This window comes from Mesorhizobium sp. M0077, assembly GCF_040322955.1.
Lineage (GTDB): Bacteria > Pseudomonadota > Alphaproteobacteria > Rhizobiales > Rhizobiaceae > Mesorhizobium.
In genome coordinates this window covers 55764-110865 of sequence record NZ_JAMYUL010000003.1, presented here as the reverse complement: position 1 = coordinate 110865, position 55102 = coordinate 55764, and the positions used below count along the sequence as shown (strand labels likewise).

Annotated in this window: 59 protein-coding genes, 1 pseudogene and 1 riboswitch (2 of these 61 only partly in view); of the genes and pseudogenes, 19 read left to right on the top strand and 41 right to left on the bottom strand. The window is 63.0% G+C overall.

Translation table 11 applies throughout. The features are described 5' to 3' along the window. From NKJ57_RS07760 to NKJ57_RS07735, 6 genes are all read right to left on the bottom strand, one after another. A protein-coding gene (locus NKJ57_RS07760; RefSeq protein WP_023751870.1) for an FGGY-family carbohydrate kinase crosses the window boundary here: on the bottom strand, positions 1-73 show its start. 1535 nt of this gene lie to the left of the window's left edge; 73 of the gene's 1608 nt are visible here — the first part of the coding sequence; it begins with the start codon at positions 71-73; its stop codon lies off the left edge, out of view. Positions 74-191: 118 nt separating this feature from the next. Next, positions 192-920, bottom strand: coding sequence for an SDR family oxidoreductase (locus tag NKJ57_RS07755; protein ID WP_352510885.1), 729 nt, complete (start codon positions 918-920; stop codon positions 192-194). 27 nt (positions 921-947) lie between these two features. Next, positions 948-2207, bottom strand: coding sequence for a sugar ABC transporter permease (locus NKJ57_RS07750; protein WP_023672500.1), 1260 nt, complete (start codon positions 2205-2207; stop codon positions 948-950). Then, positions 2204-3028, bottom strand: a complete 825-nt coding sequence (locus NKJ57_RS07745) for an ATP-binding cassette domain-containing protein (protein WP_352510886.1) — start codon at positions 3026-3028, stop codon at positions 2204-2206. Before NKJ57_RS07745 ends, NKJ57_RS07750 begins: the two co-directional genes overlap by 4 nt. A gap of 151 nt (positions 3029-3179) precedes the next feature. Next, complete coding sequence (locus NKJ57_RS07740) at positions 3180-4244, bottom strand: ABC transporter substrate-binding protein (RefSeq protein WP_023672498.1); 1065 nt, start codon at positions 4242-4244, stop codon at positions 3180-3182. A gap of 228 nt (positions 4245-4472) precedes the next feature. Beyond that, entirely contained in the window at positions 4473-5357 is an 885-nt protein-coding gene (locus NKJ57_RS07735; protein WP_023672497.1) for an AraC family transcriptional regulator, read from the bottom strand. A 309-nt stretch (positions 5358-5666) separates the two neighbouring features. Between NKJ57_RS07735 and NKJ57_RS07730 the strand changes: the two genes are divergently transcribed. The 4 genes from NKJ57_RS07730 to NKJ57_RS07715 all read left to right on the top strand — a co-directional run bounded on the left by NKJ57_RS07730 (position 5667) and on the right by NKJ57_RS07715 (position 9474). After that, positions 5667-6728 carry a maleylacetate reductase gene (locus NKJ57_RS07730; RefSeq protein WP_352500377.1) on the top strand — a complete coding sequence of 354 codons (1062 nt, stop codon included), beginning with the start codon at positions 5667-5669 and terminating at the stop codon, positions 6726-6728. A 232-nt stretch (positions 6729-6960) separates the two neighbouring features. Continuing rightward, positions 6961-7842, top strand: a complete 882-nt coding sequence (locus NKJ57_RS07725; protein ID WP_352510887.1) for a metal ABC transporter solute-binding protein, Zn/Mn family — start codon at positions 6961-6963, stop codon at positions 7840-7842. A 26-nt stretch (positions 7843-7868) separates the two neighbouring features. Then, entirely contained in the window at positions 7869-8663 is a 795-nt protein-coding gene (locus NKJ57_RS07720; RefSeq protein WP_023735454.1) for a metal ABC transporter ATP-binding protein, read from the top strand. Continuing rightward, entirely contained in the window at positions 8647-9474 is an 828-nt protein-coding gene (locus tag NKJ57_RS07715; protein ID WP_023740094.1) for a metal ABC transporter permease, read from the top strand. Before NKJ57_RS07720 ends, NKJ57_RS07715 begins: the two co-directional genes overlap by 17 nt. 759 nt (positions 9475-10233) lie before the next feature. Here NKJ57_RS07715 and NKJ57_RS07710 read toward each other — a convergent pair. Further along, positions 10234-10587, bottom strand: a complete 354-nt coding sequence (locus NKJ57_RS07710; protein WP_023688994.1) for a cupin domain-containing protein — start codon at positions 10585-10587, stop codon at positions 10234-10236. A 195-nt stretch (positions 10588-10782) separates the two neighbouring features. Here NKJ57_RS07710 and NKJ57_RS07705 point away from each other — a divergent pair, with 195 nt between their 5' ends. Further along, a complete protein-coding gene (locus NKJ57_RS07705; protein ID WP_198020987.1) occupies positions 10783-11244 on the top strand; it encodes an SGNH hydrolase domain-containing protein in 462 nt (153 codons plus the stop codon). A gap of 12 nt (positions 11245-11256) precedes the next feature. Here the strand turns inward: NKJ57_RS07705 and NKJ57_RS07700 are convergent, their stop codons facing one another. The 5 genes from NKJ57_RS07700 to NKJ57_RS07680 form a co-directional block, all read right to left on the bottom strand. Next, positions 11257-12168 (bottom strand): HNH endonuclease, encoded by a 912-nt coding sequence (locus tag NKJ57_RS07700; protein ID WP_023747847.1) that lies wholly within the window; start codon positions 12166-12168, stop codon positions 11257-11259. A 209-nt stretch (positions 12169-12377) separates the two neighbouring features. Beyond that, entirely contained in the window at positions 12378-12791 is a 414-nt protein-coding gene (locus NKJ57_RS07695) for a very short patch repair endonuclease (RefSeq protein WP_023747848.1), read from the bottom strand. 15 nt (positions 12792-12806) lie between these two features. Next, positions 12807-13883: a DNA cytosine methyltransferase gene (locus NKJ57_RS07690; protein WP_352510888.1), complete on the bottom strand. Its 1077-nt coding sequence runs from the start codon at positions 13881-13883 to the stop codon at positions 12807-12809. A 60-nt stretch (positions 13884-13943) separates the two neighbouring features. Further along, positions 13944-14888, bottom strand: coding sequence for an O-methyltransferase (locus tag NKJ57_RS07685; protein WP_198020988.1), 945 nt, complete (start codon positions 14886-14888; stop codon positions 13944-13946). Then, positions 14888-16258, bottom strand: coding sequence for an ATP-binding protein (locus tag NKJ57_RS07680; RefSeq protein WP_352510890.1), 1371 nt, complete (start codon positions 16256-16258; stop codon positions 14888-14890). The genes NKJ57_RS07685 and NKJ57_RS07680 overlap by 1 nt, the downstream gene beginning before the upstream one ends. Positions 16259-16765: 507 nt before the next feature. Between NKJ57_RS07680 and NKJ57_RS07675 the strand changes: the two genes are divergently transcribed. Next, positions 16766-18040, top strand: coding sequence for a DUF763 domain-containing protein (locus NKJ57_RS07675; RefSeq protein ID WP_352510891.1), 1275 nt, complete (start codon positions 16766-16768; stop codon positions 18038-18040). 116 nt (positions 18041-18156) lie between these two features. After that, positions 18157-18954 carry a COG3904 family protein gene (locus NKJ57_RS07670; RefSeq protein ID WP_352510892.1) on the top strand — a complete coding sequence of 266 codons (798 nt, stop codon included), beginning with the start codon at positions 18157-18159 and terminating at the stop codon, positions 18952-18954. 57 nt (positions 18955-19011) lie between these two features. Here NKJ57_RS07670 and NKJ57_RS07665 read toward each other — a convergent pair whose 3' ends face one another. Then, complete coding sequence (locus NKJ57_RS07665; protein ID WP_023747854.1) at positions 19012-19896, bottom strand: NmrA family NAD(P)-binding protein; 885 nt, start codon at positions 19894-19896, stop codon at positions 19012-19014. A 203-nt stretch (positions 19897-20099) separates the two neighbouring features. On the opposite strand from NKJ57_RS07665, the gene NKJ57_RS07660 reads away from it, so the two are divergent. Continuing rightward, a complete protein-coding gene (locus NKJ57_RS07660) occupies positions 20100-20408 on the top strand; it encodes a hypothetical protein (RefSeq protein ID WP_023708679.1) in 309 nt (102 codons plus the stop codon). Between the two features lie 67 nt (positions 20409-20475). On the opposite strand, the gene NKJ57_RS07655 is transcribed toward NKJ57_RS07660, so the two are convergent. The 3 genes from NKJ57_RS07655 to NKJ57_RS07645 all read right to left on the bottom strand — a co-directional run bounded on the left by NKJ57_RS07655 (position 20476) and on the right by NKJ57_RS07645 (position 22553). Then, on the bottom strand, positions 20476-21075 hold the full coding sequence (locus NKJ57_RS07655) for a DUF6456 domain-containing protein (RefSeq protein ID WP_023705164.1): 600 nt from the start codon (positions 21073-21075) through the stop codon (positions 20476-20478). Positions 21076-21402: 327 nt separating this feature from the next. Next, entirely contained in the window at positions 21403-22092 is a 690-nt protein-coding gene (locus NKJ57_RS07650; protein ID WP_352510893.1) for a GcrA cell cycle regulator, read from the bottom strand. An 86-nt stretch (positions 22093-22178) separates the two neighbouring features. After that, positions 22179-22553, bottom strand: coding sequence for a hypothetical protein (locus tag NKJ57_RS07645; RefSeq protein WP_023689007.1), 375 nt, complete (start codon positions 22551-22553; stop codon positions 22179-22181). An 80-nt stretch (positions 22554-22633) separates the two neighbouring features. On the opposite strand from NKJ57_RS07645, the gene NKJ57_RS07640 reads away from it, so the two are divergent. Beyond that, complete coding sequence (locus NKJ57_RS07640; protein WP_023727016.1) at positions 22634-23296, top strand: LexA family transcriptional regulator; 663 nt, start codon at positions 22634-22636, stop codon at positions 23294-23296. 172 nt (positions 23297-23468) lie between these two features. Here the strand turns inward: NKJ57_RS07640 and NKJ57_RS07635 are convergent, their stop codons facing one another. From NKJ57_RS07635 to NKJ57_RS07620, 4 genes are all read right to left on the bottom strand, one after another. Continuing rightward, on the bottom strand, positions 23469-24476 hold the full coding sequence (locus NKJ57_RS07635) for an ABC transporter substrate-binding protein (protein ID WP_352510894.1): 1008 nt from the start codon (positions 24474-24476) through the stop codon (positions 23469-23471). Further along, positions 24473-25255, bottom strand: a complete 783-nt coding sequence (locus NKJ57_RS07630; protein WP_023814874.1) for an ABC transporter ATP-binding protein — start codon at positions 25253-25255, stop codon at positions 24473-24475. Before NKJ57_RS07630 ends, NKJ57_RS07635 begins: the two co-directional genes overlap by 4 nt. After that, complete coding sequence (locus NKJ57_RS07625) at positions 25252-26088, bottom strand: ABC transporter permease (RefSeq protein ID WP_352510935.1); 837 nt, start codon at positions 26086-26088, stop codon at positions 25252-25254. The genes NKJ57_RS07630 and NKJ57_RS07625 overlap by 4 nt, the downstream gene beginning before the upstream one ends. Before the next feature lie 255 nt (positions 26089-26343). Next, positions 26344-26952 (bottom strand): YkoF family thiamine/hydroxymethylpyrimidine-binding protein, encoded by a 609-nt coding sequence (locus NKJ57_RS07620; protein WP_023670364.1) that lies wholly within the window; start codon positions 26950-26952, stop codon positions 26344-26346. Continuing rightward, a riboswitch (TPP riboswitch) is annotated at positions 26943-27055 on the bottom strand. Its footprint overlaps the gene before it by 10 nt. 210 nt (positions 27056-27265) lie before the next feature. Between NKJ57_RS07620 and NKJ57_RS07615 the strand changes: the two are divergent. Together NKJ57_RS07615 and NKJ57_RS07610 are read left to right on the top strand one after the other, a co-directional pair. After that, positions 27266-27655: pseudogene (locus NKJ57_RS07615) on the top strand (GSU2403 family nucleotidyltransferase fold protein); the annotation flags it as partial. Positions 27656-27920: 265 nt separating this feature from the next. Further along, the gene (locus tag NKJ57_RS07610; RefSeq protein ID WP_023684826.1) at positions 27921-28172 is read left to right on the top strand and encodes a hypothetical protein; all 252 of its coding nucleotides are present in this window, start codon (positions 27921-27923) and stop codon (positions 28170-28172) included. Between the two features lie 156 nt (positions 28173-28328). Here NKJ57_RS07610 and NKJ57_RS07605 read toward each other — a convergent pair whose 3' ends face one another. From NKJ57_RS07605 to NKJ57_RS07590, 4 genes are all read right to left on the bottom strand, one after another. Next, on the bottom strand, positions 28329-28568 hold the full coding sequence (locus NKJ57_RS07605; protein WP_023705172.1) for a DUF2934 domain-containing protein: 240 nt from the start codon (positions 28566-28568) through the stop codon (positions 28329-28331). Positions 28569-28660: 92 nt separating this feature from the next. After that, a complete protein-coding gene (locus tag NKJ57_RS07600) occupies positions 28661-28876 on the bottom strand; it encodes a hypothetical protein (RefSeq protein ID WP_352510895.1) in 216 nt (71 codons plus the stop codon). A 98-nt stretch (positions 28877-28974) separates the two neighbouring features. Continuing rightward, on the bottom strand, positions 28975-29304 hold the full coding sequence (locus tag NKJ57_RS07595) for a DUF1236 domain-containing protein (protein WP_023670359.1): 330 nt from the start codon (positions 29302-29304) through the stop codon (positions 28975-28977). 342 nt (positions 29305-29646) lie between these two features. Then, positions 29647-29949 (bottom strand): hypothetical protein, encoded by a 303-nt coding sequence (locus tag NKJ57_RS07590; RefSeq protein WP_352510896.1) that lies wholly within the window; start codon positions 29947-29949, stop codon positions 29647-29649. Between the two features lie 160 nt (positions 29950-30109). Here NKJ57_RS07590 and NKJ57_RS07585 point away from each other — a divergent pair, with 160 nt between their 5' ends. Beyond that, on the top strand, positions 30110-30439 hold the full coding sequence (locus NKJ57_RS07585; RefSeq protein WP_023705173.1) for a hypothetical protein: 330 nt from the start codon (positions 30110-30112) through the stop codon (positions 30437-30439). Positions 30440-30819: 380 nt separating this feature from the next. Here NKJ57_RS07585 and NKJ57_RS07580 read toward each other — a convergent pair whose 3' ends face one another. The 3 genes from NKJ57_RS07580 to NKJ57_RS07570 all read right to left on the bottom strand — a co-directional run bounded on the left by NKJ57_RS07580 (position 30820) and on the right by NKJ57_RS07570 (position 32105). After that, positions 30820-31041, bottom strand: coding sequence for a hypothetical protein (locus NKJ57_RS07580; RefSeq protein ID WP_023670355.1), 222 nt, complete (start codon positions 31039-31041; stop codon positions 30820-30822). Positions 31042-31307: 266 nt separating this feature from the next. Beyond that, positions 31308-31715, bottom strand: a complete 408-nt coding sequence (locus NKJ57_RS07575) for a hypothetical protein (protein WP_352510897.1) — start codon at positions 31713-31715, stop codon at positions 31308-31310. A 153-nt stretch (positions 31716-31868) separates the two neighbouring features. Continuing rightward, complete coding sequence (locus NKJ57_RS07570; protein WP_023670353.1) at positions 31869-32105, bottom strand: hypothetical protein; 237 nt, start codon at positions 32103-32105, stop codon at positions 31869-31871. Positions 32106-32337: 232 nt separating this feature from the next. Between NKJ57_RS07570 and dinB the strand changes: the two genes are divergently transcribed. The 3 genes from dinB (at position 32338) to NKJ57_RS07555 (ending at position 34286) form a co-directional block, all read left to right on the top strand. Next, the gene (gene dinB, locus NKJ57_RS07565) at positions 32338-33579 is read left to right on the top strand and encodes a DNA polymerase IV (RefSeq protein ID WP_023749883.1); all 1242 of its coding nucleotides are present in this window, start codon (positions 32338-32340) and stop codon (positions 33577-33579) included. Between the two features lie 285 nt (positions 33580-33864). Then, positions 33865-33963 (top strand): hypothetical protein, encoded by a 99-nt coding sequence (locus tag NKJ57_RS07560; RefSeq protein WP_023670351.1) that lies wholly within the window; start codon positions 33865-33867, stop codon positions 33961-33963. A 230-nt stretch (positions 33964-34193) separates the two neighbouring features. Then, complete coding sequence (locus tag NKJ57_RS07555) at positions 34194-34286, top strand: hypothetical protein (RefSeq protein ID WP_023689018.1); 93 nt, start codon at positions 34194-34196, stop codon at positions 34284-34286. A gap of 90 nt (positions 34287-34376) precedes the next feature. Here the strand turns inward: NKJ57_RS07555 and NKJ57_RS07550 are convergent, their stop codons facing one another. The 8 genes from NKJ57_RS07550 to minC form a co-directional block, all read right to left on the bottom strand. Continuing rightward, the gene (locus NKJ57_RS07550) at positions 34377-35552 is read right to left on the bottom strand and encodes a hypothetical protein (RefSeq protein ID WP_023693873.1); all 1176 of its coding nucleotides are present in this window, start codon (positions 35550-35552) and stop codon (positions 34377-34379) included. A 145-nt stretch (positions 35553-35697) separates the two neighbouring features. Next, the gene (locus NKJ57_RS07545) at positions 35698-36579 is read right to left on the bottom strand and encodes an EamA family transporter (protein ID WP_023693874.1); all 882 of its coding nucleotides are present in this window, start codon (positions 36577-36579) and stop codon (positions 35698-35700) included. Positions 36580-36891: 312 nt separating this feature from the next. Beyond that, complete coding sequence (locus NKJ57_RS07540) at positions 36892-37473, bottom strand: dihydrofolate reductase family protein (RefSeq protein WP_023705176.1); 582 nt, start codon at positions 37471-37473, stop codon at positions 36892-36894. Between the two features lie 165 nt (positions 37474-37638). Beyond that, positions 37639-38175, bottom strand: a complete 537-nt coding sequence (locus tag NKJ57_RS07535; RefSeq protein ID WP_352510898.1) for an SRPBCC family protein — start codon at positions 38173-38175, stop codon at positions 37639-37641. Next, positions 38172-38609 (bottom strand): ArsR/SmtB family transcription factor, encoded by a 438-nt coding sequence (locus NKJ57_RS07530; RefSeq protein ID WP_352510899.1) that lies wholly within the window; start codon positions 38607-38609, stop codon positions 38172-38174. The genes NKJ57_RS07535 and NKJ57_RS07530 overlap by 4 nt, the downstream gene beginning before the upstream one ends. 306 nt (positions 38610-38915) lie before the next feature. Then, on the bottom strand, positions 38916-39188 hold the full coding sequence (gene minE, locus NKJ57_RS07525) for a cell division topological specificity factor MinE (RefSeq protein WP_023684809.1): 273 nt from the start codon (positions 39186-39188) through the stop codon (positions 38916-38918). Beyond that, on the bottom strand, positions 39185-40000 hold the full coding sequence (gene minD, locus NKJ57_RS07520; protein ID WP_023670342.1) for a septum site-determining protein MinD: 816 nt from the start codon (positions 39998-40000) through the stop codon (positions 39185-39187). Before minD ends, minE begins: the two co-directional genes overlap by 4 nt. A gap of 49 nt (positions 40001-40049) precedes the next feature. Then, positions 40050-40883 (bottom strand): septum site-determining protein MinC, encoded by an 834-nt coding sequence (gene minC, locus NKJ57_RS07515; protein WP_352510900.1) that lies wholly within the window; start codon positions 40881-40883, stop codon positions 40050-40052. A 210-nt stretch (positions 40884-41093) separates the two neighbouring features. Between minC and NKJ57_RS07510 the strand changes: the two genes are divergently transcribed. Both NKJ57_RS07510 and NKJ57_RS07505 read left to right on the top strand, forming a co-directional pair. Further along, the gene (locus NKJ57_RS07510; protein ID WP_023754659.1) at positions 41094-42146 is read left to right on the top strand and encodes a Bug family tripartite tricarboxylate transporter substrate binding protein; all 1053 of its coding nucleotides are present in this window, start codon (positions 41094-41096) and stop codon (positions 42144-42146) included. Next, positions 42146-44104 (top strand): tripartite tricarboxylate transporter permease, encoded by a 1959-nt coding sequence (locus NKJ57_RS07505; RefSeq protein ID WP_352510901.1) that lies wholly within the window; start codon positions 42146-42148, stop codon positions 44102-44104. The genes NKJ57_RS07510 and NKJ57_RS07505 overlap by 1 nt, the downstream gene beginning before the upstream one ends. Before the next feature lie 8 nt (positions 44105-44112). On the opposite strand, the gene NKJ57_RS07500 is transcribed toward NKJ57_RS07505, so the two are convergent. The 6 genes from NKJ57_RS07500 to NKJ57_RS07475 form a co-directional block, all read right to left on the bottom strand. After that, positions 44113-45054, bottom strand: coding sequence for a class I SAM-dependent methyltransferase (locus NKJ57_RS07500; RefSeq protein ID WP_352510902.1), 942 nt, complete (start codon positions 45052-45054; stop codon positions 44113-44115). After that, entirely contained in the window at positions 45003-46010 is a 1008-nt protein-coding gene (locus NKJ57_RS07495; RefSeq protein ID WP_023695521.1) for a hypothetical protein, read from the bottom strand. Before NKJ57_RS07495 ends, NKJ57_RS07500 begins: the two co-directional genes overlap by 52 nt. Before the next feature lie 264 nt (positions 46011-46274). Beyond that, on the bottom strand, positions 46275-46592 hold the full coding sequence (locus tag NKJ57_RS07490) for a DUF2934 domain-containing protein (RefSeq protein ID WP_352510903.1): 318 nt from the start codon (positions 46590-46592) through the stop codon (positions 46275-46277). Between the two features lie 87 nt (positions 46593-46679). Continuing rightward, the gene (locus NKJ57_RS07485; protein WP_352510904.1) at positions 46680-47279 is read right to left on the bottom strand and encodes a BA14K family protein; all 600 of its coding nucleotides are present in this window, start codon (positions 47277-47279) and stop codon (positions 46680-46682) included. Between the two features lie 131 nt (positions 47280-47410). Further along, a complete protein-coding gene (gene metH, locus NKJ57_RS07480; protein ID WP_352510905.1) occupies positions 47411-51220 on the bottom strand; it encodes a methionine synthase in 3810 nt (1269 codons plus the stop codon). 150 nt (positions 51221-51370) lie between these two features. Then, complete coding sequence (locus NKJ57_RS07475) at positions 51371-52492, bottom strand: KamA family radical SAM protein (protein ID WP_352510906.1); 1122 nt, start codon at positions 52490-52492, stop codon at positions 51371-51373. Positions 52493-52693: 201 nt separating this feature from the next. On the opposite strand from NKJ57_RS07475, the gene NKJ57_RS07470 reads away from it, so the two are divergent. After that, positions 52694-54340 (top strand): acyl-CoA synthetase, encoded by a 1647-nt coding sequence (locus NKJ57_RS07470; RefSeq protein WP_352510907.1) that lies wholly within the window; start codon positions 52694-52696, stop codon positions 54338-54340. Between the two features lie 236 nt (positions 54341-54576). Further along, a protein-coding gene (locus NKJ57_RS07465) for a hypothetical protein (RefSeq protein ID WP_352510908.1) crosses the window boundary here: on the top strand, positions 54577-55102 show its 5' portion. It continues 251 nt past the right edge of the window; 526 of the gene's 777 nt are visible here — the first part of the coding sequence; it begins with the start codon at positions 54577-54579; its stop codon lies off the right edge, out of view.

Sequence of the window (55102 nt, the reverse complement as noted above, 5' to 3'; positions counted from 1 at the left end):
TGGTGCCCTTGCTGTCGAACACCCCTGCCCTGGCGCTGCCAGTGCCGACATCGATGCCGAGGAAGTGGGACATGGGGAACCTCAGAAGTTAGGCAGTAGGCAGTAGGCAGTAGGCAGTAGGCAGTAGGCGAGATGGTCAGCAGTGAACGGCCAGTTGCAAGAGCCTCTCCCATTCCCTAATGCCTACTGCCTCACAAATCATTGCTCTGCGGCAGGATCACCAGGTCCCGGATGGTGACGTTCCGTGGCCTAGTCAGCATGAACAGCACGGCTTCGGCGACCTCGACCGGTTGAATCAGGCCGCCCTTGGCCAGTTCATCCTCAAGCTTGTCCTTCGGCCAGTCGCTGATCAGCGCTGTCACCACCGGCCCCGGCTGCACCGCGCCGACGCGCAGGCCGTGCGGGGCGACCTGCCGGCGCACCGTGTGGACGAAGGCCTGCACGGCATGCTTGGATGCCGTATAGATCGGCTCCCAGACCACCGGCACCAGTCCGGCGATCGAAGACGTCACGATGATGTCGCCGGTCTTTCGTTCGACCATATGCGGAAGCACGGCGTGTATGGAACGGAACACCGCGTTGATGTTGAGGTTCAGCATGCGGTCCCACACATCGGGGTCGCCTTCGAGCACCGGGCCTCCGACATAGGCGCCGGCATTGGCGTGGAAGATATCGAGTTGGCCGGCCTTGTCCAGGATTTGCGGCATCATCGTCGCGACGCTGGCCGGCTCCATCAGATCGATCACCAGCGGGATCGCGTCGGGACCGAGTTCGGTGCAGACGCCTTTCAGCGCGTCTTCGGCGCGGTCAACAAGCACGACGCGGGCGCCCGCGGCGATCAGCGCCCTGGCGCATTCCAGGCCTATGCCCGACGCGGCGCCGGTGATCGCCGCGACTTTTCCACTCAAATCCTGAGCCATTCTTCTATCCTCGTATTCTCTGTTGGTTCAGGCGCGGCCGTGGGAAACCCGCGAGCGGCGTGCCAGGGAGTCGACGATGACCGCAATCGCCAGAACGGCGCCGGTGATCATGTAGCGAAGCGACGATGACAGATCGAGCAAGGTCAGCCCGCTGGCGATCGACTGGATGACGATGATCCCGAGCAGCGCGGAATAGGCGCTGCCACGGCCGCCAAACAGGCTGGTGCCGCCTATGACCGCCGCCGCAATGGCGTTGAGGTTGACGTCGCCGGTGCCGGCCTGCTGGCTGGCGGAGGCCAGCCGCGCCGCCGACAGGACGCCGCCGAGGGCGGCAAACATCGAGCACATGACGAAGGCGCTGAGGTAGATCGAGCGCACCTTGATGCCGGCGCGGCGCGCCGCTTCGCGGTTGCCGCCGACGGCGGTCATCGAGCGGCCCCATTGGGTGCGGGTCAGCGCATAGTTCATCGCCACCACCAGGCCGACGAATAGGCCGAACATCCACGGTATGCCGCGCGCCTGGTTGAGATAGCCGACGATCAGTTCGAGCAGGATGGTCAGGGCGGCGACGCGCACGATGAGGCCGCCGACAGACGGCGCCGACAAATTGACGGCCCGGCGGCGGCTGACGGTGCGCAGGCCGCTGATCAGCATGACGATGCCGGGCAATGCCGCCAGTGCATAGGACAGCCAGTCCGGCATGACCAGCAACTGGCCGAAATTCACCAGGTTCGAGCCATAGGGCAGATTGATCGAGCCGGTGGAGCCCAGAATATACAGCTGCAGGCCGAGCACGGCGAGCAGGCCGGCGAGCGTCGAGACGAAGCTTGGCATGCCGAGCCGGTTGAACAGCAAGGCATAGAGCGCGCCGATGAAACCGCCGACGGCAATTGCGGCGAGGATGGCGAGCGCCACCGGCCAGCCCTGGTTGACCCACAGCGTGCCCACCATGGCCGAGGCAAAGCCGCTGATCGAGCCGACCGACAGGTCGATCTCACCGACCATCAGCACACAGACGATGCCGAGCGCGATGACGCCGACGGTCGAGCAGTCGAACAGGAGATTGACCAGATTGCTCGACGAGACGAAGACCGGATTGAGGGCGGTGAACACGCTCCAGATGATGACCAGGCCGACGATGACCGGCAACGAGCCGAGGTCGCCGGAGCGGACGCGGTCGAAGAAGGCGCTGATGGCGCCACCAACGCCGGCCTGGTGCTTGACGCGCACGTCGCTGCGGTCGAGGGCCGTCGATGAGGAGGTGTCCTGCTTGGGCTCCGCGCTCATGGCCGCTGCTCCTGATTGTTCGCTTGTTCGGCGGCCTTGCGCCGTTCGGCGCGGCGCGACACTGCATTGTTGGCGGCGCCGGTGATGGCGCTGACCAGTTCCTGGTTCGAGGCGTCGGGTTCGAAGACGCCGTTGTTGCGGCCGAGCCTGAGCACCACGATGCGGTCGGCGACGGCGCGCACGTCCTCCATATTGTGACTGATCATCAGCACGCCGAGCCCACGCTCGCGCACCCGGTCGATGAGGTTCAGCACTTCCGCCGTCTGGGCGACGCCAAGAGCGGCGGTCGGCTCGTCGAGCAGGATGACCTTGGGGTCGAGCAGCAGCGAGCGGGCGATCGCCACGGTCTGGCGCTGGCCGCCGGACAGCGAGGCGACCGCCTCGCGGACGCTTGGAATACGCGCCGACAATTCGTTGAGCAGCGTCCAGGCGCGAATTTCCATCGCCACCTCGTCCAGCCGCAGCGGGTTGATCTCCTTGCCGAGAAAGATGTTGGCGACGACGTCGAGGTTTTCGCACAGTGCGAGATCCTGGAAGACGGTGGCGATGCCGAGCGTCAGCGCCGCACTCGGGTCAGGCATGGTCACTTGCTTGCCACGGAAATTGATGGTCCCCGAGCTCGGCTGGTGAACGCCGGCCAGAATCTTGACCAGCGTCGACTTGCCGGCTCCATTGTCGCCGACCAGCGCCACCACCTCGCCGGCATGGACATCGAGATCGATATCGGTGAGCGCCGAAACGGCGCCGAAATTCTTCGAGATGCCGCGCAGGCTGAGCACCAGCTCGCCTGCCGAAACCGGTCCGTCAGAGATGTCAGACATGGTGGCAAACCTTTCCGGATGGGCGGTCAAGAGTGACTGCGGACTTCCGGCCGCCGCAAGGGCGGCCGGAAAGCAGGATCAGGATTCTAGGTCATCTTTTATGCATGTCGTTATCCCAAAACCGCTGCGCGATTTTGGGCGACCTGCATTGTCACTTTGTGATGCCGAGCTTCTTGCAGCCTTCGGCATAGCGGTCGACGCAAAGCTCTTCGGCGGTGTTGATCTTCTTGTCGATGATCTCGGCCTTGAGGTTTTCCTGCGTCACCACCGCCGGCGTGAACAGCTGCGACGGGGTGTCGTAGAGGGTCATTTCGGCCTTCGGCGTCTCGCCCGACAGAAGCTGGACGGCGACGTTGGCGGCAGCCGCCGCAACGATCTCGCTCGGCTTGGAGATGGTGTTGTACTGGTCGCCGGCGATGATCAGCTGCAGGGCGGCGATGGTCGCGTCATTGCCGGTCACCGGCGGCACCGGATCGACTCCGGCGGCCTTGAAGGCGGCGATGGCGCCACCACCGGTGCCGTCATTGGCCGCAACAACGCCGACGATCTGCGTGGAGAAGCGGGTGATCTGGCCGCTTGCCCATTGCTGCGCCTTCGGCGGCGCCCATTCCGGCGTGTCGTATTCGGCAAGGATCTTGTAGCCGCTGTTGTCGAGGCTGGAATGGATGCCCTTCTTGATCAGCCCGGCGGCCGCGTCGGTCGGCGATCCGTTGATCTGCAGCAGGCCGCCGCTGGCGGGGTCGACCTTCAGCGCCTTGAGGTGTTCGACGAGCGAGTCGGCAATGGCCTTGCCGATGCCTTCATTGTTGAACGAGACGTAGAAGTCGGCAGGTGCGGTCGGGATCGGGCGATCATACGCGATGACCTTGACGCCCTGGCTCTGCGCCAGCTTGACCAGCGAGGCGGCGGCGGTCGAGTCGACAGGGTCAAGCACGATCGCCTTGGCGCCCTGCGAGATTACCGAGTTGAACTGCTGCTGCTGGCGCGAGGCGTCGGCATCGGCGTTCTGGTAGATCACCTTGCAGCCGGGGCAGAGTTTTTTCATCTCGGCGACGAAGCCGGGATAGTCGTGCTGCTCGTAGCGCGTCGAGGCCTGGTCGGGCATCAAGAAGGCGACCGTGGCGTCGGTAACCGGGGCGGCAAAGGCAGCGGTGCCGCCAAGAAGAGACAGAGTGAGCGCAATGGCTCCCGTCGATTTCCAGGCAAATCTGGTCATTTTGATAGCTCCGTTTCAAGGAATGGTTTCATGAAGCCCTGGACACCACATGGCGCCGGGCCTTGACTGCAGTCGGCTGTTGCGAGGAACAACGGAGCACTTGATCCGTGCTGCGCATCCCCTTGATATCCCTGGATTTCGGGACAAGCGATCTCCAGCACGGGGCGCCTCCAACGCACCCCGCGTTCTTACCTCAGTAAACGTCTAGGCTCCTCCCGGTCCTCCCTGTTAGGCGGCAATCTCCGCGCTGATGTTTTCCGCCAGCAGGGCCCTGAAGCGCGAAGGCGACATGCCTTTCTGGGTCAGGAACTGGCGGTTGAAATTCGAGATGTTGTTGTAGCCGGCGGCATAGCAGATCTCGGTGATCGGCATGTCGGCCTCGCTCATCAGCAGTTGGCAGGCGAGGTTGATGCGCAACCGGTTGACATACTGCACCAGCGCCATGCCGGTATGGCGGCGGAAGCTGCGCGAAAACGCGCTCGGGCTGCGGCCGGCGATCGCCGCCAGATCGCTTTCGCTGAACGGCTCGGTCAGGTTGGCGTTGATATAGGCAAGCGCCTTGTTGACGCCGGCCGACATGAAGCCTGAGGGATCCGGCAGATAGCTGGCGCTGGTGAGCGTCCGCACATCGGCGGCGCGGCTCAGAATATCGATCAGTTCCATGAACAAAGCGATGCGGCGAACGCCTTGCGCTTCGACCAGTTCGGCCAGCACAGGTGCGGCGAGCTTGGCGGTAGCGGTGGAGAACAGCGCGCCGCGGCGGCTGAGCTCGAGAATGTTTTCACAACCGGCAAGTTCCGGCAACGCGGCGGTGGCGTCGGCAATGAACTCTTGCGAGAACTGCACGACGCGGCCGCGCAGCGGCACGCTGGCGCCTGCCGGCACGTCGCTGACCCAGTTGTGCGGCAGGTTCGGGCCGGTGAGCACGAGGTTGCCGGGCTCGAACTCGCCGATGAAGTCACCGACGAAATAATGGCCCGTGGTGGCGACGACGTGATGGATTTCGTATTCGGGGTGGAAGTGCCAGCGCACCGTGTGGAAGGGGTAGCCGTGGGCCCAGGCCTTGAACGACTCGCCGCGTCTGATCTGGACGACTTCCAAGTCCGGATTCATGTCAGTTCCTCCCGGCGCCGGTCCGGTCATGCGACCAGTTGCAGTGCCATCTCCCGCAGGCCGCGTTTGCCGCTCTCTGCAGTGATCGAAGCTTAGGCGGCAATTCATGCAGCCGCCACCACGGTGTGTCCACCTCACTGATACTTTTTTGACGTTTTTGTGGTCAAGGCGATACGTTTGCGAGTACGCGGGAGAGATCAGGCCCCGCTTGCGAGACGGTGACGACGCAAACGATGTCGCCGGCGGCGAGAGCTGGTCGCTCGATTTCGGCTCCGTCACAGTGATAATATGCAAAGGGAGCGGATCGGCATGACAAGGACGTTCACCTACTCCGGCAGCCCTGCGCATATTGTCTTCGGCAATGGCGCGTCGTCCGAGGTGGGCACCTGGATCGAAAAACTCGGCTGCAATCGCGCGCTGGTGCTGTCGACGCCGCATCGGGCTGCCGACGGCGAGGCGCTTGCCAAGTCCCTCGGCGCGCTGGCGGCCGGCACCTTTTCGGGCGCCGCCATGCACACGCCGGTCGAGGTAACCCAAACGGCAATGGCCAAGGCGACCGAGGTCAAGGCTGACTGCGTTGTCGCGCTTGGCGGCGGCTCTACCACCGGTCTCGGCAAGGCGATCGCCTGGCGCACCGACCTGCCGCAGATCGTCATCCCGACCACCTATGCCGGCTCGGAGGTGACGCCGATCCTCGGTCAGACCGAGAACGGCGAAAAAACCACAATGCGTGACGCAAGGATCCTGCCGGAAGTGGTGATCTACGATCCAGAGCTGACCGTCGGCCTGCCGATAGCGATGAGCGTCGCGTCAGGACTCAACGCCGTGGCGCACGCGGCCGAAGCGCTTTACGCGCAGGATCGCCATCCGATTTCCACCCTGATGGCGAAAGAAGGATTGCGCGCCATGACGGCGGCGCTGCCGGTGTTGACCAAGGAGCCTGGAAATATCGATGCACGCAGCGATGCGCTTTACGGCGCCTGGCTGTGCGGTACGGTGCTCGGCGCCGTCGGCATGGCGCTGCATCACAAGATCTGTCACACGCTGGGCGGCTCTTTCGACATGCCGCATGCCGAGACCCATGCGGTGATGTTGCCGCACACGATCGGCTTCAACGCCGTCGCGGTGCCCGACTCGTTGAAGCCGGTCGCCGACTTGTTTGGCGGCAGTGCGGGCGGCGGTCTCCACGATTTCGCCAAGGCGGTCGGCGCGCCCCTTACATTGAAAGAACTCGGCCTCATGCAGGCCGATCTCGACCGCGCCGCTGAGATCGCGACCAGGAACCCATACTGGAATCCGCGGCCTTTCGACCGCGCCGCAATCCGCGCCCTGTTGCAGGACGCGTGGGAGGGAAGGCGTCCGCAAAACTGACGGCAACAAGCAAGGAACTTACCCGCCGCGAATTCATCAGGATACCGCCACGAGTGGCTCCGCCTGATCGGCGCAGGCCGCTCACGCATATGTGCGCGTGAAAAACTGAGCGGCTCAACAAGCCCATTGACATCAGCCGTATTTTCGACGCAAACGTTATATTGTTACTGTTATACAGTTACACAGCCCGCCTCTCCGGCGACATACATTTCAGACTGCAAGGAGACCACGGATGCGTCGCATTCCCTTTCTCGCCGCGCTGCTCGTCGCGGTGCCGCTTTTGACCGGCACGGCTGCCCGCGCCGAAGACAAGCTGACCATCGTGGCGGCCGAGAATTTCTATGGCGACCTTGCCCGCCAGATCGGCGGCAGCAACGTCACCGTCACCAGCATCCTGGCCAATCCCGATGACGATCCGCATCTGTTCGAGACCAGCCCGTCGACGGCGCGCACCATCGCCGACGCCAAGATCGTCATCTATAACGGCGCCGACTACGATCCGTGGATGGACAAGCTGCTGTCGGCCTCGACAGCCAAGGATCGCACGACCATCGTCGCCGCCGACCTGATCGGCAAGAAGTCGGGCGACAACCCGCATCTGTGGTACGACCCGGCGACGCTGCCGGCCATCGCCAAGGCGCTGAGCGCCGATCTTGCCAAACGCGATCCGGCCAATGCAGCGCATTACGAGGCCAATCTCAAGGCATTCCAGACCTCGCTCGAGGCCATTGACAAGGAAATCGCCGACGTCAAGAACACCTATGCCGGCACCGAGGTGACGGCTACCGAGCCGGTCTTCGGCTACATGGCGGAAGCGCTCGGTCTCAAGATGCTGAACTACGATTTCCAGGTGGCCTTGATGAACGATGCGGAGCCGAGCGCCACGCAGGTGGCGGCGTTCGAAAACAGCCTGAAGGACGGCTCGGCCAAGATCCTGTTCTACAATTCGCAGGTGACCGACGGGGCAACGACAAGGCTGCTCGACATCGCCAGGCAGAACAAGGTCACGATCATCGGCGTCACCGAGACGGAACCGGCGGGCCAGACGATCCAGACCTGGTTCCGCGGCCAGATCGACGCGGTCCAGAAGGCGCTCGCCGCCCGCACACAATGAACGTGACTGCGAATGAATGTGACTAAATGAACGCAATCGAATTCGACAAGGTCACGCTGACCTATGGGGGACGCCGGGTTTTATCCGACGTCTCCTTTTCTCTACCGCAAGGCGCCTTTGTCGGCCTGCTCGGCGCCAATGGCGCCGGCAAGACGACGATGCTGCGCGCCATTCTCGGCCTGATCAAACCGGCCGGCGGCGCCATTTCGGTGCTTGGCAAATCGCCGACGCGCGGCAACGCCGACATCGGCTATATGCCGCAGGCGCGGCGCGCGCTTGGCGATGTCGGCGTCAGCGGCCTCGACTTCGTGCTGAGTGCCGCCGGCGGGCATCGCTGGGGCTGGCCCGTCGCATCGGCTGCCGAGAAGGAGGCGGCGTGGAAGGCACTTGAAGAGGTGGGCGCCGGCAGCCTCGCGCGCCGTCCCTTGGGCGAGCTTTCCGGTGGCGAGCGCCAGCGCATCCTGATCGCGCAATCGTTGATCGGCAATCCGCAACTGCTTTTGCTCGACGAGCCGCTGATCAGCCTCGATGCGGGCCATCAGCGCGCGATCATCGACCTGGTGCACGACATCGGCGAGCGGCTCGGCATTGCCGTGCTGTTCTGCTCGCACGAGATCAACCCGCTGCTGCGCGCCGTCGACCGCGTGCTCTATCTCGGCAACCGCAAGGCGGCGATCGGTTCCGTCGACGAGGTCATCAGCGGTCCGGTGCTGTCGAAACTCTATGGCACGCATATCAATGTGGTGCGGGTTGCCGGCCGCATCTTCGTCATGGCCGACGATGTCGAACTGGAGAGCGGGGCGCATGTCCACGATCTTTGACTATGAATTCATGCGCAACGCCTTCTATGCCTGCACCATCGTCGGCATCGTTTCGGGCGCGGTCGGCTATTTCCTCGTGCTCCGGGGCCAGACCTTCGCCGGCCATGCGCTCTCCCATGTCGGCTTTCCCGGGGCCACCGGCGCCGGCCTGATCGGGCTGTCGCCGTTTCTCGGCCTCACCGTGTTCACCGTCGCCGCCGGCATCGGCATCGGCCTGCTCGGCGAACGCGCGCATCGCGACGTCGCCATCGGCATCGTTTTGACGCTGTCGCTCGGCTTGGGCTTGCTGTTTCTGCATTTCTACACCGCCTTCGCCTCCCAGGCGACCAACGTGCTGTTCGGTAATGTGCTGGGCATCAGCCTGCGCACCGTCATCGTGCTTGCGGTCCTGGCAGTGGCGATCCTCGCAGCTCTTGTGCTGATCGCGCGCCCGCTGCTGTTCGCCAGCCTGCAGCCGGAACTCGCCGAAGCGCGCGGCGTGCCGCTCACTCTTGTCTCGACCCTGTTCATGGTGCTGGTCGCCGTCGCCACGTCCGAGGCGGTGCAGATCGTCGGCGTGCTGCTCGTCTTCGCGCTGATGGTGGCGCCTGCAGCCACCGCGCTCAGGCTTACCAGCGGCGTCGGAGCCGGCGTGCTGACGTCCATCGCGCTTGCCGTGATCATCGCCTGGATCAGCCTGACGCTCGCCTTCCTGACCGACTGGCCGACGAGCTTCTGGATCACGGCGCTGGGCGCGGCGGCCTATGTCGTCAGCGGCATCGTCCGGCGCCCGTCGGTCCGAGAGACTCAGAGCGCCGACGCCGGCCCCTGAGGCTTGCCCTCCGGCAGGTCGATCGGGCGGGCTGCAAAACTGACGTCAGGGAAATACACCCAAAAAAAGTCCGGTCTACAATCCGGCTCCTGAAACGTTTCAGCCGCGAAAGACAAATTCATCCAATCGCCTAGATCGCGACCTCTGTCGCGCCAAAGGTCCGCTCCGGAGCGGCCGGAATGCCCGGAAAACCGCCATTTCAAACGCATTTTGCAGCGGCGAATGGCTTGCGCGAGGCCGGCTGGAAAGCTGGCCGGGAGGCGCAAAAGGGACCTCGCGCGGCCATTGCGGGCGGCGTTGACAGACCGCGGTGCTGCATGCGTATAGCAAGCCATGGGTCACGCCATGGCCGTGGCGGTTGAGACGGGGCTGGGGGGTTTCGTAACAACAGCATTGACGGCCCGGCGCCGGACGGGCGGCATGCACTCTCGAAGTGCGCCGCTCGCTCTTGGCTGACGCGCCGGCGACCCGGCAGCAGTCCTGGCCTGCGTTATCTCGACCAGGCTCCGCAGAACGCCATCGTCTCAGCTTTTCGATCCGCATCGGTTCGAAGCGAACGAGGTGACGCCCTCTTAACCGATATTCGCTTCGCTACGTCCCCCTCCCCCTGCTGGGCGAGGGGGACGCTGGCGATGAACCGCGCCGGCCGAGGTGTATCGGCACCGATCAGGAACTGCCGACGACGCGATCAAGCAAGCTTGACGACGAGCCGATCAGGCGACCCTGACGACGTCGATCAGGCAAGCCTGACGACGTCGATCAAGCAAGCTTGACGACGAAGTGCTTGGTTACCGGCTCGAGGATCTGCCAGGTGCCCTTGAAATCGGCTTCGACCACGAACGCATCGCCCGGACCGACCTCGACAGGCGTGCCGCCATCGGGCGTGATGATGATGCGGCCGGCGATCATGTGCACGAACTCATAGTCGGTGTAGGTGGCGTGATAAGTGCCGGGCGAGGCCCGCCAGGTGCCCGACAGCACCTTGCCGTCGGCGGTGGTGTGCTGCACGGCGGTCTGCATGGTCGGCCGGCCCGCGACAACGATCCAGCCCGGTAAGTCGCCGCCCTCGGCATGCTCGACAGCGCCGAATTTGAAAATGGTGGTGTTGGTCATGGGAGGCTCCGTTTGAATTGCATGGCTGCCGGTTGGATAGCCGATGCGTGTGACGGGGGCAACGCAAGGGCCGACCCCGGATGTCGGAGATTTGGCGAAGGAGGCGGGAGAGCGGCCTTCTCCCCGTTCACCGGGAGAAGGAAGAATCTCCCCCAATGTTGCCGGCAGATCATCGCCGCGCGGCCGAACCTGGTGGTGATCTCGGAGATCGCGCTGGACAGCCTGGACAAGATGTCAGCCGGCACGCAGGCGCCCGTCAGCCAGGATGCCGACGGGCGCGCCGGTCTGCACGCGACGCTCACCGCGTTCAGCCAGGCCGGGCTGAAAGTTGCCGTCATCCGCGACGTGCCGTTCAGCGACGATCATGTCGACACCTGCGTGGCGCGCGCGCTGTGGCGCGGCGAAAAGCCGTCGCTGTGCGACCAGAAGCGCGCCGAAGCCGCCAACGACGCCAACGCCGCCGTGGAGCGCAACGTCGTACGCGCCGTGCCCGGCGCCAGCTACATCGACCTGACCAGCCAGTTCTGCGACGCCAGGACCTGCCACGTCTTCATCAACGGCAAGATCGCCTACCGCGACCAGCATCATTTGGCGACAGCGTTCGCGGAAACGCTGGAGCCGGCGGTGGAGAAGGCGGTGGTCGAGAGGGTGAGGTAGGGCAGCGTTTGATCAGTGTATCGCCCCAGCGAATTCGTTTCGGTGATGAGCAAGAAATGCCGGATTGGGCCACAGCCTTGGATCCGACGGCAAGTGCAACCCTTGATGGTCCGGACGGAAGAGGTTTCTCAATTCGCTAGGCACCCGGTTATGGGCGACCAGAAGCCGGTGGTTCTCGTCAATCGAGATGAGATGCCGGTCAAAAAGCCAGTGCACGGTCGCTGATAGAGCGATGCCATTTTGGACAACATCGGGACCACCGGCCGCAACCGGCTTGATGTGCGCGGCCTGAACTTCAGCCCGGCCGCCGCCGTTGATAATCCGCAGGCCGGTGACTGCGCATGTATCCCCGTAGGCTCGACAGACTTCTAGCCGAAAAGTCGCGTCGCGGACTTTGCGGTTTAACAATATCTGTTCGACGCGTCGATCGACTGCCTCGGCCATTCCCATATGTGTTGGAAACGAAACGTCTACGGGCAGAATGTCGAGGCCGAGTTTCCTAGCGTTGGCGGGATCAAGTGTCTCGCTGAGGCCGGCCAACACGATATCGTCGAAATCCTCGATCAGAATCGGACGTATCGACTTTCCTTGCACCGCTTGGCCGACGCGACTGGGATCCACGATGGTGCGCAGCAGCGTCTCCGCATAGCGGCCATCATTGACGAACGGCACGGGCGTCGGAAAATCTAGATAGTCCGCCACATGGGCATAGTAGTGGCCGGCTCGCTCGGGATCCGGCTCGACACTAATCACGCGAGCTGCAGCGACATAGGCGCGCCGACCGCCATTGCGTCGCGGCTCGCGATAAAGGACCCAATCACCTACCGCTTTGCGAGCCCCCTCTAGGTAGCGGGCAGGGAAATGATAGCGGCCCTCGCTATCCTTGTAGCCAGAGTTCCGCTTCAGATCGAAAACGGCTTTCACGATCCAATCCTTAAGAATTTCAAAGAGTTTGAGCGTAGCAGCTTATTGGGTTGTCTCGCGAGCCTCCGGGGCTCGTATCGCAGCCCAGTTCTGCGTCATGATAGCACCCGATAGGAGAGCGAGGACGGCCTTCTGCGATAGGTTTCCCACCGGCGGACGGTCCACAACGTCCGCAACCTCACATCGGCTTGGCAGAGCTAGGCTTGCCTCTATTTACTAGCTTCCAGAGCGGCGGCAATCAGCTCGGGAAGATGGTTGGGATCTTTCGTTTCGCATTCCCACAACACCCTCACCTTCCACCCCATTCGCTCAAGTTCGGCAACATTCTCCCGATCTCTACAAACGTTGCGGTTGAACTTTGCCTCCCAGAATTCCGTTTTCGATTTCGGCATGCCAGCTTTCTTGCAACCTGGATGCCGATGCCAGAAGCAGCCATGCACGAATACGACGACATGATGCTTCCGGAACACCAAGTCAGGTTTGCCAGGAAGATCACACGGATGTAACCGAAACCGATAGCCTAACGCGTGCGCGACACGCCGAACCCGCATCTCGGGCAGGGTATCTTTCCCTTTGACCCGTCTCATCAACCAAGAACGGCGCTCGGATGTTAGACGATCCATCCACTCACTCTGCTGCTATCGCGGTCGGGTTTCGTCATACAAGGCAGTCCGGATTGCAGTGAAAATTGCCCGCGCCATGATCGGCGACACGCTATTGCCGATCATACGGAACGAATGCCATACAGTCGGATGGAACAAGTGCCAATCTGGAAAGCCCTGTAGCCGAGCGGCTTCCCGCGCAGTGATTACTCTGGGCTCGTCTGGGTGGATTGGACGGACAGACTGATAGGACCCCTTATCCGATCCTGTTCCGGCGCGGAGGGTCGGACATTGACCTTCCCACGAAAGTCGCGGATGGCGCCCAATCTTGTCCATGCCACCATGAGGGATCGATTGGAATCGCTGAACCACCTTCGGTGTATGAAGCGTAGGACGATGCCCTGTGAAGCAGCCGTTAGCTGCCCGCAAACCCCGAGCGTATTTGGAAACGCTGCGTGTTGGCGGCAATTTCCAAGTGTCGAACCCATCTACTTCGCCAAGTTCGGACGCACAACCCAAGTCGTCGATTGCGGCTCGCACGGTCACTGGCGGGCAACGCTGCCGCTCGACATCTTCCAGTGTAACCATGGCTTGAAGATCTTTGCGATAGCCAACGACAAACAGCCTTTGTCGTTTCGTGGCTGCCCCAAACGCAGCGGCATCCCAAATGTGCGGACCGAGAAGCTCGTACCTCCCACTCACTTGGGCCAACGCTTCGTCGAGAACGTTGCGCGCATCCGAATTCGCCAACCCTCGAACGTTCTCCATGACGAAGAACGACGGCTCAACTTCTTTAACGATGCGGAAGAAGTGTCCAAGCAGTTGTCGCCTGGGATCATCCTTGTCACGACGGCCAATGTCGCTGAAACCTTGACATGGAGGCCCGCCGAATATGCCGTCGATCGAGCCTCCGGCGGCCTTTAGAAGCTCTACGCCGGAAAGGCTCGAAACGTCCCGTGTCAATAGCCGCGTATCGGCAAAATTTGCAGAGTAGGAGGAGGAAAGAATGGGGTCGTTGTCGACGGCCACAGCAACATTGAATCCAGCCAGATGTGCTCCTAGAGAAAACCCGCCTGCGCCGCAAAATAGATCAACTAGCTTGACCGGTCTCATCTATATCATTAATCCTTGGTAATATACACTGCCAATATAGACCAAACTCCATCGCATGATCTATGCGAGGATTTGGGCAAAGGCCGGGTACTGCCGATAGTAGTTTTGAAAAGCCTCGATTTGATCGTCTTCCAGATCGAACCCGAGCCCTTGCACGATCACACGCGTCAGCTTTCCCGCTCTGGGTAACATTGCCTGAAGAGAGGCAGCCTCACGAATCGTCAAATGTGGCGCAATGATAGGCTTTGTCGGCTTGCAACGCCATCTTTGATCGGCGACCAGATCGCGCGCCACTTTGGCTGCGCCTTTCGATGGGAGCAAACCGCCAACCGTGACCATAGGCGCAGAATCTTTGTACACAATACGAAAAGCCGGGACGAACCCTCCCGGACGAGACAGATCGGCCGCCACCGATTGCGTGAAATCTAGCGCCAGATCCGCAAGGGTTTGCTGCATTCTCTCGTCTTTGCATGCATTCTTCGGCAAATCGTCGGGGACCACATCGCCAAACAAGTCTCGTAATCGTTCGACCCGCTCAGGGGCTCTGCCGTAGGACATCTCGTGTCCGTTAAAAGTAATCAAGAGAATGCTGTTTTCCGGAGCATTTTCCACCAGTGAGCGGACATCGTCGGACACCGATTCGTCGAACTCGCCATCGTAGTCCAGCCAAACCATCCAAGGACGCCTAGAGATGGCTGGATCCACAAAAAGCTTCGGAAGTACGACACCCGACAGCCCTTCGATTACCCTAACCGTAGCATAGGGCGCGTTGAAGGTGGCGCGCCGGTATCCTATCTCCTGAGCCTCTATGGAAATCATGTCGTCGATCCCCAATACCTTGTGAGCCATCGCGAAGTCGGTGAACCAAATGGACCCAAGGCCGATGTAAACGAGGTGGTCAAAATCGAGATGACCCTGCAGGTGATGAACGCCATTGAATACGAGATGGCGCTGTATGGTTTTACTCGGTCGCAAACTGTAGTTGATCGTATCGAACGAGGCCATCATTCGTCTCCGACTAAGTCGTCAAAGGCGTAGTCGAACGACTTCAGACCGACTTCCCGGTACGGCAGATTTATGCTTCCGAATTCTTGGGCAAGCCGCTTTAATCGCGCGACCGGAACGGAGTAGTGGACGTTGGCAACCCGCTCTTTCGGCTGAGCGACAAATGTTGGAAGCGAGACAGCAGCCCGCGGGACGACTTGGTAAATCGGCACCGCGATTGCTGCTGCTTCGACAACTTTTGCCTCGTCGATCGCTTGTTTTCTCATATTCGTGTAGTCGATCCAAGCGCGGGAAACTTCCCGCATCTTGGGCCTGGCGCGTCGGTAAATTTCAGACGATTGATCGACGCTACGTTTGGTGGTGGTCATAGGCAGAGCGCCAGCATTGGCCGACGTAAACAGAATAATACCTATAAACCCCGAATACTGGCGATGCCACTGCGGCCAGTTCTCGGTTCCCCATCCAGACACAGTGGCCTTGTCAGCAGCAAGCACGATCCGCCCGTTGCACACCACGTACCAACCGAATCTCTTATCGCCTTCGTCTTCTTCGTCGGGCTCCGAACTCTCTGGTGGAGGAGCCGCCATTCCCCCAATGACTTCTACCTGCACCCGATCGGGCCCAGTAAAATCTTCATACGCAATACGCACGGGAGCGAATTCTTTGCTCTGGCGAAGTTCTATAGTCCACCCAGCAATAGCTATATTATTTAGGTATATTCTAAGCCCTCTATTGAGGTGCAGTGAGTAGTCGCGTGAGATGGTGCGACGGAGGTTTTGCAGGAACGCAGGGCTAGCGAAGGCCGCCTTTGCTCCATCTGTCAACTCGCTAATTGTGATCTCAACCCCATTCGAAGGAAGAGGATCGCTTTCCTCCAAATCAAAGTCCCACGGCGGGACATCGTTCTTCAGCCATTCGGTCACATTGATCGGAACGACAAACGACTGACGGGTACCATTTCTCTCTAAGTAAGTGCTCCGAATATTGATTTCGCCACCGATCTTGAATATAGCTCTCTTCATACCGATGCCGTAAACACCGATGCTATAATCCTCATGCTCTTCGAGCGCTTGCCGACCAAAACTGAATGCATGGTTGATCGCGGCGTTGAGAGTCATGCCACCACAATTGTCTACTATACAAAAACTGTCTTCCAACGCTTCTATGTCAATTCTATATTTTGAAAGATCTACTTCTTCAGCCAAACCCATCGGCCGGCTTCCCTCGCTACTCCAAGCGCCGTCAATGCTATTATCGATCAAGTCGAGAATACAGTCCTCCAGGGTAATGTCTCGTGTGATCATCCGAACGAAGAACGTCTTGGTCGGATTCGCTATTGCCTTAGTTTTCCGAATTTCTGTTTCCGCCATCGATCTGCCCCCCAACACTGTCATAAGACTACGGCCCAGTATCTACCTTGACAATTGGAAACATAGTTTTCCCCATGTCCCGGGCATTTGCGCCGCAACCGTTTCATATAAATTTTCCCTCGAGGTTGTCCCGGCAGCAACCCAACCGCCGCCTCCGGAACAGCTCGAAGACCCGCTATAGCACAGAGTTCCGAACAATAGCCTTCCTTCCAATCCCCATCATCCCCTCGAACCCATCAGCCAAATTCGCTACCGCCACCACCAGCATGGAGCGCACGCTTTCCGGGCGGCCGACCGTCGGGTCGGCGCCGAGCAGCACGGCTTGCCCCGGTCGATGACGAAATCGTTTTTTCCGTAATTGAAGTCGAGTTGGGGACAAAGAGGGCGCATCTCATCGTCCATCGGCACGCCGACGAACCCGCTAGCCACCACGCTTGCAAATCTCCCCCCAAATGCCATCTAGATCACAGGCGCACCGCCGGTGCGCCTTAGCCACGGAGCTTTCACTTGACGCAGCGAAGCGGCAGTGCGGACTTGCCGCTGCATGGCGGGCGGGTTCCGAAATGGCTGGGCGATCGCATGACGCGGCTGGGCGCGGTGCTGTGCGAGGCGATCATCCATCACTATGGCCGCGACGAGCTGTTGCGCCGGCTGGCGCATCCGTTCTGGTTCCAGTCTTTCGGCGCCGTCATGGGCATGGACTGGCACTCCTCGGGCATCACCACCTCGGTCGTCGGGGCGCTGAAGCGCGGGCTGAATCCGATGCCTCGCGAGTTCGGCATTCATGTCTGCGGCGGGCGCGGCGCGCATTCGCGCAAGACGCCGCAGGAGCTGACCGCGATCGGCGAACGCGTCGGCATCGATGGCGCGGCCCTCGCCACCGCCAGCCGCCTCGTCGCCAAGGTGGACAGCGCGGCGGTGCAGGACGGCTTCGACCTCTATCTGCACGGCTTCATCGTCACCGATGACAGCCGGTGGGTGGTGGTGCAGCAAGGCATGAATGGCGACAGCCGCCAGGCGCGGCGCTATCACTGGCTGTCGGAAGGGCTGACCAGCTTCGTCGACCAGCCGCATGCGGCGATCGAAGGCGAGCGGCAGGGCGAGATCGTCAACCTCACCGACCATCGCGCCGAGCCGTCGCGGACCGGACAGCTCGATTTGTTGAAGACCATGAGCCCGGAGCGGATCCTTGACGAGCTTGCCGTGCTGGAGCCGCCGCCGAAAGTACCGCCTGCGAAACTGCCGGCGCAGCCGATGCTGCCCAATCTGGTGATGCCGGCGCATCATGACGTGCGCGAGAGCGACATCGTCATGCACCGGCTGCACGGCAACATTTCGGCCGCCATCGAAAGCGGGCCGGCCGATTTTCCCGAACTGCTGCTGGTGCCCGGCGTCGGCGCGCGCACCGTGCGGGCGCTGGCCATGGTGGCGGAAGTGGTGCACGGCGCGCCCTGCCGCTTCTCCGACCCGGCGCGCTTCTCGCTCGCCCATGGCGGCAAGGACCGCCACCCCTTCCCGGTGCCGCTGAAAGTCTATGACGAGACGATCGCGGTGCTGAAATCGGCCGTCGGCAAGGCAAAGCTCGGCCGCGAGGAAGAGCTTGGCGCGCTGAAGCGGCTGGATGGCGAAGCGCGGCGGCTGGAGCGCTACGTCACCGGGCCGAGCCTTAAGGAGATCGTCGCCGGCGAGTTCGACCAGTCGCACCTGCTTGGCGGGCGCAGTGTGTTTGGGTGGGAGACGGCGGCGGAAAGCGACGACGGTTCAGACAGGGGCCGCCAGTAGCGGCCTGTCCATCATGCAGAGATAGTGCGCGGCCGATAGAAACACGTACTCGGCTTGTTTTGATATGCTTGCAAAGACCCATTTCTCAAGTGATGCTCTGCCAGGCGAGGCTCGGCATGAAGACATTCGCATGGACGTTGGTTTTCGTGCTGCTGGCGATTGGCGGCGCGATCGCCCAAACGACGCCTGAGCCTGCCATACTGGCATATACACCGCCGATGCACTTCGTCGTTGTACGCAACAGCACGCCAGGATGCGAGCCGACATGCCCGGAATGGATTTCGGCGGAAGGTCACATCGTGGCCGGCACGCCAGCTTTGCTGAAGGCCTTGCTGAAAAAACTCGGCCCCCGCAAATTGCCTTTGGCGTTGAATTCCCCGGGCGGCGAGACCGATGCGGCGATGGCGCTTGGCCATATGATCCGCGCCAGCGGGCTCGACACGATGGTTGGCAAGACGGAGTTCTCCGAATGCGCGCCAGACACAAAAGCCTGCGGGCCGGGCGACCTCCGCTTCGGCGTCGCCAACCCCGTCGGCGCAGTCTGTTCGTCAGCTTGTACGATGGTTCTTGCGGACGGCGTACGGCGCCTGGCAGACAGCCGCGCCTTTGTCGGCATTCACCGGATCATGCTGCCGACCGCCAAGAAAATCCACGGCAAGAAATCCATCGTCCTCGTTCCGATACCCAAATGGTATGAACGCAAGGTCGACAGCTATTTCACCGAGATAAAAGCAGGTTCGTGGATCGTATCGGCGATGCAAAAAATACCCGACGACAGCATACGATACCTCGTGACATACGAATTTTTGGACCTGAATCTGATAACCGAAACCGGTCACGGCGACACGCGCACCTCCATCGATATCTGCAAGACCACGCCGCCGGCGGGCAACTGCCGAACGGTCAGGCAATAGGAATAGCGGGCCACGTAGGTCGTCGAAGCGCCTGTTTCTCAACAGCAACCCTTCACTTTACGCGGCACCCTTCAACAGGTCTTCCGGCCGCCCCTCGACGAGCGCGGCAATATAGCTTTCCAGGCTGGTCGTGCCGCGCTCCGGGTTTTCCGGCTCCGCCGGCTTGTCCAGCGTGGCCCCGGTCATGCGGGTGTAGGACTCGGCCGCCGCTTTGGAGAAGCCGAGTTTTTCGTAGGTTTCTGTCCAGCGCTCGCGCGGCACCGTGACCACGCGCACGTTTTTGCGCAACGCCGCACTGAAGGCTGCGGCGACATCGGCGGCTGAGTAGCGCCGAGGGCCCTCGATATAGTGCGTGCCGGTCTTGTCCGTCGGCTCCAGCAGACGTCTCGCCGCGGCCTCGCCGAGATCCTGCGGCGCCACCATCGGCAGCTCGAAATCCGCCGGGAAGAAGGAGGTGATGACGCCGTCGCGCCGCGCCGTCTCCAGGGCCTGATCCCAGTTGCTCATGTAATAGGCGGCGCGGTTGATGCTTGCCGGAATGGCCTTCGCTTTCAGCTTCAGCTCGAGGCCGTAAAGGACGGTGAGATCGCCGACACCCTCGCCGGCCTGCGCGCCATAGGTCGATTCCGCTACCACTTTTTCGAGGCCGGACCCCTCCAGTGCCGTCGCAATCGCGGCAACCGTCTTGCGCTCCTCGGCGTCGGTGTCGGTCGATGGATCGGCCGGCGGGTTGAGCAGAAACGCCCGCTTGCCGCGCCGCAAGATTTCACGCAGCGCCTCGACATCGAGCACATCGGCAACCGCGGCCTCCGCGCCCTGTTCAACCAACCATGCGGCCTTCGCCTCGTCGCGCGTCACCACCGTGACATCCTCGCCCTGCCGCAACAGCGCCATTGCCGCCGCCGAGCCGACATGGCCGGTACCTCCAAGAATGACATGCATGGTCTCGTCCTTCCCTTGCTGATTCATGCCGGATTAATGGCTGGGGCGGCGAAGGGTTCAAAAATCGGGGGACGATGCTGACAGGAGGTGACGCTGACTTTCCTCGCAATGCACGGCGCAGGGGTCGTTCGCATCTTGCAAAATTATGGAACGAGGTCGTGCCCAGCGAGTTATATTAGCGCAACCTTGAATAGGAGGCAGCTATGAGAAAGCTCCTGCTTGCTTCGGCTATCGCTATCACTGCGGCGGCGGCGATGATCGCCCCGGCGAATGCCGGCGGGCGCGTCGTGATCGGCATCGGCAACGGCTACTATGACGATGAGTACAATGACAGCTATGGCGACTATTACGATCGCTACGCTCCTCGCCCCTACTACCAGTATGATGCCTACGACAACGGCTTCAGGTACCACAGGTATCACAGGCACCATCGCCATTGCCGTATAGAGTTGGTCAAGCATTGGCGCCATCATCACAGGATCGTCGAGGAAATTCGCGTTTGCGAACGGTGATCCGATAGGGTGAAACCGGTTCGGCCGGCATCTGCCGGCCGGCCGCTTCACTACGCGGCTGCCGGCCTTATCGCGGCTTCCGCATCAGCATCATCCCGTAATCCACGGCCAAAAGGTCGAGCCCGACCTTCAACAGCTTCACCACCACATCTCGTCCCTCGCCGGTGCGTTCGGCGAGCGCCTTCACCGACTGGCCTTCGAGGCAGATCTTGCGAACCACCTCCGCCACTTCCCAGTGGGCCATGGCGGCGATGGCATGGGTGTGGGCGCGGCCGGCGTTGAGCACGCGGTCGGGGATGCCGCCATTGATGCGGCCGCCGTCAATGCGCTCTTCCCACGGCATCGGCCGCAGCCCGTCACGCGAGGCGCGCTCGAAATCGTCGCGAAACCGCTGGCCGGCCTCACGCTGCTGGCGGGTCAGCGAGGTGATGCCGACCAGCGGATCGACATTGCGCACCCGCACGATGCCGCCGGTCGCGGTGTAGCCGTCATTGGAGACCTCGTAGACGCGCCGCGCCTCTTCGGTGCCGACGCTCAGCCGCTTGCGGCCGAAGCGATCGTCCTTCAGCGCGAAATCATGGCCGATCTCGCGGCGGATGCGCACCTGCTCGGCTTCGCCCGCAGGCAATTTCGGCGGTTTGGCTTTCTGCGCGGTTTTTTTGCTCATCGGGGGATCCTTGTGGGATTGGGTTGTTGAGCCGGAAGGTTGAGATCCTTCGCGCCCCCCTCTGCCCTGCCGGGCATCTCCCCCACTTGGGGGGAGATCGGATGTCGCGTCGGCTTTCGCCAATCACCACCGCCGTTGGAAGGCAGTGCGGGCGAGCTGCCAATCTCCCCCCGCGTGGAGGTTGAGGAGTGGTCCGCGAAGCGGACGGAAAGCCAATTGCTTGGCTTCCCGAGCGACGAACGTCCGGCAGGACAGAGGGGGGCGCTGTCCCGCCGGCTTTCGATCATTGGTGGGGTCGTCCGGAGGCGAGGAACGGAGCCCAGCCGCTCACACCACCTCCGCCACAGGTCGGTGGAAACGCGTCTGATGATATTCGCAGTAGCTTTTCAGCGCCCTTGTGCGCAGGCCGCAGCACAGCATCTCGAGCCCCGGCCGACTGCCGGGAGCATCGTTGTCGGGGTCTTCCTCCAGCGTCAGGTCGAGCGGCGCGCGGCATCGGTCGAACAGGCAGTCGATGAAGCGCATGGCGGCGACATGCGGCTGACGCCCGAGCGAGGCAGGGCGCGGCGCCGGCACATTGAAGCGGTAGATTTCGCCGTCCACCACCAGCCGTCCTTCGGCCGGGGTGGAGCGCGCCGGACGGGCTGGCAACAAAGGCCTGGCCGGCGTGTGTCTGGCTTGCCTGGCGACCGGTGTGGCCGGTGCGGCCTGCTTCGAAACTGCAGGCCACCTTACCGGCTTGCTCGGCTGAACCGGCAGAATCCCGGCCGTGTTCTCGTTGGCTGCAGTCTTCCCCGTCGCATTCTTCCTCGGTCGGCCGCCGGACCTGCCGCCTCTAGGGTTGGCGAAGCCGATGGTCTTCAACGCGCTGTTGCGGTGGACGATGCCGATGATGGCATTGCGCGAGACCGGGCTGCCGCGCAGCGCCGTGAAGCGGACGGCGATCCCTGTGGCCGACAGGCCATCCCTCAGCCAGACGGCGATCTCCTGCAATTCGGTGTCGGTATAGGCAGTCATGTCGGTATCCATTGATTGCGCGCGCAAAGGCCGAGCGCCGGCCCCGGGGGCCCACGGGAAAAAATCAGAGCGGATGGTCGGTGCGGTCAGCCGATACTGGCGGCCGGCAGCGAGCCGGCGAGATGCCGCAAGGCGGCTTCGGCGGCCGCTTTGGTGAGGGCGGAAACCGCCCTGCCCGTCAGCCGGTCGAACAGGATGACGGTGCCATCTTCCGTGCGGATGCAGGAAATACCCTGCCCGCCGGAGACAGCCCTTGGCGCACCGGCGGCGCCATGGGCTGAAGAGGTGGCCGGAGCCGGGAGAGGAGCGGCTCCGGCCGTTCCGGTCGATCGGGGGGACGACGGTTCGACCGGATCCGGGGCAGAAGCCCCGGTTTGCGTCCGGACCGGGGAGGAGGACAGCCCGGACGATGGGAGAAAGCTGAGGATGTCTGCGGAAACGCTTGCGATTTGTTCGATCATGCGCTAAGCGTACGATATGTACGAAACGTACGCAAGCGAAATCGTACATATTGGACGATAAATTTCAGGCAATTTGTACGATGCAGGAACCGAGGCACAGATTGCAGCAGGCGCGGGCGGAGGCGGGCTATGCCTCGCCGAGCGACGCTGCGCGGGCATTGCGCGACATCAACAAGAACACGCTGATCAGTCACGAGAACGGTAACCGGCCGCTGTCGCGCAAGGCGGCGGAGAAATACGGCCGCCTGTTCGGCGTCGATCCCGGCTGGCTCTTGTTCAACGGTGACGGCGGCAGCCTTGCGGGGGGCCATTTCGGCTTTGACGAGTCGGGCCGGCAGATCCCGATGCCGTCGCTGGCCACCGTCGATGTGCCCATCGTCTCGTGGATCAGCGCCGGCGAACTCGGCAGCCAGGATACGGTGGTCAATCTCAGCGACTATCCGACCATCCCCACCACCGATCTGGAGCAGGGCCAATGGATTGCGCTGCGCGTCGACGGCCCGTCGATGAACAAGATCTCGCCACCGGATTCGATCATCTTCGTCAACCTCAGGGACAAGCGGCTGGTGACCAATGGCTGCTATGTCATTTCGGACGAAAGCGGCCAGGCCACCTACAAGCGCTATCGCCCCAACGAGAACCCGCCCTTCCAGCCGGCCTCCTACATGGACATCCCGCCGCCGGCGCTCGAAGGCGCCATCACCATCATCGGCCGGGTGAAGCGCTCGATGATCGATATGTGAGGGAGAAGGCGGTGAGGCGCAATCTCCCCCCTCGAGGGGGAGATGGCCGGCAGGCCAGAGGGGGTCGCCGCGCGTAAGGCGCTGACGTCCTCTGTCCGCGATAGGAAGTCGCGTCAGGACGTACCGACCCCCTCTGTCGCCTTCGGCGACATCTCCCCCTCGAGGGGGGAGATTACGCGCCCAAAAACTCGTTCGTAAAATACCCCCCGAAATCCGGCTTCTCCTTCAGAACCTTGCCATCGCCATCGAGCAATATGCCGGCCCTGAAGAGGTAGGTTCCGATCGCCTCGATCTTGGCCCTGTCGATGGTGCCGATGACGCCGTCCTGGCTGCGCAAGAAGTGTCCGTCGACCAGCATTTTCAGCGAAGCGTGGATCAGCGCCGGGTCGGTCAGCGCATCCCTGTTGGAAGCGATCAGCAGATCGCCGGCTTCCTGCGGGTGATCGCAGGCAAATTGGTAGCCGCGCCGCGTTGCCTCGACGAAGGCCGATGCGGCCTTCGGGTTTGCCTGGAGATATGCATTGTTGGAGGCGATCAAGGTGGTGTGCTCGTCGGGCACGCCGTAGTCGGCGTAGCGGAAGCCGCGCTGCCTGACGCCTTTCAACTCGGCAGCGACGCCTTCCCAGGTCGAGACCTCCAGCGTGAAGTCGACCGAGCCGTTGGCCAGCGCCTCATAGGCCGAGGTGCCTAATGTCACCGTCTCGAAAACGCCCTTGCCGCCATCGTGGCGGATGATGGTCGAGATCAGCGTGTTTTCCCAGGCGCTGCCGAAGCCGCCATAGGTCAGACCGTCCAGATTCCTGGCACTCTTGATCTCGCCGCGATCCGCGTTGAAGACCAACCGGCCGGTCTCCTGCTGGACCACGGCGTAGACCGCCTTGAGATCGGCGCCGGCAGCCCGCTGGGTGAACAGGCCGACGCCGGCAATGCCGAAATCGGCGATGCGGTTGGCGACCAGCGTGCCGGCGCCAGTATCGCCATAGGGCAGGATCTCAACATCGAGCCCGGCCTCGTGGTAGAACCCTTTGTCGCGGGCAACGAACAGGCCGACATGGTTGGTGTTGACCGTCCAGTCGAGCGCGACGGTGATTTTTTGCGCAGCCGCATGAGCGCGAGAGGCCAGCGGCAGTCCGGCAGCCAGCGTCAGCAGCAAAGCCTGCCGGCGTGTGAATTCGGTCATGAAAAACTCCTTTGAGCGGTCTGCGGGAACGAGGGCCGGTCAGTCCCGGGATTGAGCAGCGTGTCGAGGATGTCGGCTTCGAGCGCGGCGGCCTGGCGCGCGGCATCGCTGCCGGTGGTGCGCGGGCGCGGCAGCGGCACGGCAATCTCGCCGATGATGCGGGCCGGCCGCGCCGACATCAGATAGATTCGATCGGAGAGGTAGACGGCTTCGCGCACGTCATGGGTGATCAGCAGCGCGGTCCAGCGGTGGCGCTGCCACATGCCTTCCAGCCAGCGCTGCATACCCGCGCGGGTCAGTGCATCCAGCGCGCCAAAGGGCTCGTCGAGCAGCAGCATGTCGCGCTGCTGCACCACGGTGCGCAAAAGCGCCGCGCGCTGGCGCATGCCGCCGGAAAGTTTCGCCGGCCAGGCGCGCTCAAAGCCGGCAAGGCCGAACTCGGCAAACAGCGGCGCGACCTGCTCGCGTGCCGCCTTGCGGCCAAGACCCTGAACTTCCAGCCCCAGCGTCACATTGTCGATGACGCGTCGCCACGGCATCAGCGCGTCGCGCTGCGGCATGAAGGCGAAGGGGCTGCCCTGCAATGGCGCGCCGTCGAAGCGCATGTCGCCCTCGCCCTTCAGAGCGCCGGTCAGCAACTGGAACAGCGTCGACTTGCCCGCGCCGGAAGGGCCGAGGATGGAGACGAACTCGCCGGCCGCGACGTGCAGCGAAATGCCGTCGAGCACCTCAAGCGCGCCGAAGCTTTTGCTGATGTCGCGGAGTTCAAGCCGTGTCATTGGCTGCTGTCTCCCGAAGATCTGACGTCGCGGCTTTCGCTCCCTGCATTCTCCCAAGGCATGGCGAAGCGCTGGACGAGCACCGCAATGGCGAACAAGACAAGCGTGAGCGCGGCGCTGACGGCGACCGCGGCGAGCACCAGATCGGGCCGAAAGTTGTTCTTGGCATTGAGCATGTAGATGCCCAGCCCCTTCGCCGCCCCCGCATATTCGGCGAAGATCGCGCCGACGACGGCGTAGGTGATGGAGATGCGCAGCCCGGCGAAGAAATAGGGCAGCGCCGAAGGCAGGCGCGCCTGCCAGAAGATACGCCAGCGCCCTGCCCCCATGGCGGCGAGCATCTGCGAAATCTCCTTGCTGGTCGCAGCAAAACCTTCGACCAGCGCGACCATCATCGGGAAGAAGGTGACGAGCGCCACAAGCAGGATTTTTGGCATCAGCCCAAAGCCGAACCACAGCACGATGAGCGGCGCGATCGCGACCAGCGGCAAGGTCTGGCTGACGATCAGCAGCGGAAACAGCGCGCGGCGCAGCGGGGCCAAGAAATCGACCAGCGCCGAAAGCACGAAGGCAGCGACCAACGAGCAGGCGAAGCCGGCTGATGTGGCGCGGATGGTAGGCAGCGTGTTGTCGGCCAGGGCGGCGCGATGCTCCCAGGCCTGCTGCAGCACGCGCGACGGCGCCGGCAGCACGGTGGGGGCGACACCGCCGTAGCGGGCGTAGAGCTCCCAGGCCGCGAGGAGCAGGGCGGAGGCGCAGGCGGCGGGGATGGTCTTGGCGATGGCTGCGGCTAATCTCCCCCCTCGAGGGGGAGATGTCGCCGAAGGCGACAGAGGGGGTCGTCTCGCATAGAGCGCCCACGCCTTGCCGATGCGAAAAGGACGTCGGCGCTCCACGCGCTGGGACCCCCTCTGGCCTGCCGGCCATCTCCTGCTCGGGGGGGGAGATTCGTGGGCATCGCGGTCTTCGCCAATCGCCAATGGCTCCCCTCCTCTCTGTGCTGAGGGGTCAGAGGCATCTCCTCCACGCAATGGGTCAGATAAACCAGCCACGGCAATATCCTCAAGGAACGACGCTTGAGCCGCGGCTCAGACGGCGCTCGGGCTGTTCGCCGAGATCGTGATGTCGAGGGTGACGTGGCCGGCGCCGGGGCCGAAGCGGCAGAAGGCCTCGTTGAGCGTGGCAAACACCGCACCGGCATCGCCACGCAATTTGGTGCAGAAGTTCTTTGAGCGCTCAAAGACGCCGGACTGTTTCAGGAAATCGATGCAGCCGTAGATCTCGTCCATATGGTCGCCCGTGCCCATAACGTAGAGCGAGAACTGCGCCGCCACCGGCTGGCCGGTCGACGGCGTGGCCTGGACAGCGCGGATCGCGGCGATCTTGCGCTCGTCCAGCGGAATGGCGGGGCCGCCGGTCTCGTCGGAGCGGCAGATCGGATCGTCGGGCTCGCCCGGACAGCCGCGCGAGACCGCCGCCGAAAGCACGCAGTGCTTGCCGCTTTTGGCCGCCGCGACGAACAGGTCGCGCATGGCGGGAAACAGCACCTCGGGCGGCCCGACCATAAGGGTCGAGATGTCATCGGTTTCGATCCGCAGCCGGTCGCGCCAGGGATCGAGCGCGCCGAGCGCGCCGAGGATGACGCCGACGAAATCGTCGGTCATGGGATAAAGGGAAATCTGTGCGCCTGAAAACATCGCCCGCCTCGCTCCGCTGGTATTATCCAGATCAGCTTTAGGGTCCGAAGGCTTGCCGCCCTCATCTCAGCCCCGACGATACGGAGCACCCCTGTGGATGGGCGGGTTAAAGCACCGTTCGCGGCATTGGGGAAGCCGTTTGTTGAGGCACTGCGGGAAAGTGTTTTGGGCCAGACGTGCCGGGCGCCCGGGCGTTAACAGACGACTCGTCAGTTCGTTGCGTTATAACGTTTCCACGAACTTCTTATAACTGCGTTGAAATTCAAGCTGATAAACGTAATTATAAGAAAACGGCAGAGACTCCGCGCAGCCCTTACGGTTTCTGGATTTCCTTATCCGCGACCCCATCCGGACTGTGCTCCTGCATCGCTCGGGCTTGCCTGTGCTGGTCCCCTCGCCCCAGCGCTACGCCATCCACAAGCTGATCGTCGCCTCGCGACGCGGGCCGAGCGCTGGCGCCAAGCGGGAGAAGGATCTCCATCAAGCGCGCCTGCTGACCCAAGCGCTCGAAGCCACGCGTCGCCAGGACGACCTTGCCTTCGCCTTCATGGAAGCGTGGGACAAGGGCGAAAACTGGCGCGAGACGATCCGGGGCGGCTTGAACCTGTTCGACGCCGCCACGAGGGAAAACAGTCACACCATCCTGGGGAAATCCCTCCGCGAAATTGGTGCGACTCCTGAAGGATTCACGATGCGGGATTAGCTGAAGCGACCGCTGCTAGATTCATTTCCATCGTCCCAACCGTACGAAATTGGCTTGACGCTTATTCGTACATAAAGTACGATATCTCTTTTCGCAGAGAGGAATGTCCTTGAGCACAGCGAACCATGTTGCCTTCGCCGATCTCTCTCGGCCTTTGCTGTCACCCCCGTCGTTGCCGCCGCCTTTGTTGCCGCCGCCTTTATTGCCGCCCCCTTTGTTGCCCTTGTCATTCGATCAGTGCGAACGCCTCGCCGGGGCTTGGCGAATGGCCAGCCAGGACATCGCCGACGACATCCGCTTCATCCGCCAATATCTGAAAGTCGTTGCCGAGAAGGACGAGAGGCTGTCGACCGGCACCCTTGTTCACAGCCGCGCCTATGTCGAGGCCTGCGCCGGCTGGCTGCCACAGACTGTAACGCGCTATCTGCGCCACCTGCGCCAGATCACCGAATGCGAACTGGCCATGACAGCTGCCGGCATTCGCTTTGCGCTGTCGAGTTATGCCTGGGAGGCATGAGGGCGCCTGTCGCCAAACACAAGGAATTGCGCTGCCCGTCGCAGGCGCAATTCGTCAGGTTGAGAGGCTCGGGCGCGCCTGAACGGCGGGCGCCAAGGATGGCCCCGGCCAGCGAATTCCGGCCTTGCTTTATTTCGACTGGCCTTATTTCTGGCCTTATTTCGATTTGGCTTTGCCGGACTTTGCGGCGGCAGGCTTCGCCGCCTTTGGCTTGGCGGCTGCCTTGGCGGGCTTGGCGTCAGCTTTCTTCGCCGCCTTTTTGGGCTTGGCGACCGCGCCATCAAATTCAGCCGTGGCCTGCTCCCAGTGTTCCTGATGCGCGCCTTCAGGCCGGCCGGCCTTTTCCCAGATCTCGTGCGCGCGCTGGCGAATGCGGTCCTGTTTGTCGTCCGTCACTTAAGCCTCCGTGGTTGGGTCCGGTCGGTTGGTCCAGATTCCACGAAAACATTAGCCGAAAATTCGACCGGCGTCTTGAGTGACGAGACATCTCAGCGCGGGTCGGAAATCACCGCAACGCCGAGCAGCGCCGCTTTCTTGACGATCAGCCCGGCGAGGTCGGCATCCGAACGATCGGTGCCGGTGCGCTCCCGCAGGAGCGCGATCGCTTCCTTCATCGATAACAGCGCCGTGTTGCGCTCGGCCAGCAAATTGTCGCAACACGCCGCAACATTGGCGGAGTTCGGGGTCTCGACATGCGGCAACATGGCAATTCTCCTTTCATCATGTTCGTCATTCGGCCCTGCCGCCCTTTTGGGAAGAACGACAGGGCCGTATCACCGATGAATGGTTAGGTTGTCGAGCGTTACTCGACCACCTCGACAATCCTGCGCGTGCTGGGGTCGACCAACACGGTATGGTTGTCGACGACGGCGTATCTGTACTGAACGTCGGGAACCTCCTGCAGCTCGACAGTGTCAGGCAAGGCAGTGCCGACATTCAATTCGACGCCGAGCAGATTGACCGAGGCAAGCGGATGTTTCTTTACGTATTGGTGCACGACCGTGCGCTGTTCCGGGGTGATGATCACCTGCTGCTGTGCCGGCTGCGTGACGATGACCTCGTCGGCGGCGGCAATGCCGATACCAGCGATCATGGCGAGCCCGGCGACGGCGGGAATAAGGATGGTTTTCATCTTCGTCTCCTGTCGTTGTTGGCGAGCTCCGCCGTGTTCCCGCATGAGGCGAAAACAGCGCAGATCGAGGTGGCGGGCTCCTGGAGGCAAACGCAGCCGGTACGGTCTTGTTCCGCAAGCGGAGACTAAATTGATCGGCTTCCGGTCATGCCAGCAGAACCCGCACCCGCAAGATTCGCATTGAAGCACAATCCCTCAGGAGACCTTCGACATGGACGATGCACGGCTCCAATTCCGGTGGCGATCGCGGCCGGCGCCGGCATTGATCCGGTGACCGCGTCGTGCCCGGCCAAGACCGGAACCGACCGCCTTCGTGCCACGCCGTGAAGTTTCAAGCAAAGGTCATTGCTTCGGCGGCTGCGCAGGCACCTCGCCAGGCTTGATCACCGGCGTCTTGCCCTGATCCGGCGGCGGCTGCGTCATACCCTGGTCACCACTGGGCGGCGGCTGCAGCACGCCGCCGCAGGGACCGAGCGTGCTGGACGATTCGCCACCGCCATTGGCGGCCGGCGGCTTCTGACCATCGTCCTGAGGCTGCGCCTGGCAAGGCGCGGCAGGGCCGTGCTGGTCGCTATTGTCCTGCGCGGCCGCCGGGTCGGCCAGCGCCAAGAGCAGCACGCATGGGATGAGGGGGAAAGTCTTCATGGTCCAGCTCCTCTGGATTCATCTCCTTGGCAAAGCAGACTAGTCCTTGGCAAAGCAGACTGGCGGCAATTGGTTCCACGGAGATGGAGTGGTTGCCGGAACCTGACAGCCGGAAGTGAGTTCCACCTTCTCGACGCAAAGCCGCCCGGAGGAGGCAATCATGGAAGAACGAAACAGAAAACCCAATGACGAGGTCGAGGCGCCACCGAGCAAAAACGATGCCCGCGACAGGATCGCCAATGACGAGGTGGAAGCGCCGACGCCGCGCCGGCAGGATTGGGATGCGCTACGTGGCGCAACGGTCCTGCCCGACGGAGCAGATGAGGAAAGCCTGCCGGACACCACCGGTGTCGAGAAGGAAGGCGAATTGCCCGAGGAGGATGACGACAACCCCTACCAGGACAGTGACGATGCCTTGCCCGACGACGCCGAGGAAGCCGCCATTGGTCACGATCTGGCGAGGCGCGGCGGCCCGTTCGACGACGTGTAAGGCAGCGACCGCGGACTTCCGAGAGGTTTCCCGGGACGTCCACGCCGTCACCAGTTGGACCAAGGATGAGCTGAAGGCGATGCCGGAGCATCGCGATATTTCGAAGGATCCGGCTGGCCGGATCCTTCGTTTAAGGCGCCTTGGCGGTTTGGCTTAGCCCTTGTGGTCAAGGGCTGGACGGCGACAATCTCGGCACCTTCGACAGCCGAGAAGCACGAACGCGAAGCCCAATATTTCAAGCGCCGTCGAGGCCGCTCGCCTGAAATCTTCAAAGTGCGCAAGAAATCCCCGCCGCGGGCGGTGCAGACACGCTCCGGCATCGCGGCGCTGCGAACCGGGCCATCGACCGCCGGCACTTGAGTGCCGACGGGCTCTGACCTTCAATTCGACCCGGGATCGCCGAGCGCCTCGGTGACGAAGGACGCCGCGATCAGGTCGTCAGCGTCGAGGCGTAGGGAGCCTTCGACACCTCCCATGATGGCTGCGACCTTCTGGAAGGTCTGCATCTCGTGTTCAGTAACGCTGGCGTCTCGCATCCTGGCTTTCAGATCGGCGATGCGTCGGCCCAGTGAGGCCGACGTTCCGATTTCTCTGTTCGACATGGTGGCCTGCTCCTCCCCCAACCCATGCTGTGGACGTACTCAAGGCTGTCTATATATAAGGCAGCGCGAATACAGTCGCCGCAACGCGCGATAGCTGGGAAGGTTCCGGCGCCAAATAGTCACGAAATAATACGTGGTGGGACTCGGGTATGTTAAGCGCCGACGCGGCGATAGACACCGCAGCCAGCGGCTGCGGCCATCGGCCTGGCCAACCCGTGTCGCGGGTCGCGAACGCGGGTCGGACTTTGATCGCCGCGCGCGAACAGTCAGCGAGAGGCCGGAACCACGCCGGACACCGAGCGCGCCGTTTCGGGCGAAAACACCACGAAAGCAAAAACCAGAACGGCAGCGGCGATAATGAGCGAGCCGCCGGCGACGATCGGTTCAAGCGCCGGGTTTCCCTGCAGCATCACATACAGCGCCGGCAGCATGATCACCAGGCCGAGAGTGTAGAGCCCGTAGTGGATCATGGCGATGCGACGCGCCGCCTTTTGCGGATTGAGCGCGTAGTAGCCGCCGAAGATGGCGCTCGTCACCCAACCGAGCAGATTGATATGCGCGTGCGCGGGAAAAGCGGCGTGGTCGCCCGAGATCGCCATCTGCAGGCCGGCCGCAATCCCCAACATCAGGAACAAGATGGCAGTTTTGAAAAAGAGTTCCGAAATCCTCGGCATGTCATTTCTCCCCCTATGCGGTCTGCGACCGCTTGCGTCCTGGAGAATACACCCACGCGCAGAAATTTTCCACGCCGCGCTTATGGGCCATGCCTGCACAGCTTTTTGCACGCTGTTCGACTTTTCTGGCTGCCACAACCCGGCGCCGCCCCGCTACGGCGTCAGCAAGATGTCGGCGCCCGCTCGCTCGTCGAACACCACCGCGCAGCCGCGCCCCAGCGCCACTGCCGACAGCGCGTTGGCCACCGTCTCGTCCGGCGATACGAAATCACCGGTCAGCACTCGCAACTCCTCCACCGCCCTGGCCATTGACACGCAGTGCCCGGCAACGCGATCGCTCGTGCAGGCGTCAATGACGCTGACGAGGTCGATCATCTCGAACTGGCCCATACCGGCCTCCACAAAAACAGCGTCCCGTCGCGGATATGAACGCCGAGGCGAGAGACAATGTTCCGCAGGTCCGATGCCCAGGCGGAGCACTCGACAGCCCGACCTGGAACGGCCGGCCGGCGACAACCGCTTCGCTTGACAATAGGCCCTGTTTGTTCTCTATTTGTTCGGCAAAAACGCCTCTCACAACAGACGCGGCTAATGCTGCAACGCCGCAAAGGGAACGGTCGGGATGGAGCCCACCATCCTGCATGCGGATCTCGACGCCTTCTACGCCTCGGTCGAGCAGTTGCTCGACCCGGCGCTCAGGGGCAAGCCGATCGCCGTCGGCGGCGGCGTCGTGCTTGCCGCCTCCTACGAAGCCAGGGTTTTCGGCGTGCGCGGCGGCATGCCCGGACGAAGTGCGCGCGAGCTTTGCCCCGGACTGATTTTCGTCGGCGGCCATTTCGCCGACTATCAGCGGCTGGGCGACGCCGCCATCAAGGTGCTCGACGATTTCACGCCGCTGGTCGAGCGGATTTCCATCGATGAAGCCTTTGCCGACGTCGCCGGCTGCACGCATCTGTTCGGGCCGCCGGCCGAGATCGCCGCCACGGTGCGTCGGCGCGTCCGGGCAGAGCTCGGCCTGCCGATCTCGATCGGCGTGGCGCGCACCAAGCATCTGGCCAAGATCGCCTCGCAGGTGGCCAAGCCCGACGGGCTGGTGGTGGTCGATCCGGACACCGAACTTGCCTTCCTGCATGATCTGCCGGTCGGGCTGATGTGGGGCGTCGGCCCGGCGACCAGAGCGCGGCTGGCCGAGATCGGCATCGAGACCATCGGCCAGTTGGCAAAAACGCATAGCGGGGCGCTGCGAAGGTTGCTCGGGCCCGCCGCCGGCGAAAAGCTGGCGTCGCTGGCATGGAACCGCGACCCGCGAAAGCTCGAAACCCACAGGCCGTCGCATTCCGCCGGCGCGCAGTCGGCGCTTGGCAGACGGCCGGCCGAGGCGCGTATCTTCGGACCCGTCCTGCTGCATCTGGCAGACCGGGTCGCCAGCCGGCTCAGGGCGAAATCACGGCCCGGGCGCACGGTGACGGTGCGCGTGCGTTTCGCCGATCTGCACGCTGTCACACGCTCGCTGACGCTCGATCAGCCGATTTCGGCAACCGCGATGCTGGCCGAAATCGCCGGGGAGCTGGTGCGCGGCGTGCTGGCCGCCAACCCTCGGGAGAAGACCATCTCGCTGCTGGCGATCTCGGTGTCGCAGCTGGAAGAAAGTGCCGAGCTGCAGTTGGAGCTGCCGCTCGGGCTTGCCGATGAAAAGCAGCGGCCCGGCAGCAGGCAAGGCCTGGCGCGCTTTGGCGCCGACCGCGCCATCGACAAGATCCGCCAGCGCTTTGGCAGAGAGGCTGTCGGCTATGGCGCCGTGGCGCTGGAAGCCCGGCGCTCGGTTCCCGATGCCTTCCGCGAACTGGCGGAGAAGGAACTGTGAGTGCGGCGCGACGGCAAGGCCAATGTTTAGGCTGGGCCAGTCCGCGCTGCATTGCCGCTCTGTTTGAGCAGGCCGACCAACCAGGCCATACCCGCCGCAGTTTCGGACATTTTTCGCACCGCAACCCGGCCACGCCATGCACGCCCAAGAACAACGCTTTGTCGATGAAGGTGGACTTGCAGTTAGTGCATCGGGACCAAGAAAACCCGGGGCGGGACGACGGCGCCGCGAAGGTTGACAGTGCCGATCCGTCTGGCATTATCGCGTAAGCTTGGAGGATTCACTATGAAGAAAACCTATTCGAAGCCTGTTCTGGTCAAAAAAGGCAAGCTTTCGCAGGTTACGGCGCTCGCCAATGGAGCGGGTTCCGGCCCGATCGAGTGAAGTCGTTGAGTCGGCTGTCGCCTGATCTGGCGGCCTCGCCTGACACTGGAGATGCGGCATGAAGAAGACCTATTCGAAGCCGGTGCTGGTCAAGTAGGGCAAGCTCTCGCAGGTTACAGCCGACAATGGTAACGGCTCCGGGCCGGTCGCCGTCTAGCAGCCGATTATCCGACGCCTCGTGCCGTCTGGCCGGGAACAGGGCTTTGGGTGCCCGACGTGGAGAGTGGAAAATGAGGAAGACCTATTCCAAGCCAGTGCTGGTAAAAAAGGGCAAGCTCTCGCAGATCACCGCGAACGGCGCTTCTGCTCCTATTCCGGGCTAAACTCGTTCCCCGGTAGATCGAGATCCTCCTGGCAGAGTCGGGCGGCTTGATCGTTTCCGGAGCATGATCTCCCGCAGGCGGCGGGACCGTTCAGCGCACAACCACCAGATCGTCGAGCACTAGCTGCCAATAGTGGCTCGTGGAGAGGCGTACGCGCGTCACCGCCGCCAGCATCGGCGCATAGTGGACGGGCGCCAGTGCCGACAGGACGATCGTGTCGCTGGCGATCAGCCGGTCGCCAAGCCAGCTCTCGACCAGTGCGGTTTCGCCTTCGGACTTCAACCATGCCGCTGTCAGCATCACGGAATGGAACCCGAACGGTTTGTCGCTCGAGAATTCGGCCGGGTGTCCGCTGCTCGTATAGCAGACATGGTCTCCCGAGATATTGCCGTTGACGTAGCCTTCGCTGCCTTCGGTATGATCGCGCGCCAGTGCGTTCAGGTTGAACCAGGTCAACCCGGCATAACCGGACGGCACCTTGCGTAGGCCGCGCGTCGTGACATCGTCGAAACCGATGGCCTGCAAGGACGCGGCGCTGTCGACAGCCGCGTTCTCGGGCGACAGCAGGCCGAGCTCGGTCGGGTAGGCGGACAAGGCCAGTCGTCGTTCCATGCCATCGCCGGTGACTTCGATCGCGTCGGCGTCATCGGGCAGATCGAGACGGAAGCCAGCCCCAGCACTTAGCGGATGCACCGCCACCTCTTGCCCTTTCGCCATCACCGAGATGCTCGCCGAAGCACCGTCCGCTACGCGGCCGCTGAGCCGGCGTATCGCAAACAGGCCGACCGGCTGCAGCATTGCTTCCGAGGCCAGCCCGGTGGGCGAGCCCGGCAGCGGCCGGAGGTGCTGCGACTGGACCTCGTTGGCGCTGCTGGAGCGCCAGCCGGGCGGAACCGACACGGTGAAGCGGTAGCTGCCCGGCACATGGATGGGCGCGGCCCGACGTTTCGCCGACGCCAGGAAATTGGCAAAGCCGCCGCGGTTGCTCCGCGCCGCGGCGACGAAGCGGCCGTCGCCATCATGCAGTCTGACCATGATGCCGGCCATCGGGCGGTCGCCGAGCCCGTAGCGGCCGTCGCGATCGGCATCGAAATAGACAAAGGACGAATGATTGAGCTTGCCGTGGTTGCCCGACCAGTCCCGGCGCACGGCGTAGTCGTTGGCCGGATCTTCACGAAGCCGGGCTCTGAGACGAGACCGCGCCAGCCGCCAGGCGAGAGCCGCAACGACAGCGGCGAACCCGACAAGGAGTATTGCCTTGATCACGGACGGCTCAAGCAATGCTGTCGGCCCTGCTCATCTGGATCTCCTGCACATACATCGATCCATATATCGATGCTGCAGGCGCTTGAGCAACCGGACACGGGACCGGCGGACCACGGCATCGGCGTCACATACCCATTTCAGGCACCTATTCCGGCGATGGCACCGGCGGCTTCGTGGTCAGCGCGGCGCCGAAGGCGGCGACGACCACGGCGGCGACGCCCGCGCATTGCAGCGGGCTCAGGGTCTCGTGCAGGAACAGGAAGCCGGCCAGCGCGCCCAGCGCCGGCTCCAGACAGGTCAGCGTGCCGTAGAGCCTGGCCGGCATCCGGGTCAGCGCCACCATCTCCAGCCAGAACGGCAAGGCGCTGGAGAACAGCCCGACCAGCAGCGCGCTGACCAGGATCGCGGGTGCGATCAGGCCGGTACCCGCCTCGGCTAGGCCGAACGGCAGGGCGAGAGCAGCGGCAATGACCAGCCCGTAAGCCGTGGTCTGGCTGCCAAGCTCGGCGCCCGCCTTTTGCGCAAAGACGATGTAGAGCGCCCAGCAGCCGCCGGCGGCCAGCGCCAGCATCACGCCGATCGGGTCGAGTGCACTGCCGGAGTGGATGAAGGGCGACAACAGCAATATGCCGGCAACGGCCAGCACCACCCAGACGAAGTCGGTGGCGCGCCGCGACGACAGCGTCGCCACGAGCAGCGGGCCGCAGAATTCGAGCGCCACCGCGACGCCGAGCGGAATTCTGGCGAGCGCTGCATAAAACAGCAGGTTCAGCGCCGCGAGGTTGACGCCGTAGGCGATGAGCCAGGGCAGCACGGCGCGCGACGGCCGCACCCGCCACGGCCTCAGCACCGCCGCCAGCATCAGCGCCCCCACGACCAGCCGCAGCGCCGTGGTGCCATTGGCGCCGATCAGTGGAAACAGGCCCTTGGCGAAGGTGGCGCCGATCTGGATCGACACCATGGCGCCAAGCAACGCGCCGATCGGCAAGCCCTTCGCTTCAGCTGCGGCAATCTGCGTCGACGTCAATTCCAATCCCTCCGCGCGGTGCGCCGCAGCGTTGGCCCGAGATATGGATAATAGGCCTGGCTGTCGTGTGGCACGGGCAGACTGTTGATGGGGCAAGACGTGGAAGGCGAACGCCGACGCATTTCCTCTCCTCCGTCGATCGGGGGAGAGGTGTCGAGCGAAGCTCGACGGAGTGGGGGGCGCCCGGGCAACACAACACCCCCCTTGGCGGCTTTCCGGAGGCGGCGACCGTGGGTTTCATGAGCGCCTTCCCCCACTCCGTCGCCGCTTCGCGGCGCCACCTCTCCCCCTCCGGAGGGAGAGGAAAAGAGGCTAGCTCGCCAGCCCATACACCAGGCTCACACGTCCATCCGAAAGCGCCTCGGCCTTGCGCAGTTCCAGTCCGTGCCGGGCGTGCACCGTGCCGAACAGCGCCTTGCCGTCGCCGGCGAGCAGCGGATAGACAATGAGCCGCATTTCATCCACTAGCCCCGCCTCGATCAGGCTGGCGGTGATGCGGGCGCCGCCCATGAGGTAGATGTCCTTGCCGGGCTCGCGCTTCAGCGCCGCGATGTCGTCGAGGCTGCGCAGGAAGCGCGTCGATGCCCAGGCGGCCGAAGTCATGGTGTTCGACAACACATAGTGCGGTGTCTTGGCGGCAAAGCGCGCCCATTCGAGTTCGGCCGGGTCGACCAGTCTGCCGGTCATCGGCAATGGCTGGTCCGGCTCGTTCTCAAGGATCGCGCTCCAGTAGCGCTCATAACCGGCATACATCACGCCGCCGAGCAGGCAGGCGTCGATCTCAGGCATCAGGCCGTATTCCTCCGACCAGTTGTCGACCCAGTCGGCAAAGCCTTCGGGGCCTTCGATCTTGCCGTCGATGGAGATCTTCATTCCGGTGATCAATTTACGCATGACTTCCTCCTTCGGGCTTGCGGGATGCAAGCACGTTGCCTGGTTTCATTTCCGCTGGCGCGCCGCGGTGTCTGGCGAAGGCGCGTGTTTCGCCGGCCCCTGCGCCGGCATCCGGCGCAAGGGATCGATGGTGCCCGGTTGGACCGGGCGATGCGTCAGGTCAGGTCAGGCCGGCAGGCGCCGGTCGTATTCCGCCACGATACGGCTAAAGCTGTCCCAGAACGGTTCGGGCTTCTCGGCCGCCACGCGGGCAACCAGGAGGTCGAGATGCACGTGCCAGCCTGCGGCATGCATCATCAGGCTCGAGCGGTCTGGCAGGCGGCGGTGGACCAGGGTGAGCAGGACGTCGTCGCCGCGCTGCGCCAATTCGAAGGTGACATTGCCGCTGCCGTTCCAGGTGATCGTGAGCTTGCGCGGCGGGTCGCACTCGACGATCTGGTTGTGCATCCGCTGCTCGCCGCCACTGAAGCTGGCCGGCCTGTCGCCGGGCGGGTCGGTCAGTTCGTCGTTGCGCCAGACCAGCTCGAAGGAAGAGCCTTCCTCCATCTCCATGTCGCCGGCCGCCAGCCATTGGCGGCGCAGATCGCTCTGCGTCAGATATTCCCAGACGCGCTCCCTGGATCCGGGCAAAAGCCGTTCGATCCTCAAAGTGGCCGGCTGGATCAGCTGGGCGTAGCCGTCGAAGCTGTTCATCTGGTTCATCGGTCGTCTCCCTCGGATGATGTTGGCCTGGATGTGTCTGGCTTGGGTGATTCCGGCTTCGATGGTTCTGGATTTGCCGGTGCCGGCGTTGTCGACGTTTTGCGCCCCGCCTCCTCGCGCAAAAGCTGTTCGAGGACATCGAGGCGGCTGTTCCAGAAACGCGCGTATTGGCCGAGCCACTGATAGGCGGTGGCCAGCGGGCGGGCCTCGAGGCGGCAGACATGGGTGCGCCCGCGCACTTCGCGCCGGATCAGCCCGGCATGTTCCAGCGCCTTGATGTGCTTGGAGGCTGCGGCCAGCGACATGGCAAAGGGCTGCGCCAACTCGCTCACCGTACGCTCGCCGCCGGCGAGGTGGTTAAGCATGTTCCGGCGCGTGGCGTCGCCAAGGGCGTGAAAAACCTGGTCCATCTGGGGCGTCTCTAATTCAACCATGTAGTTGAATATAGAGGCGAGATTTTAGATAGTCAACTAGTTGGTTGAATGTTTTTTGGGGAGAGGCGCTGGCCCCCTACCTCCCCCTTGTGGGGAGGTCGGACCGTAGGTCCGGGCGGGGGTACTAGCGCTGACCGTGGGGGATGTGGATTTCCTCTTCCCTCACGAAAGTCTGGGAGAGGAACCCAAGATGGCGGAGGTCCGCGCAGACCCCCACCCCGATCCGCTTTGCGGATCGACTTGCCGGGGCGAGCCACGGGTCTCGCCCGTCCTTCGGGCCCCCACAAGGGGGAGGGTAAAGTGCCCTCACCCAGCCATGGCCAGCGGCACTGCGCTCTTGTTGGGGATCTGGATGTCGATCTCCAGCGTCGACATGGTCTCGCCGCGGTCCATCGAGACCTGGAGATAATCCTGGTCGATCTGCACATGCTTGGCGATCACCGCCATGATCTCCTCGCGCAGGATGGAGACGAGATCGGGCTGGCTGCGGTTGCGGCGCTCATAGGCGAGAAGCACTTGCAGCCGTTCGCGCGCCACCGGCGCGCTGGTGCGCCGCTTGAAGATGTCGAGCAGGTTCATGCCGCCCTCCTTCCCAAAAGACGATCGAGGAAGCCCTTGCGCTCGAAGGGCACGATGACCGGCAGCTGTTCGCCCTCGAGCCGCTTGGCCGCGTCGATGTAAGCCTTGGCGGCGGCGTTCAGCGGCTCCGACAGCGTCACCGGCGAACCGAGGTTGGAGGCGCGCAGCACATCCTGGCTTTCCGGAATGATGCCGAGCAGCGGCACCGACAGTATCTCCAGCACATCGTCGATCGACAGCATTTCACCGCGCGCGGCGCGTCCCGCATCGTAGCGCGTGACCAGCACATGCTTGGCGATCTGCTCGCCCTCCTCGGCCCGCAAGGTGCGGGAATCGAGCAGGCCGATGATGCGGTCGGAATCGCGCACCGACGACACTTCCGGATTGGTGACGATGACCGCCTCGTCGGCAAAGCGCATGGCGAGTTGCGCGCCGCGCTCGATGCCGGCCGGGCTGTCGCAGAAGACATAGTCGAACACCGAGCGCAGCTTGCCGATGACCTCGGCCACGCCCTCCTCGGTCAGCGCATCCTTGTCGCGCGTCTGCGAGGCCGGCAGCAGGAACAAAGTCTCGACCCGCTTGTCGCGGATCAGCGCCTGCGACAGCTTTGCCGAGCCCTGGATGACGTTGACGAGGTCGAACACCACGCGCCGTTCGGCGCCCATGATCAAATCGAGGTTGCGCAGGCCGACATCGAAATCGACCAGCGCCACCTTCTTGCCGGTCTTGGCGACCGCCGCCCCCAGAGCCGCGGTAGAGGTCGTCTTGCCGACGCCCCCCTTGCCCGAGGTGACCACCACTACCTTGCCCATCAATAAAGCCTCCGTTGTTGTTCGTTATGTCGTTGTCGGGCGAGACGCATTAGCTGAAAGGGGCGATGCGCAGCATGCCGTTGTCGAGAAATGCCTGCACAGGCTTGCCCCGGACTGACGGGTCCATCTCCTCGGCCGTGCAATACCAGCCATCCACGGACAGAAGCTCGGCCTCGTTCCTGCGGCAGAAGACGCGCGCCGCCGTGTTCCCTTGATCGCCTGCCGAAGCGCGGCCGCGCAGCGTGCCATAGACATGGATCGAGCCGGTGGCGACGATCTCGGATCCGGACGCGACCGAGCCCAGCACGATGACATCGCCATGCGGATGGAAGATGAGCTGGCCCGAACGGATCGGCGAGCGGATCATCAACGTGCCAGCGTCGGGTGCGGCAATTTTGGCGTCTTTCGGCTGTGCCCTGGCATCGCTCGCCGGTTTCAAATCGCCCGCCTTCAAATCGCCGGCCTCTGCCTTGATGTCACCGGCCGCCTTCGTATCGCCTGCCGGCGTGGCGTCCTCCGCCCTGCCCGCCTTGCGGCTCGGCTGCAGCAGCAGCCCGTCGGTGGTCGCCTCCTTGGCGCCGACCAGCACCGGCGGCAGATGCGCGCCAAGCTCAGTGCCGCCGTCGAGCTCGATGGCGTAGATGCGAATGCCGCGCTGGCCGAGCAGATCGACCAGCGCTTCGATGGCCACGACATCGGGCTTCAGCACGTTCAGGTCGAGCACCACCGGGCGCCCGGCAAAATAGCCCGGCGAATTGCCGACCCAGCGATCGAGGCTCTCCAGCCAAACATCCAAAGGCGCCTCTGGCGTCAGCGTGAAAGCGACGAAGGAGCGGGCGCGAAAGCGAATGGACTTGGCCTCGAGGGGAGCGGCAAAGGTCACGGCGGGCGATTCCTTACTGAGAGGTAAACGCTAGCCGTGGTATGGTTAATGAAAGGTTAATGAACTGAATAACCGCATGGCAGATCGGACGCCAATTGGCGACACAGACCGCGACATTCACGAAACTAAGCGCGATTGCTAAGGAACAACGCTGGCGTTGCAAGGGCTATCTAAAGTATCACCACTGGGTGAAATCTGGGGCTTGGCGAGATGAAGTTCTTTCGTGTGGCGTTGGCGGCAATCACCGCCGCGGCAATCTACCTGCCGTCCGCGGCAAGCGGCGGCGAGATCGCTTGCGCAACCACCTACGCCGGCCGGCGAATCACCCTCGTTGTCCCCAACGCTGCCGGCGGCGGCTATGATACCTATGCCCGTGCATTTGCGCCGGCCCTTGCCAGCACGACCGAGCTCGATGTCAGGGTCGTGAATATGCCCGCGGCAGGCGGATTTGCGGCGCTAAAGCGTGTAACCAATGCGCCATCCGACGAACTGGTCCTTATGATTGAAAGCGTCTCCGACATAATTTCGCAAGGTGACATTCCGGCTGGCGTCGACAACTGGATGAATCGGCTAAATCCGATAGGACTGATTCACATCGATCCCGAAGCGTGGATCGTTCGGAACGATGTCGATTTGCAAAGCGCCAAACATCTGGTCGCGTCGGTTTCATCGCTTGAAGCCGGCATCCTGCCGATAGTGCTCACCGCGCACCTCCTCGATATCAAGGTCGACGTGGTCTCGGGCTATGAAGGCAGCGGCGCACTCATGTCCGCGCTCCTGCGTGGCGAAGGCGATATGACATCCAATTCATTGACGACAGGCTTGCGCTCGACCGCCGCAGGCGAAGCCAAAGTCGGTCTGGTTCTCACGGAGGGACCTGACCCGAACGCGCCAGGCGTGGCTTTCCTGGCGGGTGAAGGAGGGTTGGTGTGGCAGCGCAGCCAAGGCCTTTCCAAGGAGAAGCAGGAAGAACGATTGCGGTTGGCCATCGCCGTCGCGAAAGCTTCGGCGACAGCGCGGGGATTTTTTGCCCCTGCCGACATGGAGCAGAAATCGCTAGGTTGTCTTCGTGACGCCGTCTCCGCCGCGGTCAAGAGCGATGGGTTCAAGGTGGCGCTTGAAGCTCAGAAACGTCCAATCGAGCCGCGCGACGCCGACCAGACCGTCATCGTGATCAACGATATGCTCAGTGCCTTCCATGAGGCGGAAGCGTATCTGAAAAAACACCCGGAACTCGAGCGGGATGCGCGAGCAACGCGCTGATGACCGGATATTGGGCTGCCCTCGGCACTGGACTGGGCAATGTATTCTCCTGGCCGAACATACTGATCCCGGTGCTTGGCACCTTGGTTGCCATGGCTACGTCCTTTCTTCCAGGGATTGGCGGCGCCAGCCTTGCAACCCTTCTGCTGGTCGCAACCGTGCATTGGGATCCGGTATCGGTGTTGTTGCTGTTTGGCGCCCTGACCGGCGGCGCGACCTTCATGGGATCTATAACGGCTATCCTCTTCAACATACCTGGCAACGCGCCAAGCGCGGCAACCCTGCTCGACGGCCATCCGATGTCCAGGGCCGGCCTGCCTCGCACCGCGATAGCCGCCGCGGCAACGGCCTCGGCCGTCGGATCGGTTTTTGGCGTCCTCGTCCTCATAGCGCTCATGCCGATCATTCGGCCGTTCATCCTGCAATTCGGACCGTTTGAATACGTGCTGCTCGGCGTGTGGGGCCTGTCGACGATCATTGCGGTTCCAAGCGCGTCCCGTCTGAAAGCGCTGGCGATGGCGCTGCTGGGACTTTTGGTCGGTCTTGTCGGAACTGATCCGACGTATGGCCAACCACGCTGGACGTTTGGGAGCATCGCTCTCTTCGACGGCGTCGACATGGTCGCGCTGCTGCTTGGCTTTTTCACCGTTTCTGAAATCATCTCGTGGCGAAAAAGATTGCAGCTTGAAAAAGCGGCTGGCCTGGAAAACGCGAACGACTCGATCTGGACCGGTATGCTTGCTGTCTTTCGTCATTGGGGACTGACAATGCGATCGTCGGCCATCGGCGTGTTGGTCGGCATCATTCCAGGTGTTGGAGGAACGGTCGCCAGCTTCGTTGCCTACGGGCAGGCGATCCAGACAACCCCCAAGGACCAGCGCTCAAGGTTCGGATCTGGTGACATCAGGGGCATCATTGCGCCGGAAGCGGCCGTCGATTCGAAGGACGGAGGCTCGCTTCTGCCGACCGTTGCCTTCGGCCTTCCCGGCAGCGAGGGCGGCTTGATCCTGCTGACAGTCCTGACGGTACACGGCATCGTTCCGGGCATACCGATGCTGACGACCGGCTTGCCCCTGACGTTCACGTTGATTACCGCGCTGCTGGTGTCGAACCTGCTGACGTCCGCAGTGGGATTGGCGTTGACACCATATTTTGCGCGCCTGACTGCTCTCAGGATCGACCGCATCGCGCTCCCGATCATTGTCGTCAGCTTCGTGACGATCGTGCAGCTAAACGGGCTGCTGATCGATCTGTACGTAGCCGTCGCTTTCGGGCTGGCCGGCTACATGCTGAAGCGCCTCGACTGGCCGCAAATTCCTTTTGTCATATCATTCGTCCTGGGCGGCTTCATCGAGCGAAACCTGGCGCTCAGTGTGGAGTTGGCCCGTGTCGGCAGGCTGAACCCTCTACAACGGCCGGCGTCGTTGACGATCATGGTCATAATCGCGCTTTCCCTCGCATGGATCGTGCGCGGTGGTGTTTTGCCGCCGCGACGTGTCAAGCCAAAGCGTGCCGATGCCGCAGTCGCATGGCTGTTGACCGGTGGATGCGCTGTGCTGGCAGCGATATCGCTCCAAGGGCAGCCAGGCTATTCGATCTTCGCGCAGGCCGTGGCCTGGTGTTGTCTGTTTGCGATGCTCGCGGTCGCCCTTGTGCAAACGATCTCGCTTGTTGGCCACGAGAAACAGGGAGGCGAACGGACCTATACGATCCCGGAAAGCCATCGTGTGCCGTTGATGATGATGCTCCTGTTGCCGGTCGCTGTCTGGCTGGCGGGCGTCCCGGCGGCGCTGTCCCTGTTTACCCTGGCATGGATTGCAGCCGGTCAGAAGCTGACCTTGAAGTCGGCGACACTGGCATCTTGCACCTCGGTTGCGGTCGCAGTGGCGACCTGGTTTTATCTCGATCGGATAGCCGCTATCGACCTTCCCGCTTCTGCGATGTCGCACTTATTCTAGTGGTCGGGCTACATCCTGACGGCGACGATTTCGTATCTTGGAATTGTCTGGACGCTGTCGGCAGCGGCAAGCGGGGAAACGCTTTTCCCGGTATGATGCTGCTCCGAGCCGACAATCGTCAGGTTGGATTGCTTCAGCATATCCGCAAGGTCTGAATATGTAGTGCGATCTTCATGCAGCGGTTCACCCCAGAGCGCTTCGACGGCCGTCTTCAGCTCCGCCACGGCAGCGGCAGGAAAATGCGCCGCGACGGCGGCCTTCTCGATGGTCGAAAGCCTGCGGCCGATTTCAGCGCTGCCGCGAGGCCCCCTCGGCTGGTCTTTTTCCGATAGCAACCTCTGGGAGAGAAGCAGGCGTCCGCCAGGCTTGAGACTACGCGCCCAACTGTCGACCACCTGCTGGCGTGCGCTGCGGTCGAAGAAATTAAGAACGCTATGGGCGACAACTGCCTGCACCGGCGCACAGTCGCAACCGCGAATGTCGGCGCGGTGGGTCTCGAGCGCAAAACCGGCGGAGCGGGCAAACAGCCTGTTCTGTTCGACCGTCGTTTCACAGCGATCGATCAGCACAAATTCGGGCTCGATGCCGACCGGCCTCGTTTGGCCCAGAACCATTGCCGCCAGGCCGGTGTCGGCCGCGCCCGACAGGAGAATCCGACAGCGTCCCTCCTGGGCCACGGCAGCCAATTCACGTCCAAAGAACGCCCCGCCGGCCGGCTTGGCACCTTTCGATTCCAGCAGGCGGATCATGCTCCACGTGCGATGGTAGGGCATACACCCATGGCTCGGGTCACACAGCACCTCAGCCCAATCAAACGAAAAACGGGCAAGTTGCGTGAGTGGTTCGTCGGTGTAAATCGAGAGCCGTTGTCCTGCCGGTGGGCTTTCTCGCGGGCCGTTCATTGCGATTGCATCTTCCTTCGCCGGGCCATTCTTGTTCTCCAAAGCCATCTCACCGGCCATATCCAGCGGCCCGACTGAATGAATTGGTAAGATCCGGCTGAAGGCAGGAAGTCGATTCTCCCGGTGCCGGAACTGTCGATTGCCTCGAATGCAACTTTCAACGCCGCGATAATGTGGCCACGTCGTTCCTCACGGGCGGCTGCGCCACCTTTGAACTTCGGAAAAGTCGGATTGGGGTTGACCTCGAATATCACCAATGCGCCGTCTCGCAACGTGTAGTCCACGCGGCCGAACTGGATATGGCCCGTATTGCAGGCGCGAAGCAGGTCCTCAGCGTGCGGATTGTCCTTTACGAAGGCGAGTTCCTCGCGCACGAAATCCGGGTCGGTGCTGCTTGCCGATGACTTAACGTTCCAGTCGACGGACCTAAGTATGTGCTGGGACACAATCGCGTCCCCAATGCGGAATGCGCCATACTTTCGATAGTAGCCGTTCGAATCGCGATCGGCTTCAAAGGAGACGGCGATGCGCCGCTTCATCGGCTTGGCGTTGCCCTGGAGCACGGCGATCGCCTCTTCAAGTTGGCGTGGGTTTTCCAGAAGCTTGGTTTCCGGCCCCCAAAAGCCATCTTCCATCCGGATAAAAACAGGGTAACGGGTTGGTCGCTCATCCTGCTCCAGACGCGATACTTCGACCGGGTTGATTCCTCTAATACGAAGCCGGCGGAGCAGGGCGAACCGCTCCAGGACAGTCGCGGGATGGTTTAGAATTCGAGCATCAGGGTCGGCGCGCTTTGCGGCTTCGGCAATATCCGCCGCCGCCATCATTTCCATGCCATTCAGATACTCAAAATCAGTAAAAACCAAGGTACCCGCGGGAAAGTTTAGTCGGCGGAAGACTGACTGATAGGTTTCCATGCGCAAAAGCGGCAACAAGTGCCCTGCCGACGAAATCAGCCGCCGCATCGGCGTCTGATTCAACTCGTGCACCAACACTGTGATCATCGTTGCTCGCCACCCCGTCTCGACGTCGTATAGAGAAAGTGGCGAGAGTGTCTACAGGCACGCTGGTGCCGCGAAGTGGTTGGCACTTCGTATCGCGGCATCTGGGCTGCTTCGCCGGCATCGGCACCGTCCGCTTACGGATGTTGCTATGGCCAGCACGGATCAATTTAGGCGCAAAGCTGTCAGAGAATGACGGCCTCTGTCGCGACTGCCAAAGTGATAAGTGTCAACAAGACACTCTGAAAGATCGTCCTAGGCCTCTGATCAGGACGTCGCCCGCCTCTTTCCCTCAATCCCCCGCGCCGCCTGCTCAACCGCCGCCCTGTCCGCGCCCAGCCTGTCGATCAGCTCCTGTGCCTCGTCGCCCGATATGCCGGTGCGCACGGCGAGTTCCTCGACGGTCAGCACGTCGGTGCTGGCGATCTCGCGCGGCAGGGCGTCGTCGGTGGTCAGCGGCAGAGCGGCTTCGCGGTCGATTTCGGCCTCGGCCCGGTGCCAGTGGTGCTCGGGGTCGCCAGTGCCTTCGCGCTCCCAGATCTGGTAGGCGCGCTGCTGTATCTTATGATGGCGGTCGTCTTCCATGGTGGTTCCTCCCCTGGGCTTTGAGGACGATCCGAACGACCCCAGAAATCGCGCGGTCGCAATCGTTCGCGGCGCCCTTCGCGCTGGCTATTCGCATTGCCGTCTCGGCCCGCCGGAATATGGCTGGTAGCTGTTGTCTTCCGGACGGTAGGAGCGATAGCGGCTGAAGCAGGAGGCGACATGGTCGCCGCTGGTGGCCGCGTAGGCGCCCGCGCCCACGACATAGCTTGCCTCCGTGGCACGCGCCTCAGGGGCTCGCGGCGCGGCGCGCTCGGCGCCGAGATAGGGCGAGACGCAGGTGCGCTGCTGTCCGCTATAGGACGTGTAGCTGTTGTCATCAGGGTTGTAGGAGCGGTAGCGGCTGACGCACCAGGCGAGATGCGGCGGCGGCAGCTCGACCGGCGCGATAGCGCCGGTGACGGCGGGATCGGGCTGCTGCTTGTCCTGCTCCGGTTCCATGACGGCGATGTCCGCAGGCGCGGGCTGCTCGGCCGGCAGACGTTCAAAGTCCTGCGCCCCCTTGTTGACCGGAAGCGCTTTCCGGGTCCACAGCTCCGCCACGCTGACGGTGGGTCTTGCCTCGCGCGGGGGCTTGGCGGCAAGCAGCCAAGTGGCAAAGGCCAGCCCGCTGCTGAACACCGCCAGGGTCAGCACGAAGCCGCCGACCAATCCGAGAACGGCTTTCATTCGACACTCCTTCTGTCCCTGCTGATAGAATGCGGGACATCAGCGCTTGTTCCAGAGATGTGAGCGCGACGGACTAAGGTCTGACCGACCTTGCGCGTCCGGATTCGTCGAGCCGGCCAGAGCGCCGCCGCCTACTCCGCCGCCTCCGCATAATCCACCGGGATATAGTTGAGGATTGGGCCGAGCCAGCGCTCGACTTCGGCGAGCGGCATGTCCTTGCGGCGCGCATAATCCTCGACCTGGTCGCGCTCGACCTTGGCGACGCCGAAATAATAGCTTTCGGGATGGGCGAGATAGATGCCGGACACAGACGAGCCCGGCCACATCGCATAGCTTTCGGTCAGGCTGACGCCGGCATTGCGCTCGCCGTCGAGCAGCCGGAACAAGGTCGCCTTCTCAGTATGATCGGGCTGCGCGGGATAGCCGGGCGCCGGGCGGATCCCGCGATAGGGCTCGCCGATCAGTTCGTCGGGGGCCAGCTTCTCGTCTGATGCATAGCCCCAGAAATCCTTGCGCACCTTCTCGTGCATGCGCTCGGCAAAAGCTTCGGCGAAACGGTCGGCCAGCGCCTTGACCATGATCGAGGAATAATCGTCATTGGCGCGCTCGAAGCGCTCTGATATCGCCACCTCCTCGATCCCGGCGGTGACGATGAAGCCGCCGATATAGTCCGGCTTGCCGCTGTCGGCCGGTGCGACGAAATCCGACAGCGCGACATTGGCCTTGCCGTCGCGCCTGGTCAGCTGCTGGCGCAGCGTGAAGAAAGTGGCAAGCTCCTGCGAGCGCGCCTCATCCGTGAACAGCCTGATGTCGTCGCCGACGGCATTGGACGGCCAGAAGCCGATGACGCCGCGCGGCGAGAACCATTTTTCCGCGATGATTTTCGTCAGCATCGCCTGCGCATCCTCGAAAATCTGGCGTGCCGCCGGTCCCTGCTTCTCGTCGTCGAGGATCTTGGGGTAACGCCCCTTCAGCTCCCAGGTCTGGAAGAACGGCGTCCAGTCGATGTAGCGCGCGAGCTCCGTCAGGTCCCAGTTGCCGAAAACCTTGACGCCGGTGAAGGACGGCTTCGGCGGCTCATAGGTCGACCAGTCGACCTTGTGCGCATTGGCCCTGGCCTTGGCCAGCGGCAGCCGCTGCTTGTCGGCCTCGGAGCGGGCATGCGCGTCGGCGACCTTTTTGTACTCGGCCCGCACTGTGTCGACGTAGCCGCCCTTGGTCTCGTTCGACAGCAAGGATGACACGACGCCGACGGCGCGGCTGGCGTCATTGACATAGACCGTCTGTCCCTTGGAATAGCGCGGGTGGATCTTCACCGCCGTGTGCACGCGGCTGGTCGTGGCGCCGCCGATCAGCAGCGGAATGTCAAACCCTTCACGCTCCATCTCGGCGGCCATGTGCACCATCTCGTCCAGCGACGGGGTGATCAGGCCGGACAGGCCGATGATGTCGACATTTTGCTCGCGAGCCGTCTGCAGGATCTTCGCCGCCGGCACCATGACGCCGAGATCGATGATCTCGTAATTGTTGCACGCCAGAACGACGCCGACGATGTTCTTGCCGATGTCGTGGACATCGCCCTTTACAGTCGCCATCAGGATTTTGCCGGCCGTCTGGCGCTCGCCATTGTCGATGCCATTGGCGGCGTTGGCCAGTTTTTCGGCCTCCATGTGCGGCAGCAATCCGGCCACCGCCTGCTTCATCACGCGCGCCGACTTCACCACTTGCGGCAGAAACATCTTTCCCGCGCCGAACAGATCGCCGACGACATTCATGCCGGCCATCAGCGGGCCTTCGATGACATGCAGAGGCCGCTCGGCCGCAAGCCGCGCCTCTTCGGTGTCGGCGTCGATGAATTCGGTGATGCCGTTGACCAGCGCATGCGAAATCCGCTGCTCGACTGTCCAGTCGCGCCAGGCGAGATCGCGCTCCCTGGCTTCCTTGCCGGCGGTGCCCTTGAAGCGCTCGGCGATCTCCAGCATGCGTTCGGTGGCGGTGCCGCCGGCCCTGGGCGCGCGGTTGAGCACGACGTCCTCGCAAGCCTCGCGCAGTCCCGGTTCGATCGTGTCGTAGACGGCAAGCTGGCCGGCATTGACGATGCCCATATCCATGCCGCGCTGGATGGCATGGTAGAGGAACACCGCGTGCATGGCCTCGCGCACCGGCTCGTTGCCGCGGAAGGAGAAGGACAGGTTCGAGACGCCGCCCGAGATATGGACATGCGGCAGCGTGGCGGTGATCTCGCCGGTGGCCTCGATGAAGTCGACGCCGTAATTGTCGTGCTCCTCGATGCCGGTGGCGACCGCGAAGACATTGGGGTCGAAGACGATGTCTTCGGGCGGGAAGCCGGCCTGTTCGGTGAGCAGCTTGTAGGCGCGGGTGCAGATCTCGACTTTGCGCGCCTTGGTGTCGGCCTGGCCGGCCTCGTCGAAGGCCATGACGACCACCGCCGCGCCGTAGGCGCGCACCAGTTTCGCGTGATGCAGGAACGCTCCCTCGCCTTCCTTCATCGAGATGGAATTGACCAGCGGCTTGCCCTGTACGCATTTCAGCCCGGCCTCGATGATCTCCCATTTCGAGGAGTCGACCATGACCGGAACACGGGCGATATCAGGTTCGGCGGCGATCAGGTTGAGATACTCGACCATCGCCTTCTTCGAATCGATCAGGCCTTCATCCATGTTGATGTCGATGATCTGGGCGCCATTGGCGACCTGGTCGCGCGCCACGTCGAGCGCGGGGACATAATCGCCCGCCGTGATCAGCTTTCGGAACCTGGCCGAGCCGGTGACGTTGGTGCGCTCGCCCACATTGACGAAGGGAATCTCGTCGGTCAGCGTGAATGGCTCCAGCCCGGACAGCCGCATCTTGCGCTCGATCTCGGGAATGGCGCGCGGCGGGTATTTTTTCACCGCTTCGGCGATGGCGCGGATGTGCTCCGGCGTCGAGCCGCAGCAGCCGCCGACGACATTGACCAGCCCTTCCCTGGCGAAATCCTCGATCTGTGCGGCCATGAAGTCCGGGCTCTCGTCATAGCGGCCGAATTCATTGGGCAGGCCGGCATTCGGATACGCGCAGACGAAGGTGTCGGCGGCGCCTGAAATTTCGGCCAGATGCGCGCGCATCGCATTGGCGCCGAGCGCGCAGTTGAGGCCGATGGTGAAGGGGTTGGCATGGCGCACCGAATGCCAGAAGGCGGTCGGCGTCTGGCCCGACAGCGTGCGGCCGGAGAGATCGGTGATGGTGCCCGAAATCATCACCGGCAGGCGCACGCCCTTTTCGAGGAAAATCTCGTTGCAGGCAAAGATCGCCGCCTTGGCGTTCAGCGTGTCGAAGATGGTCTCGATGAGAATGATGTCGGCGCCACCGTCGACCAGGCCGCGCAACTGCTCGCTATAAGCCAGGCGCAATTCATCGAAGGTCACCGCGCGGTAGCCGGGATTGTTGACGTCGGGGGACATCGAGGCGGTGCGGTTGGTCGGCCCGAGCGCGCCGGCGACGAAGCGCCGCTTGCCGTCTTCCTGCTGTGCCCTCGCCGCTGCCCGACGCACCAGTCGCGCGCCGTCCCGGTTCAGCGCGTAGACGGCATCCTCCATGCCGTAGTCCGCCTGGGCGATCGAGGTCGAGGAGAAGGTGTTGGTCTCGAGGATATCGGCGCCAGCGATGGCGTATTGATAATGGATTTCCTCGATCGCCTTCGGCTGCGTCAAGATCAAGAGGTCGTTGTTGCCCTGCTGGTGGCAGGTGCAGCCGGCAAAAGCCTCGCCGCGGAAATGCTCTTCGTCGAAGCCGAGACCCTGGATTTGCGTGCCCATGGCGCCGTCGAGGATGAGGATGCGCTCGCGTGCCGCTGCCGTCAGCGCCGCAAGCACTTCGGACCCATCGGGTCTGGCCGCGACGGGGCCGAACAATGCGTCCAGCGATGCAGAATTCTGCGACATTTTTTATCCTTGAGGCGACAACCATCACATAAGGATATCTTTATGTCAACATACGGAATGCAAGCGAACGCGTCGTGGCGAGAGTTTGGTGCGATGGTCATCCCGATCGACAATGTGACGGCGGCGGTCATCGTCGCCGCTGCGCCGTGCCTACACCACCACGTCCCGATATACCCTCACCTCGCCATCCTGGCCGCGGATGCGCCAGTCCTGCCCGTCCCGGCCCTCGACATGGCATGGCCCGAGCGGCACCTTGCCACCGCCTTCCGGCAGGTCCAGCACATAGACCGGATTGCAGATGCCCGACAGGCGGGCGCGCAGCGCGCCGGCCAGCGCCTGTCCCTGCGCAATCGTGGTGCGCCTGTGCGCCATGCCGCGCGCGAGGTCGCCATGGTGCAGGTAATAGGGTTTGACGCCGAGCCGGTACATCAGTTCGCGGCAGAGTTCCTCCAGCACTTCGACCGTGTCGTTGACACCCTTGAGCAGGACACTCTGGTTGAGCAGCACGAAGCCTGCCTGGCGCATGACGCGGCAGGCCAATTCGGTGGCCGGCGTGATCTCCCGCGCATGGTTGAAATGGGTGACGATTGTGACCATCAGCCGGCCCTGCAACGCGCCAACCAGCCCCGGCGTGATGCGCGCGGGCAGTACGACAGGCACGCGCGTGTGGATGCGCAGCAGCCTGACATGCGCGATCGCCTCGATGCGGGCGCGGATTTCAGCCAGCGCCTTGTCGGGCAGCGAAAGCGGATCGCCGCCGGTCAGGATCACTTCGCGGATTTCGGTATGGGCTTCGATATAGGCAAAGGCGTCTTCGAGCGCCTCGCGCGTATAGCCGCGGCCGATCGAGGTCAGAGACTCCTTGCGGAAGCAGAAGCGGCAATAGACCGCGCATTGGTAGGTCGCAAACAACAGCACGCGGTCGGCGTGGCGGTGCGTCAGTCGCGGCACCGGACTGAAGGCACGGTCGGCGATCGGATCGTCGAGCTCGCCTTCCGTTTCCGTCAGCTCATCCGGCGATGGAATGACCTGGGCGCGGATCGGATCGGCGGGATCGTTCCAGTCGATCAGGTCGAGATAGGTTTTGGGGGCACGCACCTTGTGGCGTACGACCGCCTCCTGCGCCGCCGCGCGCTCGGCGGGTGACAGCGGCAGGGAGGCGAGATCGCGGACGTGGCGCACGCCCGCGCGGATGTCGTTTTGCCAGGCGGTGTCGGCATCGCGTCCTTCGTCGGCGATGGCCGCGTCATCGAAAGTTGAGTCTGGGGTCATTGGGGCCTCGGGGCAATTCTGGCGGTGCTATCGGCCGGATGGACGGTTCGGTCAACAGCAGTGGCTCGGCGCGGATTGTCGCTGCGCTGCGATCCTTCGCATCCCCCGACTATCGCCGTAATCGACCAGCGCAGCAATTTCAGGCAATCTCACCGATAAGGCGCTCCAAGGGGAGATGGGCGCCGCCTAGGGAGGATCGCCATGAGCAAAATGCCGCGTTATGAGGATGCCGTTCAGCGCTTTCGCATCGAAGATGAGATCGCGCGGTTGTATGGCAACCCTGGAACCGGCATCAATGCCTATGTCGAATGCTGCGGCCGCTACACCGGAGAAGACCGGCTGGCGCTGCGCGCGATCTCGGCCGGCGGCGAGCTTCGCGAATTCAGCTTCGACGATCTCGCCTATATGTCGGGGCGCGCCGCCAATGTGCTCAAGGCCGCCGGCGTCGGTGCCGGCGATGTCGTCGCCGGCATGCTGCCGCGCGTCCCCGAACTGGTGGCGCTGATCCTCGGGACGTGGCGCATCGGCGCGGTCTACCAGCCGCTGTTCACCGCCTTCGGTCCGAAAGCCATCGAGCACCGCCTCGGCTATAGCGGCGCCAGGATCGTGGTGACCAACCCGGCCAATCGCGGCAAGCTCGACGAGGTCGAGACATCAGCGCAAATCGCCACCATCCTTGGCAATGGCGGTGAGCTACCTGCAGGCGACATCGATTTCCGCGCCGCGCTTGCCGCCGCCTCGCCCGAGTGCCAGCCGGTGATGCGCAAGGGCGACGACTTGTTCATGATGATGTCGACGTCGGGAACGACCGGCCTGCCCAAGGGCGTGCCGGTGCCGCTTCGCGCCCTGCTCGCCTTCGGCGCCTATATGCGCGACGCGATCGGCTTGCTGCCCGACGACATCTTCTGGAACATCGCGGACCCCGGCTGGGCCTACGGCCTCTATTACGCCATCACCGGCCCGTTGCAGCTCGGCATCGCCACGACCTTCTATGAAGGCGCCTTCAACGCCAAGAGCACTTACGACATCATCGAGCGGCTCGGCGTCACCAGCCTTGCCGGCTCGCCGACCGCCTATCGCCTGCTGATGGCGGAAGGCGCGGAAGCTGCGGCCCGTGTCAAAGGCAGACTGCGCGTGGTGAGCAGCGCCGGCGAGCCGCTCAACCCGGAAGTCATCCGCTGGTTCGACGCAAATCTCGCCGCGCCCATTCACGACCATTACGGCCAGACCGAGAACGGCATGATGGTCAACAACCATCATGGGCTCTCGCACGTCGTGCGCGTGGGCTCGGCCGGCTTCGCAATGCCCGGATATCGCATGGTGGTATTGGACGAGGCCGGCAACGAGCTCGGCCCCAACCAGCCCGGCATCCTCGCCGTCGACATCGCGAAGTCGCCGCTGCGCTGGTTCGACGGCTATCACCAAGCCGAGACGCCAGCGATCACGGGCGGCTACTACCGCACCGGCGACACGGTGGAGTACGAGCCGGACGGTTCGGTCTCCTTCATCGGCCGCGCCGACGATGTCATCACTTCGGCCGGCTATCGCATCGGCCCGTTCGACGTCGAAAGCGCGCTGATCGAGCATCCGGCGGTCAACGAGGCGGCTGTCGTCGGCGTGCCCGATCCGCAGCGCACCGAGATCGTCAAGGCCTTCGTCGTCCTGGCGCCGGCTTACAAGGGCAATTCGGAGCTCGCCGAAGAGCTGGCCCAGCACGTCAAGAAACGGCTGTCGGCGCACGCCTACCCGCGCGAGGTCGAGTTCATCACGGAACTGCCGAAGACCCCAAGCGGCAAGATCCAGCGCTTCCTGCTGAGGAAGGCGGAGGTGGAGAAGCGCAAGGCGTGATTAGGCGCCAATCTCCCCCCTCGAGGGGGAGATGTCGCCGAAGGCGACAGAGGGGGTCGTTGCGCGTGAAGCGCTAACGTCGTCTCGCGCTGCAAAAGGAGTCAGCGCTTCAAGCGCAACGACGCCTCTGGCCTGCCGGCCATCTCCTTCCTCAAGGGGGCAGCTCCAACGCCGTCTTTTTTCAGCCCAATGTTGTCATGTATCCTTGGAATCGAACGTAGAGCAGGGTTTATATCATGCGGTGGGTCTGGACGTTTCTGTTTGCGCTGGTGAGCAGCGTGGCTTTCACGGCCTCGCCGGAGGACGACTATGTGGCCGCGCGTGACAAGGCGATTGCTGATATCGCGGCGCTGAACAGTGCGAACGCGGCAATCGAGACCATCGACGCTGAGAACGAGAAGGCGCTGGCCGACCTCCAGCAGCGTCTTGCCGGCATTATCGGGCCGCTGGCGGTCAAGGACTTTCCGCCAACCGGCACAATCAATATCGAAAGCCTCAGCGACTCCGATATCGGCTATGGCATGCTCGATGGGCTGCGATACACCAAGGGCGACGACGGCCCCAGCCTGGTGGCAACGACGCGAGGGCTGCTGGAGCGCTGGCTCCAGTCCAGAACCGCCGAGACCGACGAAAGTTTCAAACTGCCCGCCGGCATCGATGAGGCGCTTAAGCTGGATGCCTTCTATACCCAGGCGATCAACAGCGACGCCGCCTTCGAGGGAACGCTCGACTTTCCATTGAAGAAACCCGAAGGCGCCGACA

Bases quoted from the DNA above. Each gene is read 5' to 3' on its own strand.
- NKJ57_RS07755 (WP_352510885.1), bottom strand. From the start codon at position 920: ATGGCTCAGGATTTGAGTGGAAAAGTCGCGGCGATCACCGGCGCCGCG.
- NKJ57_RS07750 (WP_023672500.1), bottom strand. From the start codon at position 2,207: ATGAGCGCGGAGCCCAAGCAGGACACCTCCTCATCGACGGCCCTCGAC.
- NKJ57_RS07745 (WP_352510886.1), bottom strand. From the start codon at position 3,028: ATGTCTGACATCTCTGACGGACCGGTTTCGGCAGGCGAGCTGGTGCTC.
- NKJ57_RS07740 (WP_023672498.1), bottom strand. From the start codon at position 4,244: ATGACCAGATTTGCCTGGAAATCGACGGGAGCCATTGCGCTCACTCTG.
- NKJ57_RS07735 (WP_023672497.1), bottom strand. From the start codon at position 5,357: ATGAATCCGGACTTGGAAGTCGTCCAGATCAGACGCGGCGAGTCGTTC.
- NKJ57_RS07730 (WP_352500377.1), top strand. From the start codon at position 5,667: ATGACAAGGACGTTCACCTACTCCGGCAGCCCTGCGCATATTGTCTTC.
- NKJ57_RS07725 (WP_352510887.1), top strand. From the start codon at position 6,961: ATGCGTCGCATTCCCTTTCTCGCCGCGCTGCTCGTCGCGGTGCCGCTT.
- NKJ57_RS07720 (WP_023735454.1), top strand. From the start codon at position 7,869: ATGAACGCAATCGAATTCGACAAGGTCACGCTGACCTATGGGGGACGC.
- NKJ57_RS07715 (WP_023740094.1), top strand. From the start codon at position 8,647: ATGTCCACGATCTTTGACTATGAATTCATGCGCAACGCCTTCTATGCC.
- NKJ57_RS07710 (WP_023688994.1), bottom strand. From the start codon at position 10,587: ATGACCAACACCACCATTTTCAAATTCGGCGCTGTCGAGCATGCCGAG.
- NKJ57_RS07695 (WP_023747848.1), bottom strand. From the start codon at position 12,791: ATGGATCGTCTAACATCCGAGCGCCGTTCTTGGTTGATGAGACGGGTC.
- NKJ57_RS07690 (WP_352510888.1), bottom strand. From the start codon at position 13,883: ATGAGACCGGTCAAGCTAGTTGATCTATTTTGCGGCGCAGGCGGGTTT.
- NKJ57_RS07685 (WP_198020988.1), bottom strand. From the start codon at position 14,888: ATGGCCTCGTTCGATACGATCAACTACAGTTTGCGACCGAGTAAAACC.
- NKJ57_RS07680 (WP_352510890.1), bottom strand. From the start codon at position 16,258: ATGGCGGAAACAGAAATTCGGAAAACTAAGGCAATAGCGAATCCGACC.
- NKJ57_RS07670 (WP_352510892.1), top strand. From the start codon at position 18,157: ATGAAGACATTCGCATGGACGTTGGTTTTCGTGCTGCTGGCGATTGGC.
- NKJ57_RS07665 (WP_023747854.1), bottom strand. From the start codon at position 19,896: ATGCATGTCATTCTTGGAGGTACCGGCCATGTCGGCTCGGCGGCGGCA.
- NKJ57_RS07660 (WP_023708679.1), top strand. From the start codon at position 20,100: ATGAGAAAGCTCCTGCTTGCTTCGGCTATCGCTATCACTGCGGCGGCG.
- NKJ57_RS07655 (WP_023705164.1), bottom strand. From the start codon at position 21,075: ATGAGCAAAAAAACCGCGCAGAAAGCCAAACCGCCGAAATTGCCTGCG.
- NKJ57_RS07650 (WP_352510893.1), bottom strand. From the start codon at position 22,092: ATGACTGCCTATACCGACACCGAATTGCAGGAGATCGCCGTCTGGCTG.
- NKJ57_RS07645 (WP_023689007.1), bottom strand. From the start codon at position 22,553: ATGATCGAACAAATCGCAAGCGTTTCCGCAGACATCCTCAGCTTTCTC.
- NKJ57_RS07640 (WP_023727016.1), top strand. From the start codon at position 22,634: ATGCAGGAACCGAGGCACAGATTGCAGCAGGCGCGGGCGGAGGCGGGC.
- NKJ57_RS07635 (WP_352510894.1), bottom strand. From the start codon at position 24,476: ATGACCGAATTCACACGCCGGCAGGCTTTGCTGCTGACGCTGGCTGCC.
- NKJ57_RS07630 (WP_023814874.1), bottom strand. From the start codon at position 25,255: ATGACACGGCTTGAACTCCGCGACATCAGCAAAAGCTTCGGCGCGCTT.
- NKJ57_RS07620 (WP_023670364.1), bottom strand. From the start codon at position 26,952: ATGTTTTCAGGCGCACAGATTTCCCTTTATCCCATGACCGACGATTTC.
- NKJ57_RS07610 (WP_023684826.1), top strand. From the start codon at position 27,921: ATGGCCAGCCAGGACATCGCCGACGACATCCGCTTCATCCGCCAATAT.
- NKJ57_RS07600 (WP_352510895.1), bottom strand. From the start codon at position 28,876: ATGTTGCCGCATGTCGAGACCCCGAACTCCGCCAATGTTGCGGCGTGT.
- NKJ57_RS07595 (WP_023670359.1), bottom strand. From the start codon at position 29,304: ATGAAAACCATCCTTATTCCCGCCGTCGCCGGGCTCGCCATGATCGCT.
- NKJ57_RS07590 (WP_352510896.1), bottom strand. From the start codon at position 29,949: ATGAAGACTTTCCCCCTCATCCCATGCGTGCTGCTCTTGGCGCTGGCC.
- NKJ57_RS07585 (WP_023705173.1), top strand. From the start codon at position 30,110: ATGGAAGAACGAAACAGAAAACCCAATGACGAGGTCGAGGCGCCACCG.
- NKJ57_RS07580 (WP_023670355.1), bottom strand. From the start codon at position 31,041: ATGTCGAACAGAGAAATCGGAACGTCGGCCTCACTGGGCCGACGCATC.
- NKJ57_RS07575 (WP_352510897.1), bottom strand. From the start codon at position 31,715: ATGCCGAGGATTTCGGAACTCTTTTTCAAAACTGCCATCTTGTTCCTG.
- NKJ57_RS07570 (WP_023670353.1), bottom strand. From the start codon at position 32,105: ATGGGCCAGTTCGAGATGATCGACCTCGTCAGCGTCATTGACGCCTGC.
- dinB (WP_023749883.1), top strand. From the start codon at position 32,338: ATGGAGCCCACCATCCTGCATGCGGATCTCGACGCCTTCTACGCCTCG.
- NKJ57_RS07560 (WP_023670351.1), top strand. From the start codon at position 33,865: ATGAAGAAAACCTATTCGAAGCCTGTTCTGGTCAAAAAAGGCAAGCTT.
- NKJ57_RS07555 (WP_023689018.1), top strand. From the start codon at position 34,194: ATGAGGAAGACCTATTCCAAGCCAGTGCTGGTAAAAAAGGGCAAGCTC.
- NKJ57_RS07540 (WP_023705176.1), bottom strand. From the start codon at position 37,473: ATGCGTAAATTGATCACCGGAATGAAGATCTCCATCGACGGCAAGATC.
- NKJ57_RS07535 (WP_352510898.1), bottom strand. From the start codon at position 38,175: ATGAACCAGATGAACAGCTTCGACGGCTACGCCCAGCTGATCCAGCCG.
- NKJ57_RS07530 (WP_352510899.1), bottom strand. From the start codon at position 38,609: ATGGTTGAATTAGAGACGCCCCAGATGGACCAGGTTTTTCACGCCCTT.
- minE (WP_023684809.1), bottom strand. From the start codon at position 39,188: ATGAACCTGCTCGACATCTTCAAGCGGCGCACCAGCGCGCCGGTGGCG.
- minD (WP_023670342.1), bottom strand. From the start codon at position 40,000: ATGGGCAAGGTAGTGGTGGTCACCTCGGGCAAGGGGGGCGTCGGCAAG.
- NKJ57_RS07510 (WP_023754659.1), top strand. From the start codon at position 41,094: ATGAAGTTCTTTCGTGTGGCGTTGGCGGCAATCACCGCCGCGGCAATC.
- NKJ57_RS07505 (WP_352510901.1), top strand. From the start codon at position 42,146: ATGACCGGATATTGGGCTGCCCTCGGCACTGGACTGGGCAATGTATTC.
- NKJ57_RS07500 (WP_352510902.1), bottom strand. From the start codon at position 45,054: ATGGCTTTGGAGAACAAGAATGGCCCGGCGAAGGAAGATGCAATCGCA.
- NKJ57_RS07495 (WP_023695521.1), bottom strand. From the start codon at position 46,010: ATGATCACAGTGTTGGTGCACGAGTTGAATCAGACGCCGATGCGGCGG.
- NKJ57_RS07490 (WP_352510903.1), bottom strand. From the start codon at position 46,592: ATGGAAGACGACCGCCATCATAAGATACAGCAGCGCGCCTACCAGATC.
- NKJ57_RS07485 (WP_352510904.1), bottom strand. From the start codon at position 47,279: ATGAAAGCCGTTCTCGGATTGGTCGGCGGCTTCGTGCTGACCCTGGCG.
- metH (WP_352510905.1), bottom strand. From the start codon at position 51,220: ATGTCGCAGAATTCTGCATCGCTGGACGCATTGTTCGGCCCCGTCGCG.
- NKJ57_RS07475 (WP_352510906.1), bottom strand. From the start codon at position 52,492: ATGACCCCAGACTCAACTTTCGATGACGCGGCCATCGCCGACGAAGGA.
- NKJ57_RS07470 (WP_352510907.1), top strand. From the start codon at position 52,694: ATGAGCAAAATGCCGCGTTATGAGGATGCCGTTCAGCGCTTTCGCATC.